This window comes from Pseudorhodoplanes sp., assembly GCF_059499825.1.
On the sequence record NZ_JCABZI010000012.1, the window covers coordinates 1 to 43090 of the forward strand.

40 protein-coding genes are annotated in these 43090 nt (G+C 61.8%); 21 read left to right on the top strand and 19 right to left on the bottom strand.

Features of this window, described 5'->3' with window-relative positions; all coding sequences use genetic code 11:
* Positions 1-928 precede the first annotated feature (928 nt).
* The 6 genes from AC5I5I_RS18150 to AC5I5I_RS18175 all read left to right on the top strand — a co-directional run bounded on the left by AC5I5I_RS18150 (position 929) and on the right by AC5I5I_RS18175 (position 5388).
* Positions 929-1639, top strand: a complete 711-nt coding sequence (locus AC5I5I_RS18150; RefSeq protein WP_495975370.1) for a hypothetical protein — start codon at positions 929-931, stop codon at positions 1637-1639.
* Positions 1561-2079 carry an RHS repeat-associated core domain-containing protein gene (locus AC5I5I_RS18155; RefSeq protein WP_495975335.1) on the top strand — a complete coding sequence of 173 codons (519 nt, stop codon included), beginning with the start codon at positions 1561-1563 and terminating at the stop codon, positions 2077-2079. The genes AC5I5I_RS18150 and AC5I5I_RS18155 overlap by 79 nt, the downstream gene beginning before the upstream one ends.
* A 475-nt stretch (positions 2080-2554) precedes the next feature.
* Positions 2555-2812 (top strand): hypothetical protein, encoded by a 258-nt coding sequence (locus AC5I5I_RS18160; protein WP_495975336.1) that lies wholly within the window; start codon positions 2555-2557, stop codon positions 2810-2812.
* Positions 2794-4164, top strand: coding sequence for an RHS repeat domain-containing protein (locus AC5I5I_RS18165; RefSeq protein WP_495975337.1), 1371 nt, complete (start codon positions 2794-2796; stop codon positions 4162-4164). Before AC5I5I_RS18160 ends, AC5I5I_RS18165 begins: the two co-directional genes overlap by 19 nt.
* An 11-nt stretch (positions 4165-4175) precedes the next feature.
* Positions 4176-4385 carry a hypothetical protein gene (locus tag AC5I5I_RS18170; protein WP_495975338.1) on the top strand — a complete coding sequence of 70 codons (210 nt, stop codon included), beginning with the start codon at positions 4176-4178 and terminating at the stop codon, positions 4383-4385.
* Between the two features lie 289 nt (positions 4386-4674).
* The gene (locus AC5I5I_RS18175; protein WP_495975339.1) at positions 4675-5388 is read left to right on the top strand and encodes an RHS repeat-associated core domain-containing protein; all 714 of its coding nucleotides are present in this window, start codon (positions 4675-4677) and stop codon (positions 5386-5388) included.
* A gap of 1947 nt (positions 5389-7335) precedes the next feature.
* On the opposite strand, the gene AC5I5I_RS18180 is transcribed toward AC5I5I_RS18175, so the two are convergent.
* From AC5I5I_RS18180 to AC5I5I_RS18195, 4 genes are all read right to left on the bottom strand, one after another.
* Entirely contained in the window at positions 7336-7653 is a 318-nt protein-coding gene (locus AC5I5I_RS18180) for a hypothetical protein (protein WP_495758563.1), read from the bottom strand.
* Positions 7654-7947: 294 nt separating this feature from the next.
* On the bottom strand, positions 7948-8439 hold the full coding sequence (locus tag AC5I5I_RS18185) for an SMODS domain-containing nucleotidyltransferase (RefSeq protein ID WP_495758562.1): 492 nt from the start codon (positions 8437-8439) through the stop codon (positions 7948-7950).
* On the bottom strand, positions 8439-8771 hold the full coding sequence (locus tag AC5I5I_RS18190) for an SMODS domain-containing nucleotidyltransferase (protein ID WP_495975340.1): 333 nt from the start codon (positions 8769-8771) through the stop codon (positions 8439-8441). Before AC5I5I_RS18190 ends, AC5I5I_RS18185 begins: the two co-directional genes overlap by 1 nt.
* Before the next feature lie 530 nt (positions 8772-9301).
* Positions 9302-9733 carry a hypothetical protein gene (locus AC5I5I_RS18195; protein WP_495975341.1) on the bottom strand — a complete coding sequence of 144 codons (432 nt, stop codon included), beginning with the start codon at positions 9731-9733 and terminating at the stop codon, positions 9302-9304.
* Between the two features lie 1047 nt (positions 9734-10780).
* Between AC5I5I_RS18195 and AC5I5I_RS18200 the strand changes: the two genes are divergently transcribed.
* Positions 10781-11215 carry an excisionase gene (locus AC5I5I_RS18200; RefSeq protein WP_495975342.1) on the top strand — a complete coding sequence of 145 codons (435 nt, stop codon included), beginning with the start codon at positions 10781-10783 and terminating at the stop codon, positions 11213-11215.
* A 2-nt stretch (positions 11216-11217) separates the two neighbouring features.
* A complete protein-coding gene (locus AC5I5I_RS18205) occupies positions 11218-12234 on the top strand; it encodes a site-specific integrase (RefSeq protein WP_495975343.1) in 1017 nt (338 codons plus the stop codon).
* Between the two features lie 180 nt (positions 12235-12414).
* Here AC5I5I_RS18205 and AC5I5I_RS18210 read toward each other — a convergent pair whose 3' ends face one another.
* A complete protein-coding gene (locus AC5I5I_RS18210; protein WP_495975344.1) occupies positions 12415-13383 on the bottom strand; it encodes a Bug family tripartite tricarboxylate transporter substrate binding protein in 969 nt (322 codons plus the stop codon).
* Positions 13384-13699: 316 nt separating this feature from the next.
* Here AC5I5I_RS18210 and AC5I5I_RS18215 point away from each other — a divergent pair, with 316 nt between their 5' ends.
* Complete coding sequence (locus AC5I5I_RS18215; RefSeq protein ID WP_495975345.1) at positions 13700-14194, top strand: DUF305 domain-containing protein; 495 nt, start codon at positions 13700-13702, stop codon at positions 14192-14194.
* Between the two features lie 45 nt (positions 14195-14239).
* Here AC5I5I_RS18215 and AC5I5I_RS18220 read toward each other — a convergent pair whose 3' ends face one another.
* The 3 genes from AC5I5I_RS18220 to AC5I5I_RS18230 all read right to left on the bottom strand — a co-directional run bounded on the left by AC5I5I_RS18220 (position 14240) and on the right by AC5I5I_RS18230 (position 18267).
* A complete protein-coding gene (locus tag AC5I5I_RS18220; RefSeq protein WP_495975346.1) occupies positions 14240-16333 on the bottom strand; it encodes a hypothetical protein in 2094 nt (697 codons plus the stop codon).
* Between the two features lie 88 nt (positions 16334-16421).
* Entirely contained in the window at positions 16422-17399 is a 978-nt protein-coding gene (locus AC5I5I_RS18225) for a Bug family tripartite tricarboxylate transporter substrate binding protein (protein ID WP_495975347.1), read from the bottom strand.
* A 4-nt stretch (positions 17400-17403) separates the two neighbouring features.
* The gene (locus AC5I5I_RS18230; protein WP_495975348.1) at positions 17404-18267 is read right to left on the bottom strand and encodes a VOC family protein; all 864 of its coding nucleotides are present in this window, start codon (positions 18265-18267) and stop codon (positions 17404-17406) included.
* Between the two features lie 261 nt (positions 18268-18528).
* On the opposite strand from AC5I5I_RS18230, the gene AC5I5I_RS18235 reads away from it, so the two are divergent.
* The 3 genes from AC5I5I_RS18235 (at position 18529) to araD (ending at position 23278) form a co-directional block, all read left to right on the top strand.
* Positions 18529-19470 carry a TAXI family TRAP transporter solute-binding subunit gene (locus tag AC5I5I_RS18235; protein WP_495975349.1) on the top strand — a complete coding sequence of 314 codons (942 nt, stop codon included), beginning with the start codon at positions 18529-18531 and terminating at the stop codon, positions 19468-19470.
* Positions 19471-19607: 137 nt separating this feature from the next.
* Positions 19608-21533, top strand: coding sequence for a TRAP transporter permease (locus tag AC5I5I_RS18240; RefSeq protein WP_495975350.1), 1926 nt, complete (start codon positions 19608-19610; stop codon positions 21531-21533).
* A gap of 20 nt (positions 21534-21553) precedes the next feature.
* Complete coding sequence (gene araD / locus AC5I5I_RS18245) at positions 21554-23278, top strand: L-arabinonate dehydratase (RefSeq protein ID WP_495975351.1); 1725 nt, start codon at positions 21554-21556, stop codon at positions 23276-23278.
* Between the two features lie 56 nt (positions 23279-23334).
* Here araD and AC5I5I_RS18250 read toward each other — a convergent pair whose 3' ends face one another.
* Positions 23335-24498 (bottom strand): DUF2336 domain-containing protein, encoded by a 1164-nt coding sequence (locus tag AC5I5I_RS18250; protein ID WP_495975352.1) that lies wholly within the window; start codon positions 24496-24498, stop codon positions 23335-23337.
* 183 nt (positions 24499-24681) lie between these two features.
* Here AC5I5I_RS18250 and AC5I5I_RS18255 point away from each other — a divergent pair, with 183 nt between their 5' ends.
* Positions 24682-25593, top strand: a complete 912-nt coding sequence (locus tag AC5I5I_RS18255) for an MBL fold metallo-hydrolase (protein ID WP_495975353.1) — start codon at positions 24682-24684, stop codon at positions 25591-25593.
* On the opposite strand, the gene AC5I5I_RS18260 is transcribed toward AC5I5I_RS18255, so the two are convergent.
* The 5 genes from AC5I5I_RS18260 to solA form a co-directional block, all read right to left on the bottom strand.
* Complete coding sequence (locus tag AC5I5I_RS18260) at positions 25578-26441, bottom strand: DUF1499 domain-containing protein (RefSeq protein ID WP_495975354.1); 864 nt, start codon at positions 26439-26441, stop codon at positions 25578-25580. The genes AC5I5I_RS18255 and AC5I5I_RS18260 overlap by 16 nt on opposite strands.
* Positions 26442-26532: 91 nt before the next feature.
* Positions 26533-27633: a M48 family metallopeptidase gene (locus AC5I5I_RS18265; protein WP_495975355.1), complete on the bottom strand. Its 1101-nt coding sequence runs from the start codon at positions 27631-27633 to the stop codon at positions 26533-26535.
* Positions 27634-27653: 20 nt separating this feature from the next.
* Positions 27654-28919 carry a DUF898 family protein gene (locus tag AC5I5I_RS18270; RefSeq protein ID WP_495975356.1) on the bottom strand — a complete coding sequence of 422 codons (1266 nt, stop codon included), beginning with the start codon at positions 28917-28919 and terminating at the stop codon, positions 27654-27656.
* A 3-nt stretch (positions 28920-28922) separates the two neighbouring features.
* On the bottom strand, positions 28923-30560 hold the full coding sequence (locus tag AC5I5I_RS18275; RefSeq protein ID WP_495975357.1) for a 3-(methylthio)propionyl-CoA ligase: 1638 nt from the start codon (positions 30558-30560) through the stop codon (positions 28923-28925).
* Between the two features lie 74 nt (positions 30561-30634).
* The gene (gene solA / locus AC5I5I_RS18280; protein WP_495975358.1) at positions 30635-31759 is read right to left on the bottom strand and encodes an N-methyl-L-tryptophan oxidase; all 1125 of its coding nucleotides are present in this window, start codon (positions 31757-31759) and stop codon (positions 30635-30637) included.
* A gap of 114 nt (positions 31760-31873) precedes the next feature.
* Here solA and AC5I5I_RS18285 point away from each other — a divergent pair, with 114 nt between their 5' ends.
* Positions 31874-32788, top strand: coding sequence for an extensin-like domain-containing protein (locus AC5I5I_RS18285; RefSeq protein ID WP_495975359.1), 915 nt, complete (start codon positions 31874-31876; stop codon positions 32786-32788).
* 80 nt (positions 32789-32868) lie between these two features.
* A complete protein-coding gene (locus tag AC5I5I_RS18290; RefSeq protein ID WP_495975360.1) occupies positions 32869-33789 on the top strand; it encodes a metallophosphoesterase in 921 nt (306 codons plus the stop codon).
* 70 nt (positions 33790-33859) lie between these two features.
* Here the strand turns inward: AC5I5I_RS18290 and AC5I5I_RS18295 are convergent, their stop codons facing one another.
* A complete protein-coding gene (locus AC5I5I_RS18295; RefSeq protein WP_495975361.1) occupies positions 33860-34540 on the bottom strand; it encodes a L,D-transpeptidase in 681 nt (226 codons plus the stop codon).
* A 361-nt stretch (positions 34541-34901) separates the two neighbouring features.
* Here AC5I5I_RS18295 and AC5I5I_RS18300 point away from each other — a divergent pair, with 361 nt between their 5' ends.
* Positions 34902-35078, top strand: coding sequence for a hypothetical protein (locus AC5I5I_RS18300; protein WP_495975362.1), 177 nt, complete (start codon positions 34902-34904; stop codon positions 35076-35078).
* A 103-nt stretch (positions 35079-35181) separates the two neighbouring features.
* Positions 35182-36159: a magnesium/cobalt transporter CorA gene (corA, locus tag AC5I5I_RS18305; RefSeq protein WP_495975363.1), complete on the top strand. Its 978-nt coding sequence runs from the start codon at positions 35182-35184 to the stop codon at positions 36157-36159.
* 6 nt (positions 36160-36165) lie between these two features.
* Here corA and AC5I5I_RS18310 read toward each other — a convergent pair whose 3' ends face one another.
* A complete protein-coding gene (locus tag AC5I5I_RS18310) occupies positions 36166-36921 on the bottom strand; it encodes an SDR family NAD(P)-dependent oxidoreductase (protein ID WP_495758549.1) in 756 nt (251 codons plus the stop codon).
* A 35-nt stretch (positions 36922-36956) separates the two neighbouring features.
* Positions 36957-37598, bottom strand: a complete 642-nt coding sequence (pdxH, locus tag AC5I5I_RS18315) for a pyridoxamine 5'-phosphate oxidase (protein WP_495758550.1) — start codon at positions 37596-37598, stop codon at positions 36957-36959.
* A 162-nt stretch (positions 37599-37760) separates the two neighbouring features.
* Here pdxH and AC5I5I_RS18320 point away from each other — a divergent pair, with 162 nt between their 5' ends.
* The 3 genes from AC5I5I_RS18320 to AC5I5I_RS18330 all read left to right on the top strand — a co-directional run bounded on the left by AC5I5I_RS18320 (position 37761) and on the right by AC5I5I_RS18330 (position 40437).
* On the top strand, positions 37761-38111 hold the full coding sequence (locus tag AC5I5I_RS18320; RefSeq protein WP_495975364.1) for an RT0821/Lpp0805 family surface protein: 351 nt from the start codon (positions 37761-37763) through the stop codon (positions 38109-38111).
* A gap of 202 nt (positions 38112-38313) precedes the next feature.
* Entirely contained in the window at positions 38314-39288 is a 975-nt protein-coding gene (locus tag AC5I5I_RS18325; RefSeq protein WP_495975365.1) for a DnaJ C-terminal domain-containing protein, read from the top strand.
* 96 nt (positions 39289-39384) lie between these two features.
* Positions 39385-40437: an AI-2E family transporter gene (locus AC5I5I_RS18330; RefSeq protein ID WP_495975366.1), complete on the top strand. Its 1053-nt coding sequence runs from the start codon at positions 39385-39387 to the stop codon at positions 40435-40437.
* Here the strand turns inward: AC5I5I_RS18330 and AC5I5I_RS18335 are convergent.
* Entirely contained in the window at positions 40399-41232 is an 834-nt protein-coding gene (locus AC5I5I_RS18335) for an anti-sigma factor family protein (protein ID WP_495975367.1), read from the bottom strand. The genes AC5I5I_RS18330 and AC5I5I_RS18335 overlap by 39 nt on opposite strands.
* Before the next feature lie 10 nt (positions 41233-41242).
* A complete protein-coding gene (locus AC5I5I_RS18340) occupies positions 41243-41734 on the bottom strand; it encodes a sigma-70 family RNA polymerase sigma factor (protein WP_495975368.1) in 492 nt (163 codons plus the stop codon).
* Positions 41735-41991: 257 nt separating this feature from the next.
* Between AC5I5I_RS18340 and fabI the strand changes: the two genes are divergently transcribed.
* Positions 41992-42810 carry an enoyl-ACP reductase FabI gene (gene fabI, locus AC5I5I_RS18345; protein ID WP_495975369.1) on the top strand — a complete coding sequence of 273 codons (819 nt, stop codon included), beginning with the start codon at positions 41992-41994 and terminating at the stop codon, positions 42808-42810.
* Positions 42811-43090: the final 280 nt, after the last annotated feature.

Below are 43090 nucleotides of genomic sequence, written 5' to 3' on the forward strand. Positions count from 1 at the left end.
TTTTCTGCCCGACTGCGCGGCAAGAATTCGACAGCGGCATCATCCTTGACGAGGAAACCTACCAGCGAAACCGGCTGAAGATCGTGGCCGTAGAGTGCGTCCATTGCGAAAGGAAGCACAGGTTCCTGCTAGCCGACTCAAGGTTCACGGCCCAAGAGGTCGCGGCTTGACGGCAAAGCGTTTGGTCAGGATTGCCGCAATCGCAACCGTTTTATCGGTCCCCGTAGTCGGTTCCGCCGAGGCTCGTTCGGCCTCCAGTTGCGCCAACCTGCAAAAGCTCGCGCAGGCGCACGCTAGTGACATGGCGAGACGAGAACGCCTGGACCAGGCCGGTTTCCAGCAACGGGCGGCCTAGGGCGCGAGAGCCGAAAACGTTGCGATGGGTCATGCCAGCCAGTCCCGGCCGTTGCAGCAATGGCGGGCGTCGCCGCGACATGCGTCCAATATGCGCCTGCCGGGCTGCAAAGCGATTGCCCATGCCGTCTCGCAATCAGGCCGATACTACTGGCTCATGTTGATCGGTCGCTAGGACTTATCCTGCCGTAACCTGCCAGCCATTCCTCGATTGTATCGCAGCGCTGGGGGACCACGACGACAGCGGCACCTTGCATCAGCGCCGCTGCGATCTGGAACTGCTCGCGCTTGGACGGCGGTGTGCTGACTCGAAGAACGTAACCCCGCTGTGCCGGACATCAACTCAAAGGAGCCATTAGCTTTATTCGTCTGCCGGCCCCGGCGCCGGCAGGTGGTCAGAGCCGGTCCCGGTTGTCTGAACAGATTTTCCGCGTCGATAAGTGGAGCCTCTGCCGGGGTTAGGCCGCCATGCGGAATGGCAGCGCGTTGAAGTAGGCTTGATCGGGTGTCATGCCGTCAAGGCTCGAATGCGGTCGCCGGCCATTGTAGAAGTCCAGGTAACCGCGATCGAGGCATCTGGGGCGCGCTTTCCTACGGCTATGACAGCGTCGGCAACCGCACCTCAGAGGCGCTGACGACCGGCACCACCACCACCTGGACCTATGCCTATCCACCCACCAACAACAAGCTCTCGACCGTCACCGAGGGCGGCAATGTGCGCACGCTCACACATGACGGCGCGGGCAACATCAGCGCTGACGACCGGGCGGGGACGGTCTACAGCTACCGCTACAACAACCGCGGGCGGCTGGACCGGCTGACCATCGGCACGACAGTCACCGCGGACTACATTTATGACGGGCTGGAGCGGCTTTCTATCCGCACCACACAGAACATGAGCCCGGCCGGGACCACGCACTACGTGTATGATCTCGACGGGCGGCTGATCGTGGAGGCGGACGTCACCGGTCAGACGCTTCGGGAGTACGTCTGGCTCGACGAGATGCCGCTTGCGGTGGTGGCCGATGTGGACACCATGAGCCCGCAGCTGTGGTTCGTGCATGCCGACCATCTTGACCGGCCGGTGCGGATGACCGACGGCGCTCAGGCGGTGGTGTGGGAAGCAGTGTACCGGCCGTTCGGGAGCGCCGTGTCGATCACCGGTAGCGCGAGCAACAACCTACGCTTCCCGGGCAGTATTTCCTGTTGGAAAGCGGGCTGCACTTCAACTGGCATCGGCACTACGACCCGACCACAGGGCGCTATCTGCAGCCCGATCCGCTAGGATTCGTAGATGGGCCTAGCCTGTATGCGTATGCGTTTTCGTCGCCGACGCAGCTTGTTGATCCAGAAGGACGGTTCGTCCCCGTTCCGATTCTGGTGGGCGTAGCAGTCGGCATAGCTCTTGACATAGGCTTTACGGCTGCCAAGGAATCCCATTGTACATGCAACAGCACTTCCACGACGGGAGGCTACACCGCAGTCGGAGCCGCGATAGGATTTTTTGGTCCTTACGTCGATAAACCAAGGATGGGCTTAGCAGGCGGAGGGAGATCGGGAGACAAGACGTCAATCTTTAGCAGATGGCTTTTCGACAGAGCGGCGGGATCATCGGGCGGCGCTGCGCGATATACTGGAAGAGCAATTAGTAAGATTGCACCCGGTCTCGGATCTGCTCTCTTGATCTTTGATGTGTATCAACTTGCACGGTGTTATGCTGGCTAATGGACCATCCAGACCATGCTCTTAAGATTCTACTACGACGCTACGCCGCGTCTTCGTGGCGGGATGAGATTAGTTCTGGGACTCGCCTGTTCCATGATCTTCTAATAACTGGCGACAACGTGTTGGAATTTTGGAGAGAGTTTGATCCAAATTCCGAGATCAAAGTAGATGACTTTAACATTGATGAGTTTTTTCCTTCGGAGTTGTCGTGGGATGCTTTGGCTATCCGCCTGTACGCTCGCTTTGGGCTGCATCAGCGCATACTGCAGAGATATAAGGAGCTAACCGTGCAGGACATACTGGACTTGAAAAAGGGAAAGGCTTGGAGCGAAATCAGGAGAAACCGCTAGCTTGATCCCCCCACACGACGCTGCTGTCGCAGACTGCGACTTCGACGAATTGGGTCGGCTCCCGACGTTCCTCGGCTCTGCCAGCCAGACTTGGACCTCGGCTTATGATAAGACCGACAAATCTCGTGTCCGTCACCGCCCCCGGCTCAAACGTGTATCAGTGGGCGTTCGACTCTCTGAGCCGCCTCATCCGCGAAACCAACGAAGAGAGCGCTCAGGTTAATTTGACGCTTAATGGCAAGGATCAGATTACGACCTATGCCGATCCGCGCTCGCTTGCCACGACCTATGTGCGCAATGGATTCGACGACGTGATCCAGCGCACGAGCCCCGATCGGGCGCATCGCCCTTCGGCAACGGCCTGGTGTTCACGAAGACGCTGACGCAGGATTACCTGATAGACACCCTGAAAGCACAGGACACCGGAACGTCAACAACCGTGCCCGATCGTGGCCATTCCTTTGGCGACGACATCAACCTCACCGGCATTACCGACAACGTGACACCGGCGCGAAGCGAAACCTACGCCTATACGCCGCCGGCCAACCGTCTGCAGACCGCGGGTGGCATCTGGGGTTCGGTGGCCTACGGTTATGACAGCGTCGGCAATCGCACTTCGGAAACGCTGACGTCGGGCGGCACGACGACCTGGACGTATGCCTCTCCGCCGACCAATAACAAGCTCTCGACCGTCACCAAGGGTGCCAATGTGCGCACGCTGACGCATGACGGCGCCGGCAATATCAGCGCCGACGACCGCGTGGGGACCGTCTACAATTATCGCTACAACAATCGCGGACGATTGGACCGGTTGACCATCGGTTCAACGGTGACGGCGGACTATGTATATGATGGTCTGGAACGGCTCGCGATCCGCACCACCCAGAACATGAGCCCGGCCCGGACCACGCACTACGTGTATGATCTCGGCGGGCGGCTGATCGCGGAGGCGGACGACACCGGTCAGACGCTCCGGGAGTACGTCTGGCTCGACGAGATGCCGCTGGCGGTCGTGGCGGATGTCGACACGACATTGCCGCAGCTTTGGTTCGTGCATGCGGACCATCTCGACCGGCCGGTCCGTATGACCGACGGCGCGCAGGCGGTGGTCTGGGACGCAGTGTATCGGCCGTTCGGACAGACTGTGTCGATCACCGGCAGCGCGTCGAACAACCTGCGTTTTCCCGGGCAGTATTTCCTGATCGAGAGCGGGCTTCACTATAACTGGCACCGGCATTACGACCCGACCACGGGGCGATATCTGCAGCCCGATCCCATTCAGCTTACCATGGCGTCGCAAACGAATCTAAATGGCAATGCTCCAAGTATCTCGCCGATTAGCTCATTTGACGTTCTCAATCTTGGTTTGAAAGAAATGCCGATTAGCGTTCGGCCAAATACATTAAGAACTTCAGCCGCCGTCAGAAGTCTCGATTTCATAACGTTCACCGGTTCAATGTTTGGCGAGGCAAGCGATTTGTATGGATATGCAAAACAAAGTCCGCTCATAAGAGTAGACCGGACGAGATTATTTGTAGGCCCCACCTACCCTAATCCTCCGACGTCGACGGCTCAACAATGCATGGGTGGTAAGAATTGTGCTGCTATAATTGCGGCTTGCAAGCAGAAATGCGTTGATTCATTGTTCGTGAATCCTGGAGGACCTGGGGGATTCGAAAATCTCCGCAGATGCGTACGGCAATGTGCTGCAGCCCAAGGATGCTTTGGCTACTAGGAGATTTTACCGTGGAACGAGAAGCCGCAGAAAAGGTAATCGAGTCTGCTATTCTCGCTGGAAAGTATTTGGATCAAATATTTGTGCTTTCCGATGCGATACAAGACCAGTCTGAAAAGACCGCCTTTAGAAAGTCCATAGGAGAAATTCTAGGCGCGCTCTACACAGATATAATGATGCCTGTGATTGCGAAGTATCCCGAACTCGATCCAGACAAATAGAGTACCGGATGGAGTCAAGAAATGTCCAGGGCGCAAATCGCAAGAATGACTACTTGGTCGACACCCTCAAGGCGCAGGACACCGGGACGTCAACGACGGTGCTTGATCGCGGCCATTCCAAAGACAGCGGGCGGGCATCTGGGGCGCTCTTGCTTACGGCTATGACAGCGTCGGCAATCAACCTAGACCTATGCCTATCCGTGTACCAACAATAAGCTCTCGACCGTCACCGAGGGCGTGTGCGCACGATGACGCATGACGGTGCCGGCAACAAAGCGCCGACGACCGGGTGGGGACCGTTTACAATTATCGCTACAACAACCGCGGTCGGCTCGACCGGCTCACGATCGGGGCCACGGTGACGGCGGATTATGTGTATGACGGTCTGGAACGGCTCGCGATCCGCACGACGCAGAACATGACGCCGGCTGGCACCACGCACTACGTGCACGACTTGCAGGGCCATCTGATCGCGGAGGCGAACGACATCGGTCAGACCCTGCGCGAGTATGTTTGGCTGGACGACATGCCTCTAGCCGTTGTGGCCGATGTCGCCACTACGAATCCGCAGCTCTGGTTCGTGCATGCCGACCATGTCGATCGGCCGATCCGCATGACGGACGGCACCCAGGCGGTGGTGTGGGACGCGGTGTATTGGCCGTTCGGGGGCGAGGTGTCGATCACCGGCAGCGCTAGCCACAACCTTCGCTTTCCTGGGCAGTATTTCCTGTTAGAAAGCGGGCTGCACTACAACTGGCACCGGCACTACGACCCGACCACGGGGCGCTATCTGCAGCCCGATCCGCTGGGGTTCGTGGATGGGCCGAGCCTGGATGCGTATGCACTGTCGGCACCGACGCAGTTCGATGATCCTGAGGGATTACAAAGAGTACCCAGGCCATGGGGCCCTTTCAGCAGATACAATCCGTACGATCGGTTTCACGGTCCGGTGAACTTCAGTGTTCGCTCCAATATCACCAATGTAGGAAGTAGCCCCCCCTAATTTCGCAACGAATGTTTGCAGACAGCAATTTGAAGTGAATCTGCAGCTGAGCGGTTTCAGCCGGTCGGTGACAAATATCGGCTCAAGCTATGCGCGATTTGAACGGGATGGTAGTAGATGGCAAATCTATCAATCCAGCGGCAATGAAATTACCGCGCGCTTTTTCCCGGCAACGGGGCTACCTGGGTTTAAAATAAGGTTGCCGCGATGATCTGTTTTGGAGCGCGCAATGAAGATTATTGAAAGCGACGACGAGATTGCGGGCCTTGTTAGCTTTCTCCCGAATGACTTGAGGTCGAAAGATCCTCCTTGGGAGGCTGTTGAAAGGGCCTGCTTCGAATATCGGACAGACATCTTCTTCGACGACCTCATATTGCCTGCTAATTTGGGGTTTTTATCGACGTTCTTGGTAAGCATTGGAGAAGATCGGTGTTACGTCTTCAATCACAGGTCCTTGGTGAATGGCCGGGTGACAAATGATTGCGAGGTAGCTTTTCGACTCAGCTCATCTTGTAATCAAACACAAATCGCGAAGAGCTTGGGTAATTGCGGGCCTGATCACAGTCGGTTGCTATCGGTTTTTAGCTTTGTTGGAGATTTTGGCGTTATCTCCGCGGAGGCGGATTGGTTCATATTTGCAAGACTTGATAGCCAAGCGCTTTTCACCTCAAGGAGACAAGACAAGTTCTATAAGTGTCAGAATGCTTGGTGGCCTCACATTGTGAGGGATGAGCCTTTTGAATAAGTTATAGTGGCGCGTTTTTTGATGGCGGGCATCTGGACGCGGCCGGAACTTCTCGTCCGTCGCGGCCTGCACGCACTCGGTTTCCGTTACAGGCTGCACGATCGTACGCTGCCCGTTGCCCCGATCTGGTTTTTCCTAAATTGAATGCGGTTTTTCTTCTGCACTGATCACACGTGCTGGACACGATAGCCCAGCTCGTTTTCGAGCACATTCAGTATCGTGGCCAACGTCCGGCTTGCTCTTGCCGACGTTCGAAGAATTTCAGGATGCATCCGATTCCCCCAACCTGTTCCCGCAATTTGGCGATCTGGTGAGGGCAGCCGACGATTTTGGAAACAAGTATTGCGATGACGTGATGATCGATGGACAGGTATTCAGTGCATTCAGGCGGACGAAGGCGGGTATGCCGGAAAGGTAGACACCGGTTCGGTACGTGCTCTGTTTGCTTCTGCGGGGCCGAGCGTTTCGCAAAAGGCTCTCCTAGATAACTACACTGCTTTCAACCGGGTCCCTCAACGCTCGATCTCTCCTTATGCTGCGCGATCTGCGCAGGAAGGGGTGGACTCCTATCGGCCTGTTACCCGCAAAATGTGAGAAAATGTACTCGGAACTGAGAAACACATACCAGAGACCATAGGTGATCCGGCTTTACGCACAGCAGTGCTTCGGAGCGAGGGCTGCGCTGCCGGTGGACGTTTGGGTAAGAACCTTCTTCAAGTGGCCGCTAGGCTTCAAGCTTGGCGCAAGAAAGCCTTCATCGACCTCTTCACGGCGTGTACTGTGCTGGGGAAGCTTGAGCGACTGATTTGGGTTGCATCCCAAGAGCGCAAGGTTCACTCCATCGCGTTGTGCAGAAATAATGTGGCGCATCCGATACGGTGGGCCCGGAGAAAAAATGCGCGGCGCCAATCCGCTGGCGTGCAAGATATGTTTGCCTCAAATACGCAGTGTGTTTCCGCATATGCTGCTATCGCGGCTCAACGCACCTCCAGCGGGAGGATTTACTATAGAATCGTCAGCGGGCAATGCGACTGCGCCCAATCAGTCTTTTGTGCGGGTCACAGGGGCCGGTGTTCACGACGAATATTCCGCACGTGACCGGCCAACAGGTTTCCGGCCCTACCCGCAAAGTTACGCCGGAACACTCTCGGTCTCAGATTTCATAAACGTTTTCTAGCCTATAGAGTGGCACACGAGACAAGCTAGGTGGAGCCCGGCTTCTTCTGCTGGTCGTAGTCGTGGCTGTAGTGACCGGCCTTGTGCTGCCGTCGGGCAAGAGTGAAAAACCACTGTGGTGGGGTCAACGGATTTCTGCGGGCTTCCTCCAGCCTCGCGAGCAAAGGTTTTGCATCCGCCTCGAATTCATCGAAAGGCTTTAAGCCGCTTATCAAGGCGGCTTGCCGGAACCGATCGCGCAGATTGGTAAACTCACCGGCCATCTCCGAATAGTCAGAGATAGCCTCATCTATTCCCAAGGCCCGATGAACCGGCGGTATGACAGTTGTGAGGAGAAGAAACACGGCAGCTGCCCACGACCCTCGATCATGCTCCACGCCGCAAGCGCACCAAAAATGACCGGTGCGACGACCAGCCCAACCCGGATTCCGCGCAGCCATCGCAACCAAATTGTAAAATTGGTTGCGGTGTAGGCGCAGTTTTCGGACTGCCGCTGGCACTCATCGACTAGAGCATCTGTTCGGGCGTTGCTCATGACACTGTCACCGGCACGGCCGCGCCGAGGATTTTCTGCCATTCCGCTCCTGCCAGGGCCTCATAGTTGTCGCGCTCGTACTCGCAGGCATCTATGGCACGCTTTATGCGCTCTGAGCTCGCGAGAGCCATTCGGCGCCGAGGCTTACAACTTCGCCGTTGCCTGGCATCACAATCCATCTGTTTGCCTGGGTTGTCAGAAAGGCAAAGAAATCCCTCACCATCCAGTCATGGTAGAACTCGTCGTGGTGGCTGTATTCCCACTGATCAAGGAACTGGATCGCCAGCCGCTCCAGCTGAAAAGATTTAAGCGTCCACGCATTGTTTTCGCGCTGCCAGCACTTTGCCATGCGCACCAGCTTCCTCGTGTTTTTGGAGCGCCGCGAGTCCGAGGCCTCGATCTCAATTATCTCGGCCTCTGCACTGGAAGCCTTGTAGCGTCCCCCATCATTGGTGTCGCAAATGATTACGCTGCCGTCGTTGCAACGAAAGCCGGGGCAGACTTCAATCGGTATAGTGTTGAATGGCACGATGACGACCTGGCCATCTCCTCGCATCGTGGTCTGGGTATAGGTTTTCGCGAGAACGTCCTTCACTAGCGCTCGTACACGGAGGCCGGCAGCAGAAAAACAAGGTCGATATCGCGTGAAGGGCGCACCCGCGTATCCTTACCCCACGAACCGATCAGGTAACTGTTTGCGGTTTCCGAACTGTGCCCGTGATAGGCTCGGTTGAGAGTGGCGCGCACCCCGCTGTGCTTTGTAAGTCCGTCCGCGAGCTGGTCTGTGGTCAGGGCGAGGTTGCTCGCAAGCCGCGTGAAGCGCCTTGTCACGTAGGCCCATTGATAGACCGGCGAGGGTGTCTGCCCGAGTAAGGTCGATCTCGCAGCGTGCTGGAAAAGTCCCGACTGCGACGGATACATTGTCATGACAAACCTCTCCATCGACAATGAATGTGGCGCAATAAATCCAATATAGTCGATATTCCTGTTTTGTTCCAGTGCGCACATAATTCAAGACTTTCGTGGACGGTTCACTAGACCGCGGTATGCGCGAATTCGTGCGGACTGCTGAACTGGGATCTGTGCTAGGTTCGCACGAAGCCTGTAGCCACCTCCGGACCGAGCGACTTTAAAAGCTCTGCAATATCAAAGGCGCGGTTCGCTTTCAGATTCTCTCGCCCCACGAAAAAATCGTTCAAAGTGCGGAGGCTGCCTTCTCAAAAAGCGCACCAAAATCAACCGCTTATGAGAACCGTACCAAATCCGCAAAGTCGGAAGGTTTGGAGAGAAGCGGGCCAAGAGAGAGAATTTCGGGCTCCGCGTGGGCCAGCTTAGTGCGGAGGTTTTATCGCGGAGGCCGGCGTATTATTGTCCCTAGCCGCTAAATTCCCGCTGCGGAACTGACCTCCGCTTTGTCCAAATGGGGGAGGGCGCCGTCTTGCAATCCTGGATGAATCTCACCACCTCGTCCGCAGCGCGTCGAGGTAGTCATTCTCAATTGGCCGCATGTACATAGCAATTTTGCGAGACATGACAGCCTTCTTCCCGTCGGGGTAGAGGATCTCCGATAAGAGATCGGCGGTCTCCACGACATTGAGGAATTGCTTTGCCACCGCCTTGTCGTAGAGAGCGAGCGTTTTGGTTTCGTCGCGCGCGATGTCGGAGATCTTCTGCTGGTAGCCCTCCGGCCAGGCGATGGCGGCCTCGGTTACTCGGCGCCTGAAGCGAACCCAGGCCACTCGGAACTGGAATTCGTGAGACTGCTGTTTTGGTGTCAGACCGCGCTTATGGCAGCTCACCATCCAGCGGTCATAGAGTCGGCTGAATTCAGCCTGTCGCTGCTCTTCGGGAGTGCGGGCACGGAATATATCTCTAATCCATTTTAGCATGCCGTCAGTCCTCCATCCGATCGCTGGGCAGCCTTTGCGCAAGTTCACGGCAGGCATGTGTGCCTTCGCAGAATTTCTTGCCGCCATTTAGAGCGCCGCTCGTGGACCTCATAGTCTGTCACTGGGCTTCTTCCCAATGATTCATGATCAGCATCTACGCGACCCGGTCAACACGCTTCACAGCACTTTCCAGGGCGCGATAAAACCGCTGCTTTAGGTCAGCGAACAATAACAAAAGCACCATTCGCAACATAATAGTTCCGCTTAAATTCTAACGGTGTCGTCTTTGAAAACAGCAAAAACGGGTGGCGTCTTCTTCTTAATAATCCCGAACAGATCGATCGGACCGGCCTGCGCAGCCATTTTCCGCGCGTGCGGATAAAAAAAACTAGGGTCCGAAGGTGGTAGCCACCGGCCAAGATAGATCCCTGCTTGCGTCGCGAGTTTCGCTAACCCTGAAGGCAGAGTGGCCTGCACCCGGTTCCGAAGACACCGAGTTAGGTGTTATGATGCGCCGAAGTTTTCACAGGCTGCCGAGGGCATCGGAGCTTCCATGCATCGGCTCGAATGCGCCCGCATGCCGGCATTTCGGACACCGAAGATTTACGCTCTTGCCGTGGGGCGCCTGTGAGCCCAAAGCGCGCCTCGGCCGCTTCAAACTTGGGTGGGCTCGTGGAGGGGTCCGCGGTGGGTTTGAGTGTTGTCATCTCAAAAATCCGAGCGCTGAAATGGTGCGATCATCAATAAACTTGACAAATCTCGACAGGAAATTATAGAAGCGATTCGTTGCCGCGTCGCGCATCACGACAGCGCGATCTAAAAAGGGCATGCTCAAGCCAAAAGTACGGTCGGAACCCCCTAAAGCGCTCTCGGGGTAAGATGTTAAAACCATAGAGCTTTAGCTGTGGGGCCATCCTTGACAGGACGCCACAACGCCGAGCGGCGAAGTAGCGAACCGGCTCAGAGAGTCCCCCATGCGGGGCGCCGGGGAGATCATCCGAAATCAGCGATCCGCTCAGCGGACCCGCTGCTGTTGGGGCTCTCCGCATGTCCGACGACTTATCCACAACCGATATTGGTCCCGATACACCGCTGCGGCTTGCGGACGCGATTCGCGTGGCGTTTCCTTCCGGCGGAATGGCGCCGTCTGGTTTGCGACGTGAGCGTGACCGCGGCCGGCTGGTGATGGAACGCATCGCAGGCAAAGATTTCGTCACGCTGCGGTCAATCAACGAGATGAGGGCCCTATGCCGCGACCAGCGAAACCAGTCCGACTCTGGTTCGAGGCCGAAGAGCGATCTAAAGACGGGAAGCTCATCCGCCAAGGGGCCTGGGTCATTCGTGACGGGCCGCGCAAAATCCGCACGGGCTGCGCTCGAGAAGACCGCGAAGGGCGTGACCGAGCTCTCGCAGAATACCTTGCCAGCAAATACGAAGTCCCACGAGAGCGGGGCCGTCATCCGTCTGAAATCCTCGTCCTAGACGTGCTGAACATCTATTTGACAGACAAGGCACCGGACCATGCGAGGCCGCTCGAAACAAAGCAGCGAGTGATGACGCTCGCCGACTATTGCGAGGGCAAAACGTTGGCCGACGTGAATGGTCAGTTTTGCCGAAACTACGTGAAGCAGCGGGTCGACAAGCCTTGGAAATCCGCGCGGCCGGAAGACACGGGAAATAAGCCTCGCCTCGTGACTGAGGCGGCCGCACGCCGAGAGCTCGAAGATTTGCGCTCCGCGATTAATCACCACCGGCAGGAAGGCTATTGCTCTGAAATCGTACCGGTAGTGCTTCCGAAAAAGGCGCCGGCGCGTGAGGGTTTTCTGACCGAATCAGACGCGGCCCGAATTATTTGGGCGGCATGGCGTGCAAAGCAGGTCATGCGTGACAAGAAGACCAAACGCGATGTCGGCAAACATATCGCTCGCTTTATGTTGGTTGCCCTCTACACGGGCAGCCGCAGCGGAGCTGTGGCTGGCGCGTCGTTCGTCCCGGCTATCGGACGCGGGCACATCGATACCGAGAACGGCCTGTTCTTTCGCCGCGCACAGGGCGCGCGAATTACAAAAAAGCGACAGCCGCCAGTCAAGCTTTCGGAAAGGCTGCTTCTGCATTTGCGCCGCTGGGAACGGCTCGGCATATCGAAGCTGGCCGTGATTCAGTGGAACGGGAAGCCGTTCAAATCGATCAGGAAGGGTTTTGCCGCAGCCGTCAAAGCGTCCGGCGTTGAGAAGGGCTACCCGATCACGCCGCACCTTCTCCGCCACACCGCGGCGACTTGGCTCGTGCAACGTGGTGTTTCCACTTGGGACGCTGCCGGCCTTCTGGGCATGAGCCCCGAGATGATCGAGCGCGTCTACGGGCACCACCATCCGGACTTCCAGGCCAATGCCGCCGCGGCGCTATCGGGACAGAAACGGGACAGAAACCCCGTGAACAAACCGCGACGAGCAACAATGAACGAAACAAATATCGCCGTGATTTCAAGGAAAGCCCAATGAAACACCACGTTCGGGACGAGGGGGTCGCAGGTTCGAATCCTGCCACTCCGACCACTTTCCCGCGTCCGTTTCCGGACCCTTTTATCGGCATTGTAGGCCATGATCTGGCCGCTGCCCGGCGCTTCGCGCGCCGAGCATCTGCGATGGTCTGCAGTCTTCCGATCTTTCGTCGTCCGGCCGTTACTTCCCGCCCGCGCGCTTCGCGGATTCGGCGATGACCTTGCTCTGGTCGGCGATCTCGGCGGCGAATTCCTTGGCAGGTCCTGGCCGCACCACCTGGCCCATCGGGGTCAGCTTCTTCACCACCTCCGGATCGGACAATGCCTCGGTGATGTCGGCCGCGATCTTGTCGCGCAGTTCGGGCGACATCTTTTTGGAGCCGAACAGCCCTACAAGGCCGTCGAGCGTCAGGGCCGGGTAGCCCGCTTCCTTGACGGTCGGAATATCGGCCAGCGCCGGCGCGCGCTGCGTGTTCATCAGCGCCAGCACCTTCACCTTGCCGTTCGCGACCTGCGGCCGCATGATCGCATAGGCCGCGCCATAGATCTGGATGCGCCCCGAGGCGAGATCGTTCAGCGCCTGCACCGCGTCCTTGTACGGGATCTTCGCGACATCGATGCCCGAATCCTTCATCCAGCCGGTCACGACGAAATCGACCGCGCCGGTGGTGCCTGCATAATTAAGCTGGCCGGGCTTTTCCTTGGCGAGCTTCACGAAGTCGGCGAGCGTGTTGACGCCGAGGTCGGCCGGCACCCCGATCGCGATCAGGGTATTGGTCGCGCGTGCGATCGGCACGAGATCGTCCTGCTGGTAGGGCAGCTTGTCGTGCAGCAGCGGATGCGCGGTGAAGGTCGAGGTCGGGGCCATCAGGAAGGTGTGGTCGTCGTTCGCCGACACAAAGGCGTTGATCGCCACGATCGCATCGCCGCCGGGCCGGTTTTCGACCACGACCGGCTTGCCCCATTTCGCTGCGAGCTTGTCGGCAAGCAGGCGGGTGGTGATATCGACGCCGCTGCCGGGTCCGAGTGGCAGGATCATGGTGACGTTGCGCTGCGGCCAGTCCTTGACGGGGGGCTGGGCCTGGGCCGGGACATGGCCGGCGGCGAGCGACGTAAGGACGATGCCTGTTGCGGCAAGCAGACGGAGCATGGGCGGGTTCCTCTCCTTATGGTTTGGTTTTTGGCTACCGCTTTGGGGCGTAAGGGTCAATGCGGCATGGTTTTGCGCAGTGCGAAAGACTTTCAAAGAACCACGCACTCCGGCCAGCGCGGAACGCTGGATCGCAGGCTTCAACATAATGCGAATGTAACACGTCGCCGCGACCGACTTTTCGTACTGGTCGTGCCTGCATTCCGGGTGGCCGGTCGGTTGACGCATCGCTCGGCGCAACTGACGCCGGTCCAGTGGTAGACGACGACCGGAACCTCTACTCCCGGTCCTCATTGTAACGACGTGGAGAACGGCCATGTCGTACGCGAAATTTGCAGCCATGATCGCGGTTTCGACCGTGGTGATGTTCGGGCTGATGTATCTCAACACCTATGCCCTCGATCATGTCTGGTATAGCCAGACCCGGACGTGGATGGCGCTGGTCATGGGCGCGGCGATGGCCGCGATCATGCTCGGGTTCATGTGGGGCATGTATCGGAATCCGACCGTCAACGCTGGCATATTGATTGCCGCAGCCGTCGTCTTTGCCGGCGCGCTGTATCTTGTTCGCAGCCAGGACACGGTCGGCGACGTGGCTTACATGAAGGCGATGATCCCGCATCATTCGATCGCGGTGCTGACCAGCGAGCGGGCGAATATCCGCGATCCGAGAGTGAGAAAGCTCGCGGATCAGATCATCGAAGCGCAGGTTCGCGAAATCGCCGAGATGAAGCAACTCATCGCCGATCTAAACCGCAATCCGGCGCCCGACAGCGCGCCTGTGCTGTCACCGCGAAATCCGGCGCGGTGAGGATTTCGTGAGTGCGTGTGAGGCGGGCTGCCGAGTCGTCATCGATCACGTCCGCGGCGGCCTTCTGCGTTCGCTGAACCACGGACGATAATCCGTCATCTTGGCGCGCTGGCCCTGCGGCGCGCGGCGCTTGCAGGTTGCGAATTCCTCGCTGCCCTCTTTGGCGCCCCAGCGCAGTTCGACGCAGTCGTTGACGTTGTAGGCCATCTCGAGATCGGTAACGCGGTCGATCACGTCTTTCAGGGACAGCGTCCATTGCGAGCCGTCGGTGCGCGGATAGGAGAATTTGCGCGCCGACAATTCCTGCGCCAGCACCGCCTGCAATTCGGCCTTCACCTGTTCGGGGCTCTTGTCCTTCGGCATCGCATAGCGTTCGGGACGGCGCGCGACGCGGTCCGGGAAGTTACGGACCACATCCATCGCGATCAGCAGCCGTAGGTCGCGTGACGGCGTGGCGAAGTCCTCCCATGCACCGGTGGTCTCGAAGATCGCGGCACCGTCCGGCATCGAGGCATCGCCCTTGCCGCTGAGCTGATACTTGCGTCCGTTCTCGACCGAAGTGACGCGGGCTCGCACCTGCTCGTCGAGCGAGGTGATCGCCTCTTTCATCGCGCCTAACGGATCGAGCGGGTTGGGCGACATCACGTCGTCCATCTTGTCGTAGAAGCCCTCGACCGACAGCTTTGTCTGTTCGAGCGAGAAGTCCGAATAATTCGGGTTCTTGGAAATCTCCGCGACGGTGAGCCGGCGCAGGCTTCCGTTCTTGTCGCGCACGATCGGGCGGAACCGCTTGAAGCCTGCATCGCCGAGCGCCGGTTCCTGCGCGAACAGGAAATTGCCGCGCCAGAAGCGCTTGCGCGCGACCGTGCCGTCGGGCTGCGCATCGACCGCAAGGAATACGCCGGCATTTCCGTCGGTCTGCGGCACGCGCTTGGCGATGATCAGCAGATGCCCGTAGGGGTCGGCATAGACGGTGCCGGGCCGCAGATGATCTTCCGACAGCGGCACGGTGTAGAAGTCGGAGCCTTCATGCGCCGCGAGCGTGCGACCCGCACCGGAATGAACGCCGTCGGCGACGCTGTATTGCAGGTAATGGCCGAAGCCCAGAGCAAGCGAGGTCGGCCGTGGCGGACGTACCGGCGCTGCCGGTTTTGCAACAGGTGCTGCACCGCCGGGTGGGGGCGGCACGGCGAAGCCCGGCGTCGCGCGCACCGCGGTCTTCTGCTGCGCGGGCTTGCCTTCGGGCTTTTGCGCGGATGGCTGTTGCGGCTTGAAGATGTCGAAGAGGTTGCCGGCTGGCCGTTGCGGCGATCCACCGGACGCCTGCGCGTCCTCGGCGGCGACGATGTCCTCAGGCGCTTCGGGCCGCGGCTCTTCCTTCTCGATATTCCACCAGACCGGACAGCGTGGCGCGTTGCCACCGCCGCCGCGCGTGCATTTCGCATAGCCGTAAGGCAGGCCCATCTTGAAGGCGAAATAGGCGCGCAGGAAATACGGCAGGTCGGCGCAGTCCGGCCGGATGTAGAGGTTTATGGAGTCTTCGCGCAGGCCAAGATGATTATGCAGCACGTTGCGCGCGGGATCGCGCAGCACGACATGCAGCGCCGGCCATGACGGCGACTCGCCCAGCGGCGCCTCGAACAGCTTCTCGATCCAGGCGGAATAGAGATTTTCGGTCTCGCGATTCCAGGAATTGCGGATCGGCCAGACGCTGGTCTTCGAACCGGAGGGGCGCGGCGGCTGCTTGGCGGCAACGTCGATCTCGCGCGAGACGGTGCGGCATGCGGCCGAAGCATTGGCGCGGGTGAGCTGCGCCTGCCATTTGCCGGCGGCGGGTGTGGCGACTTCCGCCAGCCAGAAATAAGGCGGCCCGCCACGCCGCTCGCGCGAAGTTACCGCGACCTTTCCGTTCGGCGCGATCAGCGAGAGCTCGCCATCGAGCGGCTTTTCGCTGGCGACGATGATGCGCAAGGGCGCGCCGGTCCAGGGCGCCAGCGGGGAGGGCAGCACCGCGATCTCGGCGGCGTCCTCGCAAGCTGCGGACTGCGCCCGGGCGCCGTTGGCCGGAATAAGCGTTGCCACCGACGCGACCGCGGCAGTCAGCCAGACGGCGGCGCGCAACCGGTACGATCGAATCATGGCGTGGTTCCCCCGGGGCAACCTCACCGGTATTGGAATGCTTTGGCGGAAGCATGGCAAGGGGACGCCTCTTGCCGGGGATTCTGCCCTACTCGACCCCCTTGATCCCCGTCGTTTCGATCAGCTTTTTCTTGTAGGCCAGATCCTCGGCGATGAATTTTGCGAAGGCATCCGGGGTGCTCGCCACCGGCTCGAAGGCCAGCGTCTGCAGCCGCTTCTGGAATTCCGGCTGGGTGAATACCTGCGCCACGTCCTTCTGGATTTTCTCGATCACCGGCTTCGGCGTCCCGGCGGTCGCGAACAGCCCGAACCAGCTCTGCGGGTCGATGTCGGGGAAGCCGGCTTCCTTCAGGGTCGGCACGTCCGGCAACTCCTTCTGCCGCTCCTTCTTCGAGATCGCGATGGCCTTCAGCTTGCCGGACTGGATGTGGCCCGCGGTGACCGACCAGCCGCCGAGCGTCATCTGCACGTCGCCGGCGATGGTCGCGGTGATCGCAGGCGCGATGCCGCGATAGGGGATCTGCATCAGTTCGGCACCGGCCTGCGCGCGCAGCATTTCGAACAAGAGATGCGGCTGGCTGCCGACGCCGTACGAGCCGTAATTCAGCGCGCCCTTCTTCTCCTTCGACAGTGCGACCAGCTCCTTGAGCGAATTGGCCTGAACCGAGGGATGCAGCACCACGAGCTGGTTGAGCTCGATCAGCTGCGTGATCGGCGCGAAGTCCTTCACCGGATCGAATTTTGCGTTCGGAAACAGGAACGGATTGCTGGTGATCGAGGAGTCGCTGGTCAGGAGCAGTGTGTAGCCGTCGGCCGGCGCGCGGGCGACGAATTCGCCGCCGATCATGGTGGAGGCACCGGGCTTGTTCTCGATGATGACCGGCTGTTTCCAGATCTGCGAGAGACCTTCGCCCAGGGCGCGCGCCATGCCGTCGACGCCGCCGCCGGCCGGGTAGGGCACGACAATGCGCACCAGCCGGTCGGGGAAGTCCTGCGCCGATGCGGGCGCAATCAGCGATGCGCCAGCGATCACAAGCGCGGCAGCCAGTCTCGACAGAATCGTCATCGTCTCACTCCTCGAAAATGATCGCGACGCCACCCGCCTGTTCGGCAGGAACGACGAGGCGTCCGATCGCTTCGCTGAAGGCGAAGCCATGATCCAGAAGCCGCATTCGCTGCGCCACGAGATCGGGCGTGCGAAAGCTCACGGCGGCAATGCCGGGGATCGGCGGAAAGAGGGTACCCGGCAGCACTGCGGTTGCGTGCCTGATGTCGACGATGGTCAGCCGTGTACCCTGCGGGAAGTGGAAATTGACCGAGCCCTCGTGCGCGACCGGCGTGAGCCCGGTGTAGCGGCGGTATTTCTCGGCGAAGGTCTCCAGCGTATCGGTAACGACCACGGTGCGATGCAGGCTCGTGCAACCGTTCGGATGGCGGATATAGCGCGGCTGGTAAATGTAGTCCGGGGTGAGGTGCTGCGCGGCCTGGATGTAGCCTTCCGGCGATTGCTCGGGCGCGAACTGGATGCGCGCAAATTTCGCCGTGCGGACGCCGTCCGGCGTATCGATCTCACGTTGCAGCGGAATCACGCCTGAGGTCGCGATGCCTGCGCCCTGCAGGCGCTTCTCGACCGCATGCGGGTCTTCGGTGTTGAAGCAGATGATATGCGCGCCCTGGTGGCGCTTCAGGAAATTGGTGATGCGGGCCGCGGGCCGCGCGGGGTCTTCGCTGGCGAGGATTTCGAGGTAATCGCTTGCGAACATCACGCAGCGGTTACCCGATCCCTGCGGTTGCACGGGCTCGCCCGGCTTCCAGGCGGCCGAGTGCGGCGAGTAGGGCGTCAGCTGGAAGCCCATCGCCTCGAAGCGGCGGACGGTGTCGGCGAGATCGCGAACGGCCATGCCGACGTGGTTGATGTTGTCGATGTCGGACACGGACGACAGATGCCTGATGAAACGGGAACAAGACGCTTGTGCACCGCACCGTAGGGCGTGCCCCGACTGGCCGCAAGCCGCCCGGTTCTCCGGCGCTCTTATGAATGGCAGTGGTTTTCTTATGAATTTCCTGCGCGGGACGCGCGGAGCACTGTCCCGGACCGTAAACCCGCTTGTCTCCGGCCCACCGCCCCGCGTAACGTCGGTATCAAGCAACAAGAACGACCTGCCAACCGGCGGGTATCCCAGGGAGAACGTCCGATGAAAGTGCGATTGCTCGCATCGTTGCTCGTTGCCGGCTTTGCCACCGCGACGGGGGCGCAGGCCGCAGAACTCAAACTGATGACCGGTCCGCAGGGCGGTGTCTGGATTCCGCTCGGGGGTCAGCTGAAGGACATGTGGGAAAAGGCGGTTGGCGGATTGTCGGTGCAGGCTCTGCCAGGCGCCGGCATCGCCAACGTGCGCGGCATCGAGGAGGGCAAGGCCGATGTCGGCTTCGGCAATTCGATCTCGACGGTGGACGCGCTCGCCGGCAATCCGCCCTTCACCAAGAAGCACGGCAACGTGTGCAACATCGCGACACTGTATCCGCAATATTATCAGGTGGTGACGCGCGCCGACGCCAACATCAATTCGGTCAAGGACCTGAAGGGCAAGGGCGTCACCACGCAGCAGCGCGGCAATACCGGCGAGGCGATCACCGCGCATATGCTGAAGGTCGCGGGCATGGGTTATAACGACGTGAAGATGAGCTTCGTGTCGTATACCGACTCGGTGACGCAGATGCAGGACGGCCATGCCGTTGCGTTTGCGCTCGGAACCACGATCCCGTCCGGCTCGGTCATGGACCTCGCGGCTGCGCGCGACATCAAGCTGCTCGACATGAGCGACATGTACGAGGACATGCGCAAGATCAATCCCGGCTATACGCTGGTCACGGTTCCCAAGGGCACCTATCCGAAGCAGGACAAGGACGTGAAGGTGATCGGCTATGCCACGCATATCGTGGCGTCCTGCAAGCTGCCGGAGGACATGGTCTACAACATGACCAAGGCGATGGCGGCGAATGTGTCGAACATGGCCGCGGTCAACAAGGCGATGGCAGGTCTCACGCCCAAAGCGATGGCCGAGGATATCGGCGTGCCGTTCCATCCGGGCGCCGCGAAGTTCTACAAGGAAGCCGGCGTCGATCTGAAGATGTGAGGCAGGCGCAAAGTTCGCTTTCATGATCCGCTCGTCCCCGCGAAAGCGGGGATCCAGAATCACGGTTCTGGATCCCCGCCTTTGCGGGAACGCGCGGCATCCTGGATGCGCTTCAATGCTCTGAGGGGAGAGCATTTGTGACTTTCGAATCCACCCATCGCCGTATTCTCGGCTACGCGCTGATCGCGATCTCGATCGCGATGGCGGCCTATCACATCTGGGCAATCGCGTTCGGCACTCCGGAAGCGGTGCTGTTCCGTGGCACGCATCTCTTGTTCGCGATCGTTCTCACCTTCCTGCTGTATCGCTGGACCATCGCCAAGACCGACGGGCCGCGATCGGACGAGCAGCGGCCAACCGACGAGCGGCTGCCGACCTTGTTCGACTACGGCCTGATGATCGCGGGCGCGATCCCGATCATCTATTTGTTCGTCAATTACGAATACATCGTCACCCGCATCTTCTACATCGACGACCTCAGCTTCACCGACAAGGCCATGGCCGTGGTCATGGTGCTGGTGGTGCTCGAGGCGACACGGCGGGTGATCGGGCTCGCGCTGCCGATCACCGCGGTGGTGTTTCTTTTGTACGGGCTCCTGATCGCGCGGCTCGAGCCGGAGCGGATGCTCGATCAGCTCTACATGACGACAGAAGGCATCTTCGGCATCCCGCTTTCGGTGTCCGCGTCCTACGTGCTGATCTTCGTTCTGTTCGGCGCCTTCATGGAGCGGACCGGCACCGGCCAGTTGTTCATGGACTTTGCGATGGCGCTGACCGGCCATACCGCGGGCGGGCCGGGCAAGGTGTCGGTGGTCTCATCGAGTCTGTTCGGCACGATTTCCGGCAGCGCCGTTGCCAATGTCATGGTTGACGGACCAATTGCGATCCCGCTGATGAAGCGTTCGGGCTTTCCGCCGCATTTCGCTGCCGGTGTGGAGGCAACCGCGTCCACCGGCGGACAGATCATGCCGCCGATCATGGGCGCGGCCGCGTTCGTCATGGCCGAGTTTCTGGCCGTCTCCTATGGGCAGGTCATCATCTGGGCGATCATTCCCGCGGTCCTCTATTACGTTGCGTGTTTCGCCGCGGTGCATTTCGAAGCCAAGCGTTGCGGACTGCAGGGATTGCCGCGTTCCGAACTGCCAAGGCTCTCGGTTGTGATGCGCGAGCGGGGACATCTTTTCATTCCGGTCGTCGGCATTCTTGTCGTGATGTATTCGGGCTACAGCGCGCCCATGGCGGCGCTGGTCGGGACGGCTTTGTGCTTCCCGGTGGCCGCACTGCGCCGCTCGACACGGGAAAACGTCAACCTGCCGAATCTCATCGCAGCGTTCGTCGATGGCGCGCGTAACGCGCTGGCCGTCGCGCTGGCCTGCGCCTGTGCGGGCATCGTGATCGGGGTCGTGACGCTGTCCGGTCTCGGCATCGTGTTCACGCAATTCGTGGTGGGCCTTGCGCAGGACACGCTTCTCCTTGCGCTGGTCCTCACCATGCTGGCCGGCATCGTGCTCGGCATGGGCATGCCGACAACGCCGGCCTACATCATCATGACGGCGCTTCTGGTGCCGGCGATCATCAAGCTCGGGGTGATCCCGCCGGCCGCGCACATGTTTGCGCTGTATTTCGCGGTGCTCTCGGCGATCACGCCGCCAGTCGCGCTGGCCGTGTACGCGGCGGCCGGGATCGCCAAAGCCGATATCTGGAAGAGCGGCTGGGCTGCGGTGAAGATCGGCGCAGCCGGTTTCATCGTGCCGTTCATGGTGATCTATGAGCCAGCCCTTCTGATGATTGGGTCGTGGCCCACCATCATCGGCGCTTTTGTCACCGCCGCATGCGGCATCCTGCTGTTTGCAGCGGGACTGCACGGCTATTTCATCACCGCGGCCAATCACTGGCAGCGCGTCTTGCTCTGCGCCGGTGGGCTGCTGCTGATCGATCCGGGGTTTGCGACCGACACCGCCGGTGCCGTGCTTGCGGCCATCGTCATTCTGTCGCAAGTGTATGAACGCCGGCGCGCGGCCGGCAAACCATCGGATACGGCGCCGGCCAAGCAATCCCCCTGAAAGACAAGTCACCGTAAAACATGAGCAAGAAGCGGCCTGAAGATCTCCGCAGCCATCGCTGGCTCGGCGTCAGCGATTTGCGTTCGTTCGGTCATCGCTCGCGGTTGCGGCAGTTCGGCTACGACAAGGCCGACTGGGAGGGAAAGCCGGTCATCGGCATCATCAATACCTGGAGCGATCTGAACGCCTGTCACGCGCATCTGCGGTCGCGCGCCGATGACGTGAAGCGCGGCGTCTGGGAAGCCGGCGGCTTTCCGGTCGAGCTCCCGGCTATGTCGCTGTCCGAGCCGTTCATCAAGCCGACCACGATGCTCTATCGCAATTTTCTGGCGATGGAGACGGAGGAATTGCTGCGCTCGCATCCGATCGACGGTGCGGTACTGATGGGCGGTTGCGACAAGACCACGCCGGCGCTGATCATGGGCGCGATCTCGATGGGCATTCCGTCGATCTATGTGCCCGCCGGCCCGATGCTGCGCGGTAACTGGCGCGGCCAGAAGCTCGGCTCCGGTTCCGACGTTTGGAAATACTGGGACGAGAAGCGCGCCGGCAACATCACCGACGACGACTGGAACGAGATCGAGGGCGGCATCGCGCGCTCGTTCGGGACCTGCATGGTGATGGGAACGGCCGCCACCATGATGTCGATCGCCGAAGCGATGGGGCTGGCGCTTCCCGGCGCATCATCGATCCCGGCGGCGGATTCCAGTCATCCGCGTATGTGCTCGGCGGTGGGGCGACGCATCACCGACATGGTGTGGGAAGACCTGACGCCCGCGAAGATCCTGTCGCCCGCAGCCTTCGATAACGCCATCAAGGTTCATATGGCGCTCGGCGGCTCCACCAACGCGATCGTGCATGTGGTGGCGATGGCGCGGCGCGCCGGCATCGCGCTCGACATGGACCGATTCGACGCGATTTCGCGCGAGGTGCCGGTGATCGCCAACATCACGCCGTCCGGCCAATACCTGATGGAGGATTTCTATTACGCCGGCGGTCTGCGCGCCCTGATGGCAGAATTGCGCGACCTGCTCGACCTGTCCTGCCTGACGGTGACCGGCAGGACGCTCGGCGAGAACATTGCCGGCGCAAAAGTGCATCTGCCGGAGGTGATCCATCCGCTGTCCGATCCGATCTATGAGGGTGGCGCGACCGCGGTGCTGACCGGCAATCTCGCGCCGAATGGCTGCGTCATGAAGCCGTCGGCGGCGGACCAGCGTCTCACCCAGCATCGTGGCAAGGTGATCGCGTTCGATGACTACAACCACATGATGCGCGAAGTGGAGCGCGACGATCTCGAGGTCACCGCCGATCATATCCTGGTGCTGAAGCATGCCGGGCCGCAGGGCGGGCCGGGCATGCCGGAATGGGGCATGCTGCCGATCCCGAAAAAGCTGGTGAAGCAGGGCGTGCGCGACATGCTGCGGATTTCCGATGCGCGGATGAGCGGCACGAGCTACGGCGCGTGCATCCTGCATGTCGCGCCGGAAAGTTTCGTCGGCGGGCCGCTCGCTTTCGTGCAGACCGGCGACGAGATCGAGGTCGATGTGAAGAACCGCCGTATCCACCTTCATGTCAGCGACGAGGAGCTGGCGCGACGGAAGAGCGCGTGGACGCCGCCGAAGCCGCATTACACCCGCGGCTATGGCGCGATGTTCGCGCAGCATATCGGTCAGGCCGACCAGGGCTGCGACTTCGACTTCCTGCTGGCCGGCGAAAACACGCCGGAGCCGGAGATCCACTGATCAGTCTGCGCCGACCGACGCAGGCCGGTGACGCCGCCCCCGCAGTGGATGGATCGTCAGCCGGTCTGACCCGGCCGTGCCGGCATCGCCTGCACATACCATTCGAGCGCCAGATTGGTCGGAACGTGCGGCTTGTCCTCGGCCTTGCGGCGAAGACGATAGAATTCGAGCGCGGAGCGTGCGGTGGCGAGCTGCAGACGATCGAATTGAGCGAGCGCGTCGCTCAGATCCATCGGCGAGAGCCTGCGATCCGCCGATGGCATCATCAGGATGGCGCGGGCCGTGGCGCGGCAGCATTTTGCGGCGCGCGCCAGGATCAGGATCAGGTCGGTCGACCGGTCCAGCAGCGCGCGTTCCACAAGCTCGATCTCGAAGTCGCCGAGAGAAGCGAGCGCGACCGTGGCCCGCTCGAAATCGTCGGCATTCGCATAGGCGTGCAGATCGGCCTCGCTGAATTGCCCGGTGCGGTGCAGGCGCTTGATGCGCGCGACGGCGCGCGCGTGATCGCGGGAGGTGCTGCGCACGTTATCGCCGATGCTCGACGAGACGTCGGCAACGGTGGCATCGATCACGTCGGCAAGATGCGGGTTGGCTTCGATGAGGCGCGCCCGCACTTCGGCCGAAGCGCTGTCAAGCAACTTCACAAAATGATGCCGCGGAATATCGCGGCGCGAGCCAACATAGCGGGCCAGCCCTTCGTCGTGCGCGGCCTTGCTGACGAGTTTTCCAAAACCGCTGTCGGAGAAGCGCGCGCCAGCATTGCGTGCCACCAACTGGATGACGCGGCTGTTGCCGCGCTCGATCAGCACGTCGGTCACTGGCTCGCTGAGGCTTTCACGCTGGGTGATCGCCTGAAGGTGGCCCTGGCTCTTGGTGCTTGCATTCTCGACCAGATCGGCGTCCGTCAGTTGCTGCGAGCGCATCAGCATCGGGGCTGCGACGGCAATCGAATCGTCGAAGGCAAGCGTACGGACCACCTTCTGCGGCGCGTCGGGGCGCCCGGACAGGCGGCGGGACAATTGAGCCTTGGCGTTGACCTCGATCGTCTCGATCAGGACCAAAAGGATATCGTCGAACAGCGCAAGTTGCTCTTCCGAGTGGCGGCCCGATCCGGCCAGGAACAGGTCGGTCATGCGGGTGAGAGCGTCGAGCCGCATCGCGGGCGAACCCGCGGAGATCGCGCGTTCGAGATCCTGAATGAGAGAGGGGGTGTCGGACATGGCATTCCGTCTTGCTTGCAAATGGCAGGTTCCGGCGAACTACGGCTTATCTGCTATAAGCATACGCGCAATGCTTGAATGGTTTTTGCCCCGATTGCATTGTGTGTGATTAAAACTTTCGGCAAATGCGATGCATGCATTATCTGCCCGAAATTCCACAAGAATCGTGTGTTTAGAAATCCCATGTCCGACGATATTCCCTTCGACAAGAGCTTCGACCTCGAAACCGGGGTTGTGAAGGAAATTGCGCCTCTGGTGCGTGCCGTCTGCGTGGGCAATGCCGGCCCGTTCACCTTCAAGGGTACGGTCACCTACATTGTCGGGCGCGGCAAGGTTGCGGTCATCGATCCCGGTCCGGACGACGACCGCCATGTCGGCGTATTGCTCGATGCGCTGCGGGGAGAAACCATTAGCCATATCGTGTTGACGCACACCCATCGTGACCATTCGCCGGCGGCGGCGGCACTCAAGGCCGCGACCGGCGCGCCAACCTTCGGAGAGGGGCCGCATCGCGTTTCGCGCCCGCTTCATATCGGTGAAATCAATCCGCTCGATGCAGCCGGCGACACGGATTTTCGCCCCGATGTCAGGCTGTCCGACGGTGACATGATCGAAGGAGAGGGCTGGACGCTGGAAGCGATCACGACGCCCGGTCATTGCGCCAATCACACGGCCTACGCGCTGAAGGAAACCAGCGCGCTGTTTTCCGGCGACCATGTCATGGGCTGGTCGACCTCGATCGTTGCACCTCCGGACGGAGCCATGAGCGATTACATGAACTCGCTCACCAAGATCGCGAAGCGCCAGGAGACGGTCTATTTCCCGGGCCACGGCAATGTCATCCGCGACGCGCCGCGCTTCGTTCAGAGCTATATCCGCCACCGGCTCGGGCGCGAGGAATCGATCCTGCACCGGCTCGCGAAAGGCGCCGCGGATATTCCGACGCTGGTGCGCGCAATTTACATCGGGATCGATCCGCGTCTGATCGGCGCCGCCGGGCTATCCGTGCTGGCGCATCTGGAAGACCTGGTGGCGCGCGGCAAGGTCGCGACCGAGGGCGTCCCCTCGATCGCGGGGCATTATCGCTTGGCCTGAGGCGTACCCTGCTTCGATTTGGGGGCCGGCGCCTTCTCCTTGGGCGCGGGCCGTCGGCGTTCCTCGCGCTCGAGCTCGGCATCGATATTCTGTTCGAGGCTTTCGAAAAAAGCGCGGATCCGCGACGCGTTGCTGCCCAGATCGTGGAAGCCGTAACGCGATGACGATCGCATATCCACGCGCGAACTTTCGTCGACGCTACGAACGCGGATCACGATGTCGTCGCGAAAACCCATGATCGGGGTTCGGGCCACCGCCTCGATCCGGCCGTCGCGGCGGTTGGGTTGCGGGCTGCGCGCATCCAGCACCAGCCATCGCCGCTTGTTCACCAAGGCCAGCGCCTGATCATAAGCGTTTTTCGCTGGGACCGACAATTCCAGCGGAGCGACATCGGGATAGGCCGCGCGCTGCTGCTCGGCGGCATAGAGTCCGGCATATTGCGCCGGGTTGGTGGTCCGCGAGCGCAACCGGCGCACCGCATCGAAGGCCGGTGGGTCCAGAACATCGGTGGTGATGTCGTAGATCGGCGGCAGGGTGTAAGCCTTGGTGCCAAGGTAAAGCGGGTAGGCGAGCAGCGCGGCCCCGACGAAAATCGCGGTGACGGCATAGCCCAGGCCGCCGAGACCCAGCCGCCAGATCGTGACGAAGGAGCCGAGCGCCAGCAGGATCGCAAGTACGGCGAAGGCGAGCGCACCTGCGACGGTCGCCACGCCGGGCAGGACTTCGATCAGGCCGGCTCGGACGATGATGATGGCGATCAGCGTTGCGACCACGGAAAACAGCGCCAGCCGTCGCGCCCAGACGGCAAGCTTGGAATTCGGTTCGTCGGGAAGCCGGCGGCGCGCCATGGGATGTCCGTGTCCTGCGCGGAGAGGGGACTTTAGTTCAGCATGATTCTACCCGAAAACCGGTGGCCGCTTTCCGGGGGTCGTGCTGGCGTTAGCCCGCGCAGATGCGTTTCAAGGCTCTCCACTCGGCCGCGTCAAGCAGCGTTGCGCCACCACTTTGCGGCGTGGCGATGGCATTGATGCGCGCCACCCGATCGGGGGTGGCCGGGTGGTCGAGAAAGATCGATCCGGAGCGTGTTTTTCCGGCAATTCGGGCGAGGAACCGGCCGAGCGCGCGGGGATCGCCGCCGGCGGCCTGAATGGTGCGTACGGCAAAATCGTCGGCCCGGCTTTCGGCGCCACGCGAATAGGCCGATTTGAGCAGCGATTCGCTGGCCAGAACCACGGCGCCGCCGCCGACGAAATCGCCGAGCAGGATGCCGAAAATCAGCGACAGCCCCGTGGCCTGGAGAATGGCGCGGGTGCCGTCGCGATTGGCAACATGGCCGAGCTCGTGGGCGATGACGCCGGCGACTTCGTCCACAGTCCCGGCCTGGTCGATCAGCCCCTTGAAGACATAGATATGGCCGCCAGGCAGGGCGATGGCATTGGCCTCATCGCGCCGGATCACCGCCGCATAGAGTGGCAGGCGCCAGCCGGCGGCGATTTGCAGCCGCGTCATCAGCTTTTCGAAGGCGGCACGTCCGGCCTCTTCGGCAGCCGCGCTTCCGCATTCGAAGGGGCGGTCGCCGGTCCCTTTGTCGAGCATGGCACGGACCTGGGTATCCGCCGCGCTGCCGAGCCGCCGCTCGATGCCCTGCGGCACCAGCGGGGCAAGCCGGTCGGCGATCGCCGGGAGCCCGTAAACCGCGACGGCAAACAATGACACTGCCGCAAGGAGACTGAGCACGATCGCCTGCCGCCGGGCCTTGCGCGCGCTCGCTCCGGTGCGGTCGATGTCGGGGCAGGCGAGGTCGATGGCATGGGCCATGTCGTGATCGGCGATGTCGAGCCGCGCGAGGTTTTCGGATTGGCGCAAGGCGATGCGAAAGATGTGCGCGGGCGCGGACAGATGTTTCAGCCGCGGATAGGGCCATTGGTCGATCAGTTCGCCGGCCCGGTCGAAGATCACCACGGCGCGTTCGTTCAATTCGATGGTCACGTCGTGGCGCGCCGCAGTGACGCCGTCGAAGTAAACCGCCGCGCTTGTCATTCCCACTGCGACGGACACGGTCATATGCCACCGAGATTGAGGACATCGGCGATGCCCTCGCCGAGCGGCGAACTGGCATCGCCCGCCGCCTTCACCTGAGCGATCGGACGGGTGTCGGACAATTCGATCGAGCCAGCTGTCAGCCGCCAGACCGAGAGCGTGACCGTCGCGTTGTAGAGCGTGATCAGCCCCAGCATGAACACAACGTAGGTGCCGACCATCATCGCCACGGTGACGAATTCAGTCAGCATGGCGCCACTCTCGAAAAATGCGCCGAGGACGATTAGTCCGAAGAAAACCCCGACCAGCAGCACCACGATGAAGGCGATCAGAAAGCCGATGAAACGCAGATAGGCGACATACACATCGCGCGTGCGCAGGTGTGACGTTGCGACGATCTCGCCGAAGCGGATGCCGTTGATCCACCAGCGCATGACCATGGCGTGGAATGCCGGCAATATCAGCGCGACCAGCGCAAGGGTGACGGCGAATGCCACGATCGCAAAACCGAACTGGCCGAGAAAGCCGGGGCTTGCCTTTTCGACCCGCCCGATCACGTCGCCGCCGCCGCGCAAGGCCGCCATGACTGCTGACCATCGGATCGATAGCAGCGCGACAGCCGTCGCCAGCAGCGGAACGAGCACCGCCAGCCACATCAGGAAGCCGCGGACGAACAGATGCCAGCCCGACCCCACGAAGCTGCCCTGCAGGTCGCCGTAGAACGTGTTGCGCATCTTGAAGCGCTCGAGCGCCGCGCGCGTGAACGGGTAGGCGAAGCCCAGCGTCAGCGCCGTCCAACCCCACCACCACACGGCACAGATCGCATAGCGGATGGCGCTGCCGGTCTGGTGGAAGCGCAGGCCGCGAAACACCGTGCGGGTCAGCCGGTAGCGGCGGGCGAGATAGATGCCGTACTGGCTCAGGAAGGCGAGCAGCAGCACCGCCGAGGCGGAGAGCACGTTCCCGAACGCGCCAAGATCCAGCACCGTGATGGTGAAGGCGGTGTAGATCGGCAGGATCAGCGCGATCGCGAAAAGGAAGCCCTGCAGCAATTCAAGCGCGGTGCCGGAATATTCCAGCGACTCGCCGTCGATCTCGGTATTGGCCCACAGGAAGCGTCGGATATCGGTCGCAAGCCAGAACCGGTATAGCCCGAGCGTGACCATCAGCAGCACGGCGCCGCGCACGACGATCCGCCAGTAATCCTTCTCCGGTCCGATGAAACGGATCGGGCGCGTTGCGCCGTTTGCCGCCCCGGCAACCGTGCCCGCATCCGCAAGTGTCATCTCTCACTCCGCAGCCACCGATCCCGGCAGGATGTAATCCCTGAAGCGTTCGCGCAACGCCGTTTTCAGGATCTTGCCGGTGGCGGTGTGCGGTATCTCGTCGACAAAAGCAACGTCGTCGGGCAGCCACCAATCGGCGACCTTGCCTCGCATGAAGGCCAGCATTTCGTCTTTGTCGACGTTCTCATCTTTCTTCAGCACAACGATCAGTAGCGGTCGCTCGTCCCATTTCGGATGCCGCACGCCGATTACCGCGGCCTCCGCAACCTTGGGGTGACCGACGGCGAGATTCTCCAGATCGATGGAGGAAATCCATTCGCCGCCGGACTTGATCACGTCCTTTGAGCGGTCGGTGATCTGCATATAGCCATGCGGGTCGATGGTCGCGACATCGCCGGTATCGAAGAAGCTCCGATCGTCGAGAATGTCGGCATCGTCCTTGAAATAGGCGCGCGCGACCGCCGGCCCGCGAACCTTCAGGCGGCCGAAGGTCCTGCCGTCCCACGGTTGATCCGTGCCGCGATCGTCGGTGATGCGCATTTCGACGCCGAATGGCGGGTGGCCCTGCTTGACCTTCAATTCGTAGAGCGCGTCGCTTTCGAGCGCGGCATATTCCGGCTTGATGGTGCAGAGCGATCCGAGTGGCGACATCTCCGTCATGCCCCAGGCATGGATGACGGTGACGCCGTAATTCTTCTCGAACGTCTCTGTCATGGCGCGCGGGCAGGCCGAGCCGCCGATCACCACGCGGTTGAGATAAGGCAGCTTGGCGCCGGTCGCTTCGAGATGTTGCAGCAGCATCAGCCAGATGGTCGGCACCGCGGCGGTGCAGGTGACGCGACACTCGTCGAGCAACTGGTAGATCGAGGCGCCATCCATCTTCATTCCCGGCATGACCATCGCGGCGCCGTTCATTGGCGCGGTCAGGGCCAGCCCCCAGCAATTGGCGTGGAACATCGGCACCACCGGCATGATGACGTCGCGCGATGACACACCCATGGCATCGCCCATGCTCGCCATCATCGAATGCAGCACATTCGACCGATGCGAATAGAGAACGCCCTTGGGATTTCCGGTGGTGCCCGAGGTGTAGCACATGCCCGCTGCAGTATTCTCGTCGAAGTCTTTCCAGGCGAAATCGCCGTCGGCCTCGGCAAGCCAGTCCTCGTAGGGCACCGCATTCTTCAACGTTGTGGCCGGCATATGCGCGGCGTCCGTCAGCACGATGTAGCGTTCGATCGAGGGCAGCCGGTCGGCGAGCTTTTCCAGCAGCGGAACGAAGGTGAGATCGGTCATCATCACGCGATCCTGTGCGTGATTGACGATCCATGCGATCTGGTCGGGAAACAGCCGCGGATTGACGGTGTGATAGATCGCGCCGATCCCCATGATGCCGTACCAGGCTTCGAGATGGCGGAACGTGTTCCAGGCGAGTGTCGCAACCCGGTCGCCGAGGCCGATGCCGTCGCGTTCGAGTCGCTGCGCGACCTTCAATGCGCGGTTGCGGACGTCGCGGTAGCTGGTGCGATGGATCGGTCCTTCGACCAGCCGCGATACGATCGGGCGATCGGCATGGAAGGTGGCGGCGTGATCGAGGATGCGATGGCACAGCAGCGGCCAGTCCTGCATCAATCCGTGCATCGCGTTTCTCCCGGTCGTCTTTTTTGCCGTTGACGGGGAGGTTACAGACCCGCACGGGCGGCGGGAAGTGCCGTTCAGGCAAACCGTGACAGCCGGAAGCGGCGAATATCGACGGCCGTGCGGCCGGTCAGCGAAAGCTCGGCCAGCGCCTGGCCGATGACGGGTGCAAACTTGAAGCCGTGGCCGGAGCACGGCGAGGCGATCACGATGCGCTCGCGTCCCGGCAGACGATCGATGACGAAATCCTCGTCAGGCGACATGGTGTAGAGGCAGGTCTTGGCGTCGGCGACCGGTCCCGCGGCCGCAGGCAACATCCGAAACAGCGGGCCGGTGATCGTGGCGCGGTCGGCGTCATTGACGGACCGGTCACAGGTGTCCGGATCGACCACTTCGCCGTCATGGTGGTGCTTGGCGATTTTCAGCAGGCCGTCGTCCTGCAACGGAAAGCCGTAGTGAATGCCATGTTCGCTCTCGATCATGAAAACCGGAAACCAGCCGGTCCGGAATAATTCCGGTTCGCCCGGACGCACCCACAGCAGCACCTGCCGCGTCACCTCGAGCGTCACGCCGAGATCGCGAACCAGCGATCCGGTCCATGCCCCGGCAGTAACGATGGCATGACCGGCTTCATAGGTCTTGCGTCCGGTCGTGACCCGCACGCGCTCGCCGACCTGCTCGACCGAAATGACCTGTTCGCCGGTCCGGATGTCGGCGCCGGCAGCGGCGGCAAGGCGCAGATGCGCACGGATGCCGGCTTCCGGATCGACGAAGCCCGCATCCGGCTGGATCACCGCGACATAATCCTGCGGCAGCCGGAATGCAGGATAGCGCCGCATCAATTCGTTCGCGGTGACCACCTCATGCGTGAGACGATGCTGCTGCGCGGCGGCGAGCGTGCCGCTCACCAGGACCGAATCCGGCCGCCCGATCTCGGCGATGCCGGTGATCGTCATCAGCGATCGTCCGGATGCGGTTTCGAGTTCGCGCCACATTGCGGCGGCGCGCCGCACCAGTGGTACGTAGGACGGATGTTCGAAATATCCGTGGCGGATGATGCGCGTGCGGCCATGCGAGGAACCGCGGTCATGGCCGGGCTCGAAGCGTTCCAGGCCGATGGCACGGACATTGTTGCGCGCCAGATGGTAAAGCGCGGCGCTGCCCATGGCGCCAAGCCCGACCACAATCACATCATGGGTCACATTCGACTTCCGGAATCTGCGTCCACCAGACGCTAGCACAGCAGGGCAAAAGAGAAATTGCCATCGCGACAACGATCCCGCACAAATGCCGCATTCGCCGGGGAAATGCGCGCGGTGGGACGCCTCTTTGCAGTTTTTCCGGTGGTCGCGGTGCTGTGGCTCGTGCATGGCGCACAGGCGCAGACCCGGTCTGCATCGCCATTTCCCACGCCGCTGAAATCGGCTGAGCCGAAATCCGCCGAAGCGGCGCAGAAACCGTCAAAGCCTTCACGATCCAGGGCGTCCAGACCGAAAGCGGAACCCGGTGCACCCGTGCCGCAGCCGGACACCGACACAGGTCGCATCGCACCAGTGCCAATGGAAGCGTTTGCGGCCGAGGCCGACCCGCAACCGGCGAACGAGACCGATAGAGGCAAGCCGGAGGAGCCGTCCGCCTGCCAGCTTCGCGTGGCGGACAAGATCGCGGTGATCGAGCCGTTGCCATCGCTGGCAGGGCCGGGCGATTGCGGTGCGACAGACGTGGTTCGGCTCGAAGCGATCATCCAGCCCGACAAGTCGCGCGTGACGCTCAGTCCGCCTGCCACCATGCGCTGCACGATGGCGGAAGCGCTGGCGAATTGGGTGCGCGAGGACCTCACCGGGACGACAGCGCAGCTCGGCTCCGCGCCCCGCATGCTCGACAACTACGCGTCCTACGATTGCCGTGGCCGCAACAGGGTAGCGGGCGCCCGAATCAGCCAGCACGGTCTTGCCAACGCGATCGACGTGCGCGGCGTGCATCTGGCCAATGGCCGGTTTGCCTCGTTTACCGACCGCAAGCTCGATCGCGAGTTCCGCGAGGCGGTCCGGAAGAGCATCTGCGAGCGATTTACCACAGTTCTAGGTCCCGGCTCCGATGGCCATCACGAAGACCATATCCATATGGACCTTGCAGAACGGAGAGGCGGCTACCGCCTGTGTCAGTGGAATGTGCTCGATCCCGCGGGCGAAGTCCCGTTGCCGCGACCGCGGCCAAAAGAGGCGCCGTAAGTGGATTAACGCCGATATGCCACGGCCTTTCTCCGGTCGTGTGAACCGTCCCTTCATCGCCGTCCCGTAAATGCGCTGACATGAAACCCGTTCGCCCGTCTGATCTTCTGCTGCCCGACGCCCCGCGCCGGCCGCTGATCTCGCGGCGTTCGCTGCTGCTGGGCGGACTCGGCGTGGCAGCGGTGTCAGGCTCGGCCTTCGCCGGCTATGCTGGCGTCGAAGCGGCGGCGATGCTGGATGTCACGCGCTACAGGCTGCGCCCGCGAAACTGGCCGGCGGGTCAGAAGCTGACGATCTCGGTTATCGCCGATCTGCATGCCGGCGGTCCCAATATGGGCATCGAGCGCATCAGCCACATCGTCGAGACGTCGAATGCGCTGCGTCCCGATATCGTGCTGCTGCTCGGCGACTTTGTCGCCACCCACAAATTCGTGACCGAGCCGGTTCCGGCGCCGGTCTGGGCCGCGGAATTGTCGCGGCTGAAAGCCCCGCTCGGGGTGCATGCGATCCTCGGCAATCACGACTGGTGGTTCCATGAGTCCGAGATCCGCCTTGCGCTCAAACGCGTAGGCATTCCCGTGATGGAGAACGATGCGGTTCTGCTCGGCGAGCCGGGGGCGCGCTTCTGGCTTGCTGGAATCGGCGATCAGCTTGCGGTGCCACTGGGGCAGGGCCGCTTTCGCGGTGCCGACGATCTGCCGGCGACGCTTGCCAAGATCGGCAGCGACGAACCGGTGATCCTGATGGTGCACGAGCCCGATATTTTCACCAGGGTTCCGGACCGGGTGTCGCTGACGCTCGCGGGTCATACGCATGGCGGGCAGGTCCGGGTGCCGTTCGTGTGGCCGGCCTTCGTGCCCTCGCAATATGGCGCGCGCTTCGCCTACGGGCATATCGTGGAGGGCGGCCGCGATCTCATCGTGTCGGGTGGACTTGGCACCAGCGTGGTGCCGATGCGGGTCGGGGTGCCGCCCGAAATCGTGCATGTCGAACTGGGTTAGGTCGCGGGCCCGGGCACAAATGAAAACGGCGCCCGAAGGCGCCGCTCGCTCAACCTGAAGCCGTCGCCGGTCAGAACGGCAGGATACGATCCAGCCCGCGATGCGCCATCTGCGGGTTGTTCGGCGAATCGCCCTGCTTGGGGGCGAGCACGACGACGACCGTGTTTTCCTTGGTCCGGTTATAGAGGTCGATGACGTCCTCATTGGTCATGCGGATGCAGCCTGAGGACACCGCCGAGCCGATCATTTCCGGCTGATTGGTGCCGTGAATCCGGTACAGCGTGTCCTTGCCGCCGGCATAGAGATACAGGGCGCGCGCGCCGAGCGGATTATGCGGGCCGGGTCCGACCTGATTGGGGATGCTCGGTCCAAGCCGCTCCTTGATCGCCTGAGTCGGCGTCCAGGTTGGCCATTCCGCCTTGCGCTGAACCTTGGCAATGCCGGAAAAGGCCAGCGCCTCTTCACCGACCGTGATGCCGTAGCGGATCGCCTTGCCGTCAGGCAGCACGTAATAGAGGAAGCGCGAATCCGCATCGACCACGATCGAGCCGGGGGCCTCCTTGCGGTGGTAGTTCACGATATGGCGCCGATAAGGCTCCGGAATCGTCGCCGGCGCATAGGGCGCTTTGGCGAGCAACTCACGGTCGCGCGGCTTCAGGTTAGATTCCGACGCGGGTTCATAGGTCGCCGTGGTCGTGGTGTTGCAACCCGACAAACCGATCCCGATCAGGAGAAGCGCGATCAGGCGCATCACCACATCCCTTACTATTATGCCGCAGCGGCGAGATTCCCGAGCGACCATATCCGAAAAACGCGAGTCATCCAGCCTGCAGGCCAGGTTTGCCGGTCAGTCCTGTGAAAGTGTTGCCGGAAAGCCGCAAGCCTGTGACCGATACGCCCGCAGGGCGCTGCTGACGAGGATTGCACCAACTTCTTAAGCGACCGTTTACCGTGAGCGGCCCAGAACCGCCGGTGAAATCAGCCGACACGGCTTTGTGACGCTCTGCCGCCAAGTCTTACCATTATCCGCCCAATTCAGCCTCACTGGCTCCGCATCGGTCGGGCAGGGTCCAGGCTTGGGACGAAACAAAATGCCCTTGAGGAGGAAGTTTATGAACACCGCCAATTCGACTGGTGACCAGCGGGAGACCCGGCGGCCGGAAGCGGATCTCGACCGCCGCTACGGACGGATTGCGATCTCGGCAGTGGTTGCCGCGTTGCCCTATAACGGCGAGAGCAAGTCGACGACGCAGGCATCGAAGGACACGCGCAAGGATCGCGCGGCCTGAGGTCGATCGCGCCGGTGCGTGATTGCCATTTAGGACTTGCACGGACCAACGGTGCATGGCCATGACTCCGCCGCTGCGGCGATAGCCGTTTCTTGGAGGGGCCATGCTCACCGTCTTTGTCCCGCGTGGCACCGTGCTGGAGCCGCACCCGCTCGAGGCGGGCGAAGCGATCCCCGAGGCGGCAATCTGGCTCGACCTGATCAATCCGACGGTCGAGGAAGACAAGCTGGTCGAGCAGCGGGTAGGTGTCGCCGTGCCGACCCGCGAGGAGATGCAGGAAATCGAGATTTCCAGCCGTCTCTATGTCGAGAATGGCGCGCGCTATATGACCGCGACGCTGATGTCGCATTCCGATACCGCAACGCCGGTCACAACGCCGGTCTCTTTCATTCTTGCAGGCCAGCGCCTGGTGACGGTTCGATATGACGAGCCGCGCCCGTTCGCGATGACACGTCACAAGCTCGGGCGCGCCTGTCCGGGCAATGTGTCAGGGCAGACCGTCCTGCTGGAACTGCTGGACGCCGTGATCGATCGCGCCGCCGACATTCTGGAACGGGTTGGCGCGGAGGTCGACCAGGTGTCGCGCAAGGTGTTCGATCAGCGGCGCAGCCGCGGCGGATCCTCGCGGGTCTATCAGGGCATCCTGTTTTCGCTCGGCCGCAAGGGCGACCTGTGTTCGAAAGTGCGCGAAAGTCTGGTCTCGATCGGGCGTCTCGTCCTGTTTCTTGCACACGAAGACGAAGCGACGCGCTGGTCCAAGGAGATGCGCGTCCAGCTCAAGACGATGCAGCGCGACACCCAGTCGCTGTCGGACCACACCACCTATCTGACCAACAACATCACCTTCCTGCTTGATGCCATGCTCGGCCTTGTCAGCATCGAGCAGAACAACATCATCAAATTGTTTTCCGTGGTCGCGGTGGTGATGATGCCGCCGACGCTGGTCGCTTCGATCTACGGCATGAATTTCGAGTTCATGCCCGAACTCAAATCCGTCTACGGCTATCCGGTGGCGCTGATCGCGATGGTAGTGTCGGCCGTCGTGCCGTATCTTTTCTTCAAGTGGAAGAAATGGCTGTAGTCCAGCCTAGACGTGCTGGCCGCCATTGATGTGAATTTCGGCGCCGTGCACGTAGGACGACGTCTCCGTGCACAACACGTAAATGATCTTCGCCACCTCGTCGGGGGTGCCGAGCCGGTGCATCGGGATTTGCTGCTCGACGATCTTCTCGGTGCCGGGCGACAGGATCGATGTATCGATTTCGCCCGGTGCGATCGCATTCACGCGTATCCCGAGCGGACCGAAATCGGCGGCCATTTCGCGCGTCAGCGATGCCAGCGCCGCTTTCGAGGTGGCGTAGGCCGCGCCCGCAAACGGGTGCACACGCGAGCCCGCGATCGACGTCACGTTGACCACGGAGCCATGCGTGGCCTGCAATTCATTCCTCAGGCCGCGCGCGAGCATGATCGGGGCGAAGAAATTTACCTGAAAGACGTGCTGCCAGGTCTTGATGTCGGTCGCCAGCGCACTCAGCCGCGCGCCGCCGGTCGCCTTCGGTGAAATCGCCGCGTTGTTGACCAGCGCGTGCAATTGACCGTCCGGAAGCCGGCTCTTGATTTCGGCGATGGCTTCTTCGGTATTCTCGGGATTGGAGAGGTCGACCTGGATATGATCTTCGGGGCCCGCCTCCCACGGGCAATTCTCCGGAAAGGCGTTGCGCGAACAGGTGATGACACGCCAGCCGGCAGCCGAAAAGCGCTTCACCGTCGCATGCCCGATGCCCCGGCTGGCGCCGGTCAGCAGGAGCGTGCGGCGCGGGCCGTTATGGTCGGACTGGGGCATCTGACAATCCTGTTGGGACGCGCCGTGAATGGCATTCAGGGATAGAGGCGCGTCCTGGTCCAAGTCTCATGTATCTGGCTGCGCGTGAAGGCGATACGGTCGTGCAGGCGGAACGGCCGATCATGCCAGAATTCTATCGCCAGCGGGGCAATGCGAAAGCCCGACCAGAATGGCGGCCTTGGAATTGCTCCAAGCGGATAACGGGCGGTCACGCGCGCGACCGAGGCTTCGAACGCAAGACGGCTTTCCAGCGGTGACGATTGCTTGCTTGCCCAGGCGCCGATCTGCGCAAGACGCGGCCTTGTCGCGAAATAGGCATCGGCCTCGGCGTCGCTTACCTGTGCCACGTTGCCGCGAACGCGAACCTGACGGCGCAGCGACTTCCAGTGGAAGACCAGGGCGGCCTGCGGACGCTCCCGCAATTCGTGCGCCTTGGCGCTCTCGAGATTGGTGAAGAACACAAAGCCGGCCTCGTCAAAGCCCTTCAGCAGGACCATGCGCACGTCCGGAAAGCCGTCGGCGCCGGCGGTCGCAAGCGCCATCGCGTTGGGATCGTTCGGTTCCGAGCGGCTCGCTTCCTCCATCCAGGCTGAAAACAGCGCGAGTGGCTCTGAGGATTCGGTAAAATCACCGTTCCTTAACTGGTCCGGAAGTTCAATAGCGGGTGTGTCTGTCATGTCGTGGGGTACCGAGTGGCCGGCCCGTCTTCAGCCGTCCGATCCAAGGTATATAGGCGAGCATGGTCCGCTCGCCTATGCCGAATGCTGCTTTGCGGCAGTGCGCTTGCCGCTGCTTGCTTTGCCACAAGCGGATGCAGCACCGAGGTCAAACTGCCCAGCATGAGGGGCGACGACAAGCCGGTCCATACCGGTTCGATTTTGAGCCCGTCCTCACCGGAAGGCCCGGGGCTGCCACCGGCATCCGACCTCGTTTATGCCAAGGTCGCCGCCTCCGAAGTCATGAAAAGCGGCGCCGCGGATGCGAGCCTTCCCTGGCAGAACCCAGCCTCCGGCGCGCGCGGCACGGTCATGCCGGTCGCGTCGGCCTACGAGGTCGAGGGCGCGCTGTGCCGCGACTTCGTCGCGAGCTATGTTGCCGAAGGGGCGGAATCCTGGATGCAGGGCGAGGCGTGCCGCGCCTCCCGGGGTGAATGGGAGGTCCGCAAATTGAAGGCGTGGCGCCGTTCCTGACCTCTGGATGGGACCGCCGGTCACGGGGTTGCACGCCAGACCCGCTTCGACGCCCGTCGAATGTACCCTGATTAGCTCACCGACGTTGCGAAAATCGGACTACAGTCCCAAATACCCACGATATCACATGCCGGGCATCGGCCCGGATTTATTCTGAACACGAGCCGGGTCTTTGGCCCTGCCGAAAAGGAGTTACCGTCACATGCGCGACCCCTACGAGGTGTTGGGGGTGCCGCGGGGGGCTGCGGCTGGCCAGATCAAGTCAGCCTTTCGAAAGCTTGCCAAGAAGCACCATCCGGACGCCAACAAGGACGATCCGAAAGCCTCGGAGAAGTTCGCCGAGGCCAACTCGGCCTATGAAATTCTGGGCGACGAAGCCAAACGCAAACAGTTCGACGCAGGCGAGATCGATGCCGAAGGAAAGCCCCGGTTCCAGGGCTTCGAGGGCATGCATCCCGGCGGCGGCGGATTCCGCGCGGGCGCGGGCGGCGGTCCGGACATGCAATTCGAGACGTTCACGTTCGGCCCGCAGGGCGCGCAGCGCGCCGGTGGCGGCGGCTTCGGCGGTATCGACGACATCCTGAAGGAAATGATGGGCGGCCGTGCGCGCCGCGGCGGCGGCCGGACCTTCGAGCCGGAGGAATTCGCTCCGCCGCCCGGACGCGACGCGGCTGCATCCACCACCATCACGCTGTCCGATCTGGCGCATGGCGGATCGCGCCGGGTCTACCTGCCGACCGGCAAGGAAGTCGACGTCAAGATTCCAGCCGGTCTCTCCGACGGACAGCAGATCCGGCTGAAAGGGCAGGGCTTCTCGGACGGCGGCCCGGCCGGCGACGCGATTGTCACCGTGCATATCGCCAAGCATCCGTATTTCGAGCGCGAGGGGTCGAATATTCGGCTGGATCTGCCGATCACGCTGGACGAGGCGGTGCTCGGCGGCAAGGTCCGGGTCCCGACGCTGGATGGCGCGGTCGAGTTGAACATCCCCGCCAATACTAGCGGCGGCCGAACTTTCCGCCTGAAGGGCAAGGGACTGCCAGACAAGACCGGCAAGGGCGATCTGCTGGCCACCATTCGCATCGTGCTGCCTGAACAGAACGATTCCGATCTGCAGGCGTTGATGGAGAAGTGGCGGGAAACCCGAGCCGACGATCCGCGGAAGATTTTCGGCTGACGATCTGCGCGGACGTCGATCTCTTCGATCTCGCTCCTCAAACCCGCGGCGGCCGACAGATCGCTGCGCTGGATCCCGAGATCGGAAGGTCTGTCCTTGAGTACGGCGAAAGCGATCGGCATCGTGGCGGGTATCGCGCTTGCGCTCGCGCTGCTGGTCCTCATCGCGCAAATATTGCTGCTTGTTTTTGCCGGGATTTTGCTCGCGATCGTGCTCCGCTCGATCGCGAATGGAATTGATGCCGTCTTGGGCATCGGCAAGGGCTTGAGCCTGACTCTTGCCTTGAGCGCTGTCGTTCTGACGGTCGCCATGGGAAGTTGGCTCCTGTTGCCGGACATTGTCGCCCAAGGCCAGCAACTCGCCGATCAATTGCCGCGCGGATGGGATGCGTTGCGCCAGCGGCTCAGCGGGTTTTTTGGTAACATGGGCCTGATCGACCTCGCGTTCGATCGCGCCGCTTCGCCAAGTCATGGCGCCATGCAGGACATCGTTGGCGGTGTTTTCGGCGTGGTCTCGGGGACGCTCGGGATACTGGGAAGCGGATTGGTGATTCTGTTCACCGGCATATACCTCGCCGCCGATCCGCAGACCTATCGTGACGGGCTGATACGGCTCATCCCGCCGGCTCATCGCGATCGGGCGCAACGGCTCGTTGATGAGATCGACCGGGTGCTGCTGTGGTGGCTGATCGGCAAACTGATCGAGATGGCGCTAATCGGTGTGTTGACCTATCTTGGTTTGTGGGCGCTGGGGATGCCGCTAGCTCTGTCGCTCGCGATGATCGCCGCGCTCCTGACCTTCGTGCCGAATTTCGGACCGATCATCTCGGCCGCTCCGGCCGTGCTGATTGCGCTGGGCGATGGCCTGAACCAGGCTGCGCTGGTCATGTCGCTTTATGTCGCCGTACAGGCGGTCGAAAGCTATCTCATTACGCCACTCATCCAGCAGCGCACCATCTCGATGCCGCCGGCCCTGACGCTCGCGATGCAGCTTGTGGCCGCCGTGCTGCTCGGCATTCTGGGGCTGGCGCTGGCGACCCCTCTGACCGCCGCCGGTATTGTTCTGGTGCGCGAGCTTTACGTCAAAGACCTGCTAGAACGAGACCGCGCCTCAACCGCCACGCCGGCTGACCAAAGGCTCGACCGATGAGCGGTTCGGATGCGGAGGCGGTGCCCGGTTTTCGAGTTGCTCGAACGCCGACCGTGCCAGCTCCTTCAGCTTCATCTTGTCGGCGGGGCCGGCGACCACGTAGCCATAATCGCTGACCACCCAGCGGATCGCCGCGACATTGTCCGATGTGTAGTACCGGAAGGCGGACTGAGGCTGCTGCAGCTTCGAGATATAGAATGTGATGCGGTCGCCGCTGCCGTTTTCAAACATCAGCAGGGCAGCGGGCCCCGCTTCACCCGGCAGCAGGCGCCCGCCCAGGAGCTTCATGTCGAAAGCCGAGAAATCCGGGATGCGCACCGTGGTGCCGACTCGTCGCGACAGCCATGGCGTCAGGTGCGCTTCGCTCGCGCCGACTTCGACCGGGTGCCGGATTTCGCTGATGTAAAGCTTGTGCGCGGCGAGCGCACGCTGAGCGAGGTCGTCCGCTGGATCGCCGATTGCGGCAACGACTTCGGTCGTGCTCCGCGCCATCCAGCCGGCCACTCCACCGACAAGGAAGGCGAGTGCCGCGACGGCCGCTGCGATCGCACGCCAGTTGCGGCCGGATCGCATCAATGCCTCGATTTTCAGGCGGGACGGAATCGCCTCGTTCGCTGTGCCACTGAAGCGCGCGCGAATCGCGTCCGCCTGCAGGCGCCACGCGGCGATGCGGGCTGCATCGTCCGGATGCGAAGCTAGCCATTGTTCGACAGCATCGCTGCGATCGGCCGGCAATTCACCGTCCACATAGGCGTGCAGTTCGTCTTCGGTCACGGGTAGCGTCCGATCGACCATCGTTTAACCTCTACTTCACGCGGCGCAGCGCCGGGCGCTCGCCGTCGAGATAGGCCTTGATCTGCGCGCGCGCGCGCGCGAGCCGCGACATCACCGTGCCGATCGGCACGCCTTGGACGTCGGCGACCTCGCGGTAGGTGAGGCCTTCGAGCACCACCAGCAGCAACGCCTGTTTCTGGTCTTCCACCAGCAGATCCAGCGCTCGCGAGATATCGCGCCCACCGGCTTCGGGACCGGCCGAATCGGGTGCGTCATTGTCGTCGAGCGTGGCGGTCAGCGGGCGCCGCGCCAGCGAACGCAGCCGGTTGCGGTTGAGATTCGTCAGAATCGTGAACAGCCACGAGCGGATTTCACCGCCATGGAACAGGTGCTCCGAGCGCAATGCGCGGACCAGGGTGTCCTGGACCAGGTCGTCCGCGAGTTCCCCATCCCGGGTGAGAGCCCGCGCATAGCGCCGAAGTGCCGGAACATTGGCTTCCACATCCTGACGAAAGCTGCTCATCTTGGGTCGCGGCCCCTGTTATGGGTTCTGGCGCTATATGGGTTCTGGCACTCTGGCAGCTCTTGCAGGGCCGTCCTCCACGAGGCAAACACCCTTCGGACATTCAATATTCCGAAAATGTCGCCGCTTCCGAGGCCTGCCGGGCTTCTTGAAGGCCAGTATACCCTATGCCACAAGGTGGCGCATGGGTGCGGGGGATTTGATGTGGCCGCAGATTTTGCCTCGTTGTCGTCAAGGCGCGTCAAAAAGGAAAAGTAATGGCTGACGCTTCTGGCCTGATGCGCGGAAAGCGCGGGCTGATCATGGGGGTTGCCAACAACCGTTCCATCGCCTGGGGGATTGCCCGGGCCTGCCGCAATCATGGCGCCGACCTTGCCTTTACCTATCAGGGCGACGCGCTGAAAAAGCGGGTCGAGCCGCTGGCGGAGGAGGTCGATGGCATCGTCGTCGGCCATTGCGACGTGTCGGAGCCCAAGAGCATCGATGCGGTGTTCGACGCGGTCCGGTCGGCCTGGGGCTCGCTCGATTTCGTGGTGCACGCCATCGCCTTCTCCGACAAGGATCAGCTCGACGGCCGATACATCGACACCACCGAAGACAATTTCGTCAAGACGATGCTGATCTCCTGCTATTCGTTCACGGCGATCGCGCAGCGCGCCGAGAAGCTGATGACGAATGGCGGATCGATGCTGACGCTGACCTATTACGGCGCCGAGAAATGGATGCCGCATTACAATGTGATGGGTCTCGCCAAGGCCGCGCTGGAAAGTTCGGTGCGTTATCTCGCGGCCGATCTCGGCGTGAAGAATATTCGCGTCAACGCGATTTCCGCCGGTCCGATCAAGACGCTGGCCGCGTCAGGCATCGGCGACTTCCGCTACATCCTGAAATGGAACGAATATAATACGCCGCTGCGTCGCAATGTGACGCTCGACGAGGTCGGCGATGCCGCAGCCTATTTCCTGTCCGATCTGTCGCGCGGCGTCACCGGCGAGGTCCATCACGTCGATGCCGGCTATCATGTGGTCGGGATCAAGCATCCCGATGCGCCCGACCTCACCGTCGGCGAAGTGTAATTCCGTCCATTCGTCCCCGCTTGGTCGCGGGCGCACTGAAAAGCAAAACGGCCGGACCGCGAGGTCCGGCCGTTTTCGCGCGGTGAGCGCTGACGTCTGAAATCAGGCCGCGACCCGGTACAGGATCACGTTGTCGGCCTTCTTGGCCTTCTTCGCGGACTTCTTGCCCTTCTTCTTCGCGGCAGCGGAGAAGTCGACGACGTTGTTCAGCTCGGCCTTCTTGGCCTTCTTCGCCGACTTCTTGCCCTTCTTCTTCGCGGCAGCGGAGATGTCGGTGGCG

Coding starts and splice junctions, on each gene's coding strand:
- AC5I5I_RS18190 (WP_495975340.1), bottom strand. CDS start 8,771: ATGACAATGTATCCGTCGCAGTCGGGACTTTTCCAGCACGCTGCGAGA.
- AC5I5I_RS18195 (WP_495975341.1), bottom strand. CDS start 9,733: ATGCTAAAATGGATTAGAGATATATTCCGTGCCCGCACTCCCGAAGAG.
- AC5I5I_RS18200 (WP_495975342.1), top strand. CDS start 10,781: ATGTCCGACGACTTATCCACAACCGATATTGGTCCCGATACACCGCTG.
- AC5I5I_RS18210 (WP_495975344.1), bottom strand. CDS start 13,383: ATGCTCCGTCTGCTTGCCGCAACAGGCATCGTCCTTACGTCGCTCGCC.
- AC5I5I_RS18215 (WP_495975345.1), top strand. CDS start 13,700: ATGTCGTACGCGAAATTTGCAGCCATGATCGCGGTTTCGACCGTGGTG.
- AC5I5I_RS18220 (WP_495975346.1), bottom strand. CDS start 16,333: ATGATTCGATCGTACCGGTTGCGCGCCGCCGTCTGGCTGACTGCCGCG.
- AC5I5I_RS18225 (WP_495975347.1), bottom strand. CDS start 17,399: ATGACGATTCTGTCGAGACTGGCTGCCGCGCTTGTGATCGCTGGCGCA.
- AC5I5I_RS18235 (WP_495975349.1), top strand. CDS start 18,529: ATGAAAGTGCGATTGCTCGCATCGTTGCTCGTTGCCGGCTTTGCCACC.
- araD (WP_495975351.1), top strand. CDS start 21,554: ATGAGCAAGAAGCGGCCTGAAGATCTCCGCAGCCATCGCTGGCTCGGC.
- AC5I5I_RS18250 (WP_495975352.1), bottom strand. CDS start 24,498: ATGTCCGACACCCCCTCTCTCATTCAGGATCTCGAACGCGCGATCTCC.
- AC5I5I_RS18255 (WP_495975353.1), top strand. CDS start 24,682: ATGTCCGACGATATTCCCTTCGACAAGAGCTTCGACCTCGAAACCGGG.
- AC5I5I_RS18260 (WP_495975354.1), bottom strand. CDS start 26,441: ATGGCGCGCCGCCGGCTTCCCGACGAACCGAATTCCAAGCTTGCCGTC.
- AC5I5I_RS18265 (WP_495975355.1), bottom strand. CDS start 27,633: ATGACAAGCGCGGCGGTTTACTTCGACGGCGTCACTGCGGCGCGCCAC.
- AC5I5I_RS18270 (WP_495975356.1), bottom strand. CDS start 28,919: ATGACACTTGCGGATGCGGGCACGGTTGCCGGGGCGGCAAACGGCGCA.
- AC5I5I_RS18275 (WP_495975357.1), bottom strand. CDS start 30,560: ATGCACGGATTGATGCAGGACTGGCCGCTGCTGTGCCATCGCATCCTC.
- AC5I5I_RS18290 (WP_495975360.1), top strand. CDS start 32,869: ATGAAACCCGTTCGCCCGTCTGATCTTCTGCTGCCCGACGCCCCGCGC.
- AC5I5I_RS18295 (WP_495975361.1), bottom strand. CDS start 34,540: ATGCGCCTGATCGCGCTTCTCCTGATCGGGATCGGTTTGTCGGGTTGC.
- AC5I5I_RS18300 (WP_495975362.1), top strand. CDS start 34,902: ATGAACACCGCCAATTCGACTGGTGACCAGCGGGAGACCCGGCGGCCG.
- corA (WP_495975363.1), top strand. CDS start 35,182: ATGCTCACCGTCTTTGTCCCGCGTGGCACCGTGCTGGAGCCGCACCCG.
- AC5I5I_RS18310 (WP_495758549.1), bottom strand. CDS start 36,921: ATGCCCCAGTCCGACCATAACGGCCCGCGCCGCACGCTCCTGCTGACC.
- pdxH (WP_495758550.1), bottom strand. CDS start 37,598: ATGACAGACACACCCGCTATTGAACTTCCGGACCAGTTAAGGAACGGT.
- AC5I5I_RS18320 (WP_495975364.1), top strand. CDS start 37,761: ATGAGGGGCGACGACAAGCCGGTCCATACCGGTTCGATTTTGAGCCCG.
- AC5I5I_RS18325 (WP_495975365.1), top strand. CDS start 38,314: ATGCGCGACCCCTACGAGGTGTTGGGGGTGCCGCGGGGGGCTGCGGCT.
- AC5I5I_RS18335 (WP_495975367.1), bottom strand. CDS start 41,232: ATGGTCGATCGGACGCTACCCGTGACCGAAGACGAACTGCACGCCTAT.
- AC5I5I_RS18340 (WP_495975368.1), bottom strand. CDS start 41,734: ATGAGCAGCTTTCGTCAGGATGTGGAAGCCAATGTTCCGGCACTTCGG.
- fabI (WP_495975369.1), top strand. CDS start 41,992: ATGGCTGACGCTTCTGGCCTGATGCGCGGAAAGCGCGGGCTGATCATG.